At 56.2% G+C, this 56,718-nt stretch carries 56 protein-coding genes (1 of these 56 running past the window's edge); 39 read left to right on the forward strand and 17 right to left on the reverse strand.

What is annotated here, in order from left to right; all coding sequences use genetic code 11:
• Window positions 1-474: 474 nt before the first annotated feature.
• Genes hemL through ADS46_RS02070 form a run of 4 tightly spaced genes read right to left on the reverse strand, consistent with a single transcriptional unit; the run spans window position 475 to window position 4,854 of the window.
• Entirely contained in the window at window positions 475-1,755 is a 1,281-nt protein-coding gene (hemL, locus tag ADS46_RS02055) for a glutamate-1-semialdehyde 2,1-aminomutase (RefSeq protein WP_066315631.1), read from the reverse strand.
• A gap of 47 nt (window positions 1,756-1,802) precedes the next feature.
• The gene (gene thiD, locus ADS46_RS02060; RefSeq protein ID WP_066315633.1) at window positions 1,803-2,612 is read right to left on the reverse strand and encodes a bifunctional hydroxymethylpyrimidine kinase/phosphomethylpyrimidine kinase; all 810 of its coding nucleotides are present in this window, start codon (window positions 2,610-2,612) and stop codon (window positions 1,803-1,805) included.
• On the reverse strand, window positions 2,612-3,043 hold the full coding sequence (gene hemJ / locus ADS46_RS02065) for a protoporphyrinogen oxidase HemJ (RefSeq protein WP_066315640.1): 432 nt from the start codon (window positions 3,041-3,043) through the stop codon (window positions 2,612-2,614). Before hemJ ends, thiD begins: the two co-directional genes overlap by 1 nt.
• A gap of 2 nt (window positions 3,044-3,045) precedes the next feature.
• On the reverse strand, window positions 3,046-4,854 hold the full coding sequence (locus ADS46_RS02070; RefSeq protein WP_066315642.1) for a chloride channel protein: 1,809 nt from the start codon (window positions 4,852-4,854) through the stop codon (window positions 3,046-3,048).
• A 129-nt stretch (window positions 4,855-4,983) separates the two neighbouring features.
• Between ADS46_RS02070 and argC the strand changes: the two genes are divergently transcribed.
• From argC to mgtE, 19 genes are all read left to right on the forward strand, one after another.
• Window positions 4,984-6,018 (forward strand): N-acetyl-gamma-glutamyl-phosphate reductase, encoded by a 1,035-nt coding sequence (argC, locus tag ADS46_RS02075; RefSeq protein WP_066315649.1) that lies wholly within the window; start codon window positions 4,984-4,986, stop codon window positions 6,016-6,018.
• A 133-nt stretch (window positions 6,019-6,151) separates the two neighbouring features.
• Complete coding sequence (gene erpA / locus ADS46_RS02080; protein WP_066315652.1) at window positions 6,152-6,505, forward strand: iron-sulfur cluster insertion protein ErpA; 354 nt, start codon at window positions 6,152-6,154, stop codon at window positions 6,503-6,505.
• Window positions 6,506-6,688: 183 nt separating this feature from the next.
• On the forward strand, window positions 6,689-7,459 hold the full coding sequence (locus ADS46_RS02085) for a transporter substrate-binding domain-containing protein (RefSeq protein WP_066315656.1): 771 nt from the start codon (window positions 6,689-6,691) through the stop codon (window positions 7,457-7,459).
• Between the two features lie 94 nt (window positions 7,460-7,553).
• Entirely contained in the window at window positions 7,554-8,225 is a 672-nt protein-coding gene (locus tag ADS46_RS02090) for an amino acid ABC transporter permease (RefSeq protein ID WP_066315658.1), read from the forward strand.
• Between the two features lie 11 nt (window positions 8,226-8,236).
• The gene (locus tag ADS46_RS02095) at window positions 8,237-8,995 is read left to right on the forward strand and encodes an amino acid ABC transporter ATP-binding protein (protein ID WP_066315661.1); all 759 of its coding nucleotides are present in this window, start codon (window positions 8,237-8,239) and stop codon (window positions 8,993-8,995) included.
• Window positions 8,996-9,551: 556 nt separating this feature from the next.
• Window positions 9,552-11,456, forward strand: a complete 1,905-nt coding sequence (gene mnmG, locus ADS46_RS02100; protein ID WP_066315663.1) for a tRNA uridine-5-carboxymethylaminomethyl(34) synthesis enzyme MnmG — start codon at window positions 9,552-9,554, stop codon at window positions 11,454-11,456.
• Window positions 11,453-12,118 (forward strand): 16S rRNA (guanine(527)-N(7))-methyltransferase RsmG, encoded by a 666-nt coding sequence (gene rsmG, locus ADS46_RS02105; protein WP_066315665.1) that lies wholly within the window; start codon window positions 11,453-11,455, stop codon window positions 12,116-12,118. Before mnmG ends, rsmG begins: the two co-directional genes overlap by 4 nt.
• Entirely contained in the window at window positions 12,118-12,885 is a 768-nt protein-coding gene (locus ADS46_RS02110; protein ID WP_066315667.1) for a ParA family protein, read from the forward strand. Before rsmG ends, ADS46_RS02110 begins: the two co-directional genes overlap by 1 nt.
• A gap of 37 nt (window positions 12,886-12,922) precedes the next feature.
• The gene (locus ADS46_RS02115; protein ID WP_066315669.1) at window positions 12,923-13,846 is read left to right on the forward strand and encodes a ParB/RepB/Spo0J family partition protein; all 924 of its coding nucleotides are present in this window, start codon (window positions 12,923-12,925) and stop codon (window positions 13,844-13,846) included.
• Between the two features lie 225 nt (window positions 13,847-14,071).
• On the forward strand, window positions 14,072-14,467 hold the full coding sequence (locus ADS46_RS02120) for an ATP synthase subunit I (protein WP_066315671.1): 396 nt from the start codon (window positions 14,072-14,074) through the stop codon (window positions 14,465-14,467).
• A 16-nt stretch (window positions 14,468-14,483) separates the two neighbouring features.
• Complete coding sequence (atpB, locus tag ADS46_RS02125; protein WP_066315674.1) at window positions 14,484-15,311, forward strand: F0F1 ATP synthase subunit A; 828 nt, start codon at window positions 14,484-14,486, stop codon at window positions 15,309-15,311.
• Window positions 15,312-15,393: 82 nt separating this feature from the next.
• Complete coding sequence (atpE, locus tag ADS46_RS02130; RefSeq protein WP_027337319.1) at window positions 15,394-15,621, forward strand: F0F1 ATP synthase subunit C; 228 nt, start codon at window positions 15,394-15,396, stop codon at window positions 15,619-15,621.
• A 77-nt stretch (window positions 15,622-15,698) separates the two neighbouring features.
• Window positions 15,699-16,169: a F0F1 ATP synthase subunit B gene (locus tag ADS46_RS02135; RefSeq protein ID WP_066315677.1), complete on the forward strand. Its 471-nt coding sequence runs from the start codon at window positions 15,699-15,701 to the stop codon at window positions 16,167-16,169.
• Between the two features lie 11 nt (window positions 16,170-16,180).
• Window positions 16,181-16,717: a F0F1 ATP synthase subunit delta gene (locus ADS46_RS02140; protein ID WP_066315678.1), complete on the forward strand. Its 537-nt coding sequence runs from the start codon at window positions 16,181-16,183 to the stop codon at window positions 16,715-16,717.
• Between the two features lie 16 nt (window positions 16,718-16,733).
• Entirely contained in the window at window positions 16,734-18,278 is a 1,545-nt protein-coding gene (gene atpA, locus ADS46_RS02145; RefSeq protein ID WP_066315679.1) for a F0F1 ATP synthase subunit alpha, read from the forward strand.
• 68 nt (window positions 18,279-18,346) lie between these two features.
• On the forward strand, window positions 18,347-19,234 hold the full coding sequence (gene atpG, locus ADS46_RS02150; protein ID WP_066315682.1) for a F0F1 ATP synthase subunit gamma: 888 nt from the start codon (window positions 18,347-18,349) through the stop codon (window positions 19,232-19,234).
• A gap of 71 nt (window positions 19,235-19,305) precedes the next feature.
• Entirely contained in the window at window positions 19,306-20,685 is a 1,380-nt protein-coding gene (gene atpD / locus ADS46_RS02155; RefSeq protein WP_066315690.1) for a F0F1 ATP synthase subunit beta, read from the forward strand.
• A gap of 24 nt (window positions 20,686-20,709) precedes the next feature.
• The gene (locus tag ADS46_RS02160; protein WP_066315695.1) at window positions 20,710-21,138 is read left to right on the forward strand and encodes a F0F1 ATP synthase subunit epsilon; all 429 of its coding nucleotides are present in this window, start codon (window positions 20,710-20,712) and stop codon (window positions 21,136-21,138) included.
• 167 nt (window positions 21,139-21,305) lie between these two features.
• Window positions 21,306-22,691 (forward strand): magnesium transporter, encoded by a 1,386-nt coding sequence (gene mgtE / locus ADS46_RS02165; RefSeq protein WP_066315702.1) that lies wholly within the window; start codon window positions 21,306-21,308, stop codon window positions 22,689-22,691.
• Between the two features lie 16 nt (window positions 22,692-22,707).
• Here mgtE and ADS46_RS02170 read toward each other — a convergent pair whose 3' ends face one another.
• Window positions 22,708-23,901, reverse strand: a complete 1,194-nt coding sequence (locus ADS46_RS02170) for a cation diffusion facilitator family transporter (protein WP_066315704.1) — start codon at window positions 23,899-23,901, stop codon at window positions 22,708-22,710.
• Between the two features lie 176 nt (window positions 23,902-24,077).
• Between ADS46_RS02170 and ADS46_RS02175 the strand changes: the two genes are divergently transcribed.
• The 8 genes from ADS46_RS02175 to ADS46_RS02210 all read left to right on the forward strand — a co-directional run bounded on the left by ADS46_RS02175 (window position 24,078) and on the right by ADS46_RS02210 (window position 33,020).
• Window positions 24,078-24,878, forward strand: coding sequence for an undecaprenyl-diphosphate phosphatase (locus ADS46_RS02175; RefSeq protein ID WP_066315705.1), 801 nt, complete (start codon window positions 24,078-24,080; stop codon window positions 24,876-24,878).
• A 15-nt stretch (window positions 24,879-24,893) separates the two neighbouring features.
• The gene (locus ADS46_RS02180; RefSeq protein ID WP_066315707.1) at window positions 24,894-26,012 is read left to right on the forward strand and encodes an FAD:protein FMN transferase; all 1,119 of its coding nucleotides are present in this window, start codon (window positions 24,894-24,896) and stop codon (window positions 26,010-26,012) included.
• Between the two features lies 1 nt (window position 26,013).
• Complete coding sequence (gene glmU, locus ADS46_RS02185; RefSeq protein WP_066315710.1) at window positions 26,014-27,381, forward strand: bifunctional UDP-N-acetylglucosamine diphosphorylase/glucosamine-1-phosphate N-acetyltransferase GlmU; 1,368 nt, start codon at window positions 26,014-26,016, stop codon at window positions 27,379-27,381.
• Window positions 27,382-27,395: 14 nt separating this feature from the next.
• Window positions 27,396-29,225: a glutamine--fructose-6-phosphate transaminase (isomerizing) gene (gene glmS, locus ADS46_RS02190; protein ID WP_066315712.1), complete on the forward strand. Its 1,830-nt coding sequence runs from the start codon at window positions 27,396-27,398 to the stop codon at window positions 29,223-29,225.
• Between the two features lie 640 nt (window positions 29,226-29,865).
• Window positions 29,866-31,020, forward strand: a complete 1,155-nt coding sequence (locus ADS46_RS02195; protein ID WP_066315713.1) for a hypothetical protein — start codon at window positions 29,866-29,868, stop codon at window positions 31,018-31,020.
• A 105-nt stretch (window positions 31,021-31,125) separates the two neighbouring features.
• The gene (locus tag ADS46_RS02200; RefSeq protein ID WP_066315714.1) at window positions 31,126-31,554 is read left to right on the forward strand and encodes a hypothetical protein; all 429 of its coding nucleotides are present in this window, start codon (window positions 31,126-31,128) and stop codon (window positions 31,552-31,554) included.
• A 35-nt stretch (window positions 31,555-31,589) separates the two neighbouring features.
• On the forward strand, window positions 31,590-32,294 hold the full coding sequence (locus ADS46_RS02205) for a C39 family peptidase (RefSeq protein WP_066315717.1): 705 nt from the start codon (window positions 31,590-31,592) through the stop codon (window positions 32,292-32,294).
• Window positions 32,295-32,507: 213 nt separating this feature from the next.
• Window positions 32,508-33,020: a hypothetical protein gene (locus ADS46_RS02210; RefSeq protein WP_156524453.1), complete on the forward strand. Its 513-nt coding sequence runs from the start codon at window positions 32,508-32,510 to the stop codon at window positions 33,018-33,020.
• A gap of 45 nt (window positions 33,021-33,065) precedes the next feature.
• On the opposite strand, the gene ADS46_RS02215 is transcribed toward ADS46_RS02210, so the two are convergent.
• Window positions 33,066-34,157, reverse strand: coding sequence for a transporter (locus tag ADS46_RS02215; RefSeq protein ID WP_066315721.1), 1,092 nt, complete (start codon window positions 34,155-34,157; stop codon window positions 33,066-33,068).
• 39 nt (window positions 34,158-34,196) lie between these two features.
• Window positions 34,197-35,588, reverse strand: coding sequence for a sigma-54 dependent transcriptional regulator (locus ADS46_RS02220; protein WP_066315723.1), 1,392 nt, complete (start codon window positions 35,586-35,588; stop codon window positions 34,197-34,199).
• A gap of 540 nt (window positions 35,589-36,128) precedes the next feature.
• On the opposite strand from ADS46_RS02220, the gene nhaD reads away from it, so the two are divergent.
• Window positions 36,129-37,595 (forward strand): sodium:proton antiporter NhaD, encoded by a 1,467-nt coding sequence (gene nhaD / locus ADS46_RS02225; RefSeq protein ID WP_066315725.1) that lies wholly within the window; start codon window positions 36,129-36,131, stop codon window positions 37,593-37,595.
• A gap of 66 nt (window positions 37,596-37,661) precedes the next feature.
• Here the strand turns inward: nhaD and ADS46_RS02230 are convergent, their stop codons facing one another.
• From ADS46_RS02230 to ADS46_RS02240, 3 genes are all read right to left on the reverse strand, one after another.
• Window positions 37,662-38,261 carry a CBS domain-containing protein gene (locus ADS46_RS02230; RefSeq protein ID WP_066315728.1) on the reverse strand — a complete coding sequence of 200 codons (600 nt, stop codon included), beginning with the start codon at window positions 38,259-38,261 and terminating at the stop codon, window positions 37,662-37,664.
• An 85-nt stretch (window positions 38,262-38,346) separates the two neighbouring features.
• Window positions 38,347-39,762: an ATP-binding protein gene (locus ADS46_RS02235; protein WP_066315730.1), complete on the reverse strand. Its 1,416-nt coding sequence runs from the start codon at window positions 39,760-39,762 to the stop codon at window positions 38,347-38,349.
• Window positions 39,759-40,424 carry a response regulator transcription factor gene (locus ADS46_RS02240; protein ID WP_066315735.1) on the reverse strand — a complete coding sequence of 222 codons (666 nt, stop codon included), beginning with the start codon at window positions 40,422-40,424 and terminating at the stop codon, window positions 39,759-39,761. Before ADS46_RS02240 ends, ADS46_RS02235 begins: the two co-directional genes overlap by 4 nt.
• A 90-nt stretch (window positions 40,425-40,514) precedes the next feature.
• Between ADS46_RS02240 and ADS46_RS02245 the strand changes: the two genes are divergently transcribed.
• Together ADS46_RS02245 and ADS46_RS02250 are read left to right on the forward strand one after the other, a co-directional pair.
• Entirely contained in the window at window positions 40,515-41,420 is a 906-nt protein-coding gene (locus ADS46_RS02245) for a GNAT family N-acetyltransferase (RefSeq protein WP_156524454.1), read from the forward strand.
• Between the two features lie 160 nt (window positions 41,421-41,580).
• The gene (locus ADS46_RS02250) at window positions 41,581-42,027 is read left to right on the forward strand and encodes a c-type cytochrome (protein ID WP_234346746.1); all 447 of its coding nucleotides are present in this window, start codon (window positions 41,581-41,583) and stop codon (window positions 42,025-42,027) included.
• A 114-nt stretch (window positions 42,028-42,141) separates the two neighbouring features.
• Here the strand turns inward: ADS46_RS02250 and rep are convergent, their stop codons facing one another.
• Window positions 42,142-44,211 carry a DNA helicase Rep gene (gene rep / locus ADS46_RS02255; protein ID WP_066315739.1) on the reverse strand — a complete coding sequence of 690 codons (2,070 nt, stop codon included), beginning with the start codon at window positions 44,209-44,211 and terminating at the stop codon, window positions 42,142-42,144.
• 95 nt (window positions 44,212-44,306) lie between these two features.
• Between rep and ADS46_RS02260 the strand changes: the two genes are divergently transcribed.
• Window positions 44,307-44,777, forward strand: coding sequence for a tRNA (cytidine(34)-2'-O)-methyltransferase (locus ADS46_RS02260; protein ID WP_066315741.1), 471 nt, complete (start codon window positions 44,307-44,309; stop codon window positions 44,775-44,777).
• A gap of 4 nt (window positions 44,778-44,781) precedes the next feature.
• On the opposite strand, the gene pyrE is transcribed toward ADS46_RS02260, so the two are convergent.
• A complete protein-coding gene (gene pyrE, locus ADS46_RS02265) occupies window positions 44,782-45,447 on the reverse strand; it encodes an orotate phosphoribosyltransferase (protein ID WP_066315744.1) in 666 nt (221 codons plus the stop codon).
• Between the two features lie 138 nt (window positions 45,448-45,585).
• Here pyrE and ADS46_RS02270 point away from each other — a divergent pair, with 138 nt between their 5' ends.
• Window positions 45,586-46,353 (forward strand): exodeoxyribonuclease III, encoded by a 768-nt coding sequence (locus ADS46_RS02270; RefSeq protein ID WP_066315746.1) that lies wholly within the window; start codon window positions 45,586-45,588, stop codon window positions 46,351-46,353.
• Between the two features lie 88 nt (window positions 46,354-46,441).
• On the opposite strand, the gene rph is transcribed toward ADS46_RS02270, so the two are convergent.
• Window positions 46,442-47,164 (reverse strand): ribonuclease PH, encoded by a 723-nt coding sequence (gene rph, locus ADS46_RS02275; RefSeq protein WP_199825172.1) that lies wholly within the window; start codon window positions 47,162-47,164, stop codon window positions 46,442-46,444.
• A gap of 159 nt (window positions 47,165-47,323) precedes the next feature.
• On the opposite strand from rph, the gene ADS46_RS02280 reads away from it, so the two are divergent.
• Window positions 47,324-48,202 carry a YicC/YloC family endoribonuclease gene (locus tag ADS46_RS02280; protein WP_066315749.1) on the forward strand — a complete coding sequence of 293 codons (879 nt, stop codon included), beginning with the start codon at window positions 47,324-47,326 and terminating at the stop codon, window positions 48,200-48,202.
• A gap of 221 nt (window positions 48,203-48,423) precedes the next feature.
• Here ADS46_RS02280 and ADS46_RS02285 read toward each other — a convergent pair whose 3' ends face one another.
• From ADS46_RS02285 to ADS46_RS02295, 3 genes are all read right to left on the reverse strand, one after another.
• Window positions 48,424-49,713: a type II toxin-antitoxin system HipA family toxin gene (locus ADS46_RS02285; protein ID WP_066315751.1), complete on the reverse strand. Its 1,290-nt coding sequence runs from the start codon at window positions 49,711-49,713 to the stop codon at window positions 48,424-48,426.
• On the reverse strand, window positions 49,703-49,996 hold the full coding sequence (locus ADS46_RS02290) for a helix-turn-helix domain-containing protein (protein ID WP_066315753.1): 294 nt from the start codon (window positions 49,994-49,996) through the stop codon (window positions 49,703-49,705). Before ADS46_RS02290 ends, ADS46_RS02285 begins: the two co-directional genes overlap by 11 nt.
• 146 nt (window positions 49,997-50,142) lie before the next feature.
• On the reverse strand, window positions 50,143-50,622 hold the full coding sequence (locus ADS46_RS02295) for an Lrp/AsnC family transcriptional regulator (RefSeq protein WP_066315758.1): 480 nt from the start codon (window positions 50,620-50,622) through the stop codon (window positions 50,143-50,145).
• A gap of 135 nt (window positions 50,623-50,757) precedes the next feature.
• Here ADS46_RS02295 and ADS46_RS02300 point away from each other — a divergent pair, with 135 nt between their 5' ends.
• From ADS46_RS02300 to ADS46_RS02310, 3 genes are all read left to right on the forward strand, one after another.
• The gene (locus tag ADS46_RS02300) at window positions 50,758-51,798 is read left to right on the forward strand and encodes a zinc-dependent alcohol dehydrogenase family protein (protein WP_066315760.1); all 1,041 of its coding nucleotides are present in this window, start codon (window positions 50,758-50,760) and stop codon (window positions 51,796-51,798) included.
• Window positions 51,799-52,006: 208 nt separating this feature from the next.
• Window positions 52,007-52,582, forward strand: a complete 576-nt coding sequence (locus ADS46_RS02305; protein WP_066315762.1) for a histidine phosphatase family protein — start codon at window positions 52,007-52,009, stop codon at window positions 52,580-52,582.
• Between the two features lie 100 nt (window positions 52,583-52,682).
• Window positions 52,683-53,558: a pirin family protein gene (locus ADS46_RS02310; protein WP_066315764.1), complete on the forward strand. Its 876-nt coding sequence runs from the start codon at window positions 52,683-52,685 to the stop codon at window positions 53,556-53,558.
• 19 nt (window positions 53,559-53,577) lie between these two features.
• On the opposite strand, the gene ADS46_RS02315 is transcribed toward ADS46_RS02310, so the two are convergent.
• Window positions 53,578-54,204: a DNA-3-methyladenine glycosylase family protein gene (locus tag ADS46_RS02315; protein ID WP_066315766.1), complete on the reverse strand. Its 627-nt coding sequence runs from the start codon at window positions 54,202-54,204 to the stop codon at window positions 53,578-53,580.
• 149 nt (window positions 54,205-54,353) lie between these two features.
• Here ADS46_RS02315 and ADS46_RS02320 point away from each other — a divergent pair, with 149 nt between their 5' ends.
• The 3 genes from ADS46_RS02320 to ADS46_RS02330 form a co-directional block, all read left to right on the forward strand.
• Window positions 54,354-55,697, forward strand: coding sequence for a type II toxin-antitoxin system HipA family toxin (locus tag ADS46_RS02320; RefSeq protein WP_066315768.1), 1,344 nt, complete (start codon window positions 54,354-54,356; stop codon window positions 55,695-55,697).
• Window positions 55,694-56,014: a helix-turn-helix transcriptional regulator gene (locus ADS46_RS02325; RefSeq protein WP_066315770.1), complete on the forward strand. Its 321-nt coding sequence runs from the start codon at window positions 55,694-55,696 to the stop codon at window positions 56,012-56,014. Before ADS46_RS02320 ends, ADS46_RS02325 begins: the two co-directional genes overlap by 4 nt.
• Before the next feature lie 158 nt (window positions 56,015-56,172).
• Window positions 56,173-56,718, forward strand: partial view of an MFS transporter gene (locus ADS46_RS02330; protein ID WP_066315772.1) — the 5' end (the start) only. Its footprint extends 669 nt past the window's final position; the window shows 546 of its 1,215 coding nt (coding positions 1-546); its start codon is at window positions 56,173-56,175; the stop codon falls past the right edge of the window.

Consider the following 56,718-nt stretch of genomic DNA (forward strand, 5'->3'; position numbering starts at 1 on the left):
GAGCACACCTGATATTTGTCAAATCAATCGGTGGTTTTTTTAATGCGAAAGGGGCGAAGGAAAGATGAGGTTGCTTGAGTGAGCCAGCATTAGCTATCTCATAAATGAATAAAAAACGCTTAAAATACAATGTTATAAAGAATTGATTATTAACAGGCACAGCGAAAAGTCCCGACGCCTGATGTCATGGCACGATTGTGATCAATGATGGAGCCGAGCTTGTGCTGATATTTATCGAGGATTAGGGAGGGTTACAGTGCCGGGTCAGCCCAAGAAAGCTGTCAGCAATATAAAATTACAATTACGTTCGGGGATACGTACTGGAATCCAGAACTTACAAAGAGCAGAAAACTGCTATCGCTTTGCTTTGGGTCGCCAATAGGCAGGGCACGAATCGAATAATGGCCTCTACAACGCAAAGAGCCGCTGGTGATCAGCGGCTCTTTGCGTATAGCGGGTTTTCATTACTTTTAATTACATCAAGGCAAAGGCTTTCTCGGCGGCATCCAGCGTTTTCTGGATATCTTCGGGTGTATGGGCGCTGGACATGAAGCCCGCTTCGAACGCCGAGGGGGCAAGATAGACGCCTTGATCAAGCATCGCGCCGAAGAAACGGCGAAACGCTTCGGGGTCGCAGGCGGTCGCCTGGGCAAAGTTATCCACACGGCGCTGGCCGGTAAAAAAGATCCCGAACATACCGCCCGCCGATTGGGTCATCATCGGCACGTTGGCGGCATTGGCGCGTTCCTGTAGACCGGTGCACAAGGTTTCAACACGTTGGGTCAGGGCATCATGGAAGCCGGGTACCTGAAGCTTGGTCAGAAGCGCGATACCGGCCGCCATGGCCAGCGGATTGCCTGAGAGTGTGCCCGCCTGATAAATCGGCCCCATCGGCGAAATGTTCTGCATGATCTCGCGTTTGCCGCCAAAGGCGCCGACCGGCATACCGCCACCCACGATCTTGCCAAGGCAGGTGAGGTCGGGGGTCACACCGTAATGAGCCTGGGCCCCGCCAAGCGCCACGCGAAAACCAGTCATCACTTCATCGAAAATCAGTACGCTGTCGTGCTCGTTACACACGCGACGCAGCGTCTCGAGAAAGCCTGGCTGAGGCGGAATGCAATTCATGTTGCCGGAGACCGGCTCGACGATGATGCAGGCGATCTCATCGCCCATCTCTTCAAAGCACGCCTCGACACCTTCGGGGTCGTTATACGACAAGGTAATGGTGTGCTCGGCAAGCGACGCTGGCACACCCGGTGAGCTCGGCTCGCCATGGGTCAAAGCTCCGGACCCGGCTTTGACCAGCAGCGAATCGGAGTGACCGTGGTAGTTGCCTTCAAACTTGACGATCTTGTCTCGACCGGTAGTGCCGCGAGCGAGGCGGATGGCCGACATCGTCGCTTCGGTACCGGAACTGGTCATGCGCACCATTTCCATTGACGGGATCATTTCGCAGATCAGGTCCGCCATGGTGGTTTCAACCGCCGTCGGGGTACCAAACGACAGGCCGTTATCCAACCGGGCACGCACCGCCGCAAGCACATCCTGGTCCGCATGCCCGGTAATCATCGGCCCCCATGAACCCACGTAGTCGACGTAGCGATTGCCTTCAACGTCGAACAGATAAGCGCCTTGTGCGCGCTCCATGAATACCGGCGGGCGATGCAACCCCTTGAAGGCCCGCACCGGGGAGTTAACGCCGCCCGGAATATGGCGGCTGGCTAGTTCAAACAATTCAGCGGAAGTCGTCATGGCGTCCTCTTCATTCATTGCGTCATTAATCGCATGGCGTCATCAAATCAAAAGCGTGAAGCGCGTGGGGTACGGTTAGGTAAATACTGCCCACTTGGGGTCTCATAACCTTGTGACAAGCTTTGCCAAGTATAGTGCTGGGCCTGCTCGCAGGCTGTAAGTAAGCGCTCACCTACAGCCAGGCGGGCTGCAATCGACGATGCCAGCGTGCACCCCGAACCATGAAATTGCTCTGGTAAACGCGGCCATAGCCATTGTCGGGTATTATCCGGTGAATGCAGCGTCAGCAATACCTGATCGTCATTGCCGGGTAACGGATCATCGGTCGCCGACACCAGCACCGCCTGGCAACCCAGCGAAAGCAGTACTACCGCCCTTGCCGTATCGTCATCCGTTGCCTGACATTCGGGCGTGAGCGCTGCCAATTCGGCACGGTTGGGTGTCAGGATATCGACCAGGGGAAGCAGTCGCGCGATGTACTGTTGACGCAACTCAGGTGTCGAGAGTTCAGCGCCGCCACCCGCTTTCAGCACCGGGTCTGCCACCACCGGGACCCCAGGGAAACGCCGGATAATCGATATGACCGCCTCAAGCGTTGCCTCACTGCTGATCAAACCAAGCTTGATGGCCGCCACCGGCAGGGTCGCGATTTCATCGACCATCTGGTTGATGAGATGTGCATCGGTGGGCACCACCCGCACTACGTCATGGCAGTTTTGAATGGTCAGCGCGGTGGGAACGGTCACCGCCCAGCCGCCGCAGGCAGCGATGGATTCACTATCGGCGATCAATCCAGCGCCGCCGGTCGGGTCATGCCCGGCCAGTACGAGTACAACAGGGGGTAATGGTTGGCGCATCAGAACGGTTTCACCACCGCCAGCAAGATAATGCCGATCAGGCCAATCACCGGTAACTCGTTAAACCAGCGGAAAAACACATGACTTTTGGTGCAGCGTGCCTGGCTGAACTGCTTGAAATAAATCAGGCAGACATGATGATAGGCAATCAACAGCGCAATCAGCAGCAGCTTTGCATGCATCCATCCCTGGCTGAGCCAGGCGGGTGCCAGATACAGAAGCCAGCCACCGAAAATCAGCACGGCAATCATCGACGGCATCATAATGCCCCGATAGAGCTTACGTTCCATGGTCGTAAAATACGTCATCGCTTGCTGATCATCCGCATCGCGTGCCTGGGCATGATAGACAAACAGCCTGGGTAGATAAAACATGGCGGCAAACCAGGTTACCATCGCGATTAGATGAATCGCTTTGATCCATAAATACATTGTCACTCCTTAGGCTGAGGCTCTTTGTGAGATGAATCATTATCGCGAGGATCGCTGTAATGGTAATAACGCTCGATAGCGCCCCGAGTGATGATACCTGAAATACGCTGTTGTTTCGGCCGATTACCGTGGACCACATAAAGCGCGTCCAGAGCGTCATTCTGCAACGTCAAAAAGGCTTCGGAAAGGGTCGCCTGTAACGCGATAGGCGCCATTTCAAGGCGCTCCCCAGGTATTTCCAACAAATCGATCAACCCTTCATTGGAGGCGTTATCGCTCGATGACTCATCGTGCTCAATCATCCAACGCGCCAGGGCAGCGGCTTTAAGCCCAAGCACCGGCTTATCGGAACTGGAGCGTTCGATCACCAGCCATATCGGGTTATTTTCCAGTAAGCGGCGCGCCTGGTCCGGCGTTATCATCCGCGATGTGCGTACCAGGTGACGCTCCATCACCGCTGGCACCGAGACCCTGGATAGCGCTTGCATCAAGGGTTGCTGTAGCGGGTGCAGCCCATAGCGCACGCTGCTGATAAAAAACCCCTCGCAACCGGTTAATTGACGTGACGTCAGGCAGGCAACCACCACTGCCAGCATGCCCGGCAACATGATGCCTGGCGTATGGGTGAGCTCCAGCAGCGCCATGAGCGCCGCCAGCGGTGCCTGCAAGACGGCTCCCATCATCGCCGCCATCCCCAACATGGCATAAATGCCCGGGTCAGCGGCTTTGGCCCCCCATACCCAGTCCCCCAAGAGGCCACTCAGGGCCCCCGTCGCGGCGCCTATCACCAACACCGGGCCAATGATCCCGATAGGTACCCCCCCGGCAACCGTCAGCGTGGTTACTACCAGCTTTACCGCAATCAGCGCCAATAACACCTGAACCGTCAACTGGTTATTGAGGGCAGCGGCCACACTGTCGTAGCCAATCCCTTGCACCTCGGGAAACCAGAAGGCGGCCACACCGGTTATAAGTGCAACAATACCCAGGCGGCCCCACAGGGGCCACTGCTGAAAGCGCTGCAAGCGCGATAAATGAATGAAACCGCCCGCCAGCAAACCAATCACCAGGCCCGTCATGACCACCCAGGGCAGGTTCATTAATGAGCCGAGGGCAACGTCGGGAATATGGAACGCCGGTTGATTGCCGTAAACCACTTGAGCCACCAGCGCACCCATCATGGACGCCAATATGACGGGCATGAAGCTCATCATCGTATACTCCATCATCACCACTTCCATGGCAAAGATGACACCGGCAATGGGCGTGTTGAATGAGGCTGAAATCCCCGCGGCGGTGCCGCAGGCAACCAGTACCCGTAAACTGTTGTTGGGTAGTCGCATCCGCTGGCCAAGGCCACTCGACGCCGCCGCCCCAAGATGAATGGCAGGCCCCTCACGACCCGCCGAAAGGCCTCCCAGCACGGCCACGACGCCCACCCACCATTGGTTGAGCCAGTTGCGCAGCGGGAAACGGCCTTGATGGTAGGTCAGGCGTTCGATGACATGGGCCACGCCAAGCTTACGGGCCGCCGCTTTCTGGCGGTAAAGCAGGACGCCGATCAAGCCAACGGCCAAAAACGGAAGCGCTGCCCGCCCCCAGGGCGCCAGTGACTCAAACGCTTCCGGGTTGCCCTCGGGCATATAAAGCAACGCCCCTGCAGATAGCAGCAAACGAAACACGACCATCAAGGCACCGGTAATCAGCCCCGACACCAAGCCCAATACGCATAGCTGGGGCAGCGCATCGACATTGGCCAACTGGCGCCGAAAACTGTCCAGGGTGAAATCAGATCGAGAAAAACGCGCCACAGGCGACCATCCTTGCTCTTGTGTCTATACACTCTTGTGTATCATAGCTGGATACGCATAAACAGCTTGGTATCCTATGCTTAAGCCGTTGGCGATTCGTTTTGCGCTCAAAATCTGCAAGGAGTCATTGTGATCAAGGTAGGCATTGTTGGCGGCACAGGCTACACCGGCGTCGAGCTGCTTCGGCTTCTCGCCATGCATCCTCACGTCGAAGTAGCAGCGATCACGTCACGTTCAGAAGCGGGCGTGAAGGTCAGCGACATGTACCCAAATCTGCGTGGGCACTACGACACGCTGGCGTTTAGCGAGCCCGACGCCAAACAGCTGGGCATTCTGGATGCGGTGTTTTTTGCCACCCCCCACGGGGTGGCTCACGCCCTGGCAGGCGAATTGCTGGATCAAGGTACCCGCGTGATTGATCTCTCAGCGGATTTTCGCCTGCGCGATGCCGACGAATGGGCGTATTGGTATGGTCAACCCCACGGAGCACCTGCCTTGCTTGGCGAAGCGGTTTACGGCCTGCCGGAAATGCACCGTGAACAGATCAAAACGGCGCGCCTGGTCGCTGTACCGGGGTGTTACCCTACCGCCGTTCAGTTGGGTTATCTGCCATTGCTGGAAGCCGGTTTGGTGGATGCCGGACGGCTGATCGCCGACTGCAAGTCAGGCGTCACGGGTGCCGGTCGCGGGGCTAAAGTCGGTTCGTTATTGGCCGAAGCCAGCGAGTCCATGAAAGCGTACGGTGCTTCCGGGCATCGCCACTTGCCCGAAATCCGCCAGGGGCTCACCGACATTCAGGCCGGTGCCGTGAGCCTGACCTTCGTACCACACCTGACGCCCATGATTCGCGGTATTCACGCCACCCTGTATTCGACACTCAACGCAGCACCCGGCGACCTTCAGGCACTGTTTGAACGTCGCTACGCAGGCGAACCCTGCGTTGACGTCATGCCCGCTGGCAGTCACCCGGAAACACGCAGTGTGAAAGGTACCAATACGTGTCGTATTGCGGTTCACCGCCCGGAGAATAGTGATACGGTTGTGGTGCTATCGGTGATCGATAATCTGGTAAAGGGAGCCTCGGGGCAGGCCGTCCAAAACCTCAATCTGATGTTTGGCTTTGATGAAGCCACCGGCCTAAGTGCCCCGGCCGTTATGCCCTAGCCTCCATTGGGTCGGTAATAGTTGACCCTTTTGCTAGGTTTTACTCATAATTAACATTCATGCAGTCTATTCGCTTCGGGGCGAGCTTCTGTCACTAAGTGATATTCGCCCTATTCGCTCACGGGAGGTAGCCATGAGCAGCGCAGAATCCTTTGTTCCAACGCCACTGTTGTTGTCCGATAGTGCTCAAAAACGTATCAACGCCTTGATGGCAGAGGAAAACAACTCAACGCTTAAACTACGCGTTTATGTCACCGGCGGTGGCTGTTCAGGTTTCCAATACGGCTTTGATTTTGCCGATAACGTTGCCGATGACGACACCGTTATCGAATTTGGTGACGCCGCTCTGGTGGTTGATCCCCTCTCCTACCAGTATCTGGTGGGTTCAACCGTTGACTACGAAGAAGGCCTTGCAGGCGCTCGTTTTCGCGTGCAAAACCCCAATGCCACCACCACCTGTGGTTGTGGTGCATCGTTTATGGTGTAGCAGCGTCACCTTGAATAAGGTTGGGCAGCGTCGACCCAGCGTTTACCGCAATCCCCACCCGTGACTTGACGCCCTGATGGTTTCTCGCCAAGGTTAATATGTCAATAACAGGCTTAGCTACCCGTCGCAAAGCGGTGCTCACTGCTTTGTGGCACTTTGCCATACAAACCACGGGGAAAACCTATGAAATCGCTGTTATCACGCACCGTACTGCCTTTATCCGCCCTGACGCTTGCGTTGGGCAGTGCTTCTGCTCAGGCGCAAGAGACGCCTACCGTCAATGTCGCCACTGACCCAAGCTTCGTCCCCTTTGAGATGATGGATGAAGACACCGGCGAGATGGTCGGCTTCGACATCGATATCATCAACGAAGTGGCCGACCGGGCGGGCTTTGAAGTCGATCTCACCACCATGGACTTCTCAGGCATTATTCCTGCCGTGCAAACCGGTAACCAGGAGATTGCCATTGCCGGGATCACCATTACCGAAGAGCGGGCGGAGATCGTTGATTTTTCTGACCCCTACTACGATTCAGGCCTACGGATCATCGTTCGAGCCGATAGCGACGTTGAAGACATTGATGACCTGGAAGGCATGACCATCGCCACCAAAACAGGCTCCACCAGCTACGACTTCCTGGAAGAAAAGTTTGGTGACGACGCCGACTATACGCCCTACCCCGGTACTTCCGACATGTACATGGCGCTATTGGGCCGCAATGTCGATGCCGTCTTCTACGACGCCCCCAACGTCGCTTACTTCTCACAAACCCGGGGTGAAGGTCGTACCAAGGTGGTGGGTCCCCTTTACGAAGGCCAGCAATATGGCATCGTCTTCAACAAAGGCAGCGAGTGGGTAGAACCCACCAACGAAGCCTTGGCTGAAATGCGCGAAGACGGCACCTACGATGAAATCTATGAAAAATGGTTTGGTGAAGCGCCCAGCGACGAATAACTACCGCTGATCGTTCTTTAACCATTTCATCAGGGCCGGGCGGCCTCGCCCCCGGCCCTGTTCGTTTGTCTTCTCGTCTCTCAGGAGAACGCGCGTGGAACCGAGCTTTGAGTTTAATTGGGAAGCGACCATTAACTCGATTCCCCATTTGCTACCGGGGATCCCCTATACCCTGCTGATTTCCTTTGGCGGGCTCGCCATCGGCTTTTTTATCGGCATCTTTTTTGGCCTTCTACGCATCAGCCCACTCCGCTGGCTGCGCTGGCCCGCCATCGTCTATGTCGAAGTCTTTCGTGGCACCCCTATTCTGGTTCAGGTGCTGTTTATCTTTTATGGCCTACCTCAACTGCTGGGGAGCCCTATCAATGCTCTCGTTGCGGGCATTGCGGCCATTGCCGTTAACTCGGGGGCTTATATTTCCGAGATCGTGCGGGGCGGTGTTCAATCCATTGAACGAGGCCAGCGAGAAGCTTCCCTGTCGCTGGGGCTGTCACGTACCCAGGCGTTTCGATATGTCATCTGGCCCCAGGCGTTTCGCCGCATGATCCCGCCACTGGGCAACCAGGGCATTATCAGTATCAAGGATACCTCTTTATTTTCGGTGATCGGGGTAGGTGAGCTGGTTCGTCAGGGCCAGGTTTACATTGCCAGCACCTTTACCGCGATGGAGGTCTACCTGATGGTGGCCATCATGTACCTCGCTATCACCTGGACCCTTTCAATCATCTTGCGCCAGCTTGAAAACAAAGGCTTGGTAGGCCAATAAGGAGACGCACAATGAACGACAATGCTCAGCAGATTGTGCGTATGCAGCAGCTCAATAAACACTTTGGTAGCCTGCACGTACTCAAAAACATTGATATGCACATCACCCCTGGTGAAGTGGTCGTGGTGATCGGTGCCAGCGGGTCAGGTAAATCCACACTGATCCGTTGCATCAACGGACTGGAGGAATTCCAGTCCGGTTCGCTGGAGGTCGACGGTAACGAGTTGCTGCCCAACGGCAAAAGTGGCCAGGCACTGCAAACCATCCGCACCGAAGTCGGTATGGTATTCCAGCAGTTCAATCTCTTTCCTCATTTAAGCGTTATCGACAACGTCACCCTCGCGCCCATGAAAGTGCGCGGCTGGAACCGTTCAGACGCCCTGGAAGCTGCCAAGCGCCTCCTCGACCGCGTAGGCATCGCCGACCAGGCAGACAAGTATCCCAGTCAGCTCTCCGGCGGTCAGCAGCAGCGTGTGGCACTCGCCCGTGCACTTGCCATGGAACCGCGGTTAATGCTGTTTGACGAGCCTACCTCGGCCCTTGACCCTGAAATGATTGGCGAAGTGCTTGATGCCATGCGAGAGCTCGCTAAAGAGGGCATGACCATGGTCATTGTCACCCATGAAATGGGCTTCGCGCGTGAAGTCGCCGACCGTGTGGTGTTCATTCACCAGGGGGAAATCACGGAAGAGGGGCCCCCTGAACAGCTGTTCGATACGCCTCGACACGAACGTACCCAGTCATTTTTGGCTCGGGTACTCAAGCACTGATATAGCCAAAAAATACGCTTGATAAACGACATTCAATGGCCTGTGATCACCACAGGCCATTTTTTTGCCTGTGGATAAGATAATTTTCTGAATGGCCTCAATCCCTCGCGAGCCACCATCATGCCGCCTTCAAGCGGGATTGATCGTATTTACTCCACTTGTTCACAGTCACGGTAACAACTCCGGTATACACGAGTGGAAAACCCGTGTCTCATCACATCGGTGGATAAAACGAGCTTTCATCCACAGGCCCAACACCGTTTCTACTCAGTTAGTCCGCCGTTTAATCATGTAAAAGTCAACAATATAAGATATTGAAAATTATAAAGTTAATTTGCTTATCAACAGATTTTGTCCACACCAGTAGTAACAACATCAATAGAACTTCTCTTATATAATATTTATGTTGTTATTAATAAGCGCTGCTGAGCCAATGGGGGTGTGGAAAAAACTGACGGTTACCCACAAGGGGTTTATACTGGCGGGCTTATTGGATTAAGGTGCTCATGCACCGACTCAACTCATCCGTGCCTGATGGCACAAGACGAGGTGTCTCTTGAATTACCCTGACCGCTTTGATGTCATTGTCATCGGCGGTGGCCATGCGGGAACTGAAGCCGCGTTGGCCTCTGCTCGCATGGGCTGTCAAACGCTGTTGCTTACGCACAACATCGAAACACTCGGCCAAATGTCGTGTAACCCGGCCATTGGCGGGATTGGCAAGAGCCATCTCGTCAAGGAAATTGATGCACTGGGCGGCGCCATGGGGCTTGCCACAGACGCAGGTGGCATCCAATTTCGTGTCTTGAACGCACGCAAAGGGCCTGCCGTTCGAGCAACCCGTGCCCAGGCTGATCGCGTACGTTACAAAGCGGCCATCCGTGGCATGCTTGAAAACCAGCCAAACCTGACGATTTTCCAGCAGGCTGCGGGCGATCTGATTGTGGATAACGACACCGTGCGGGGCGTGGTGACGGAAACCGGTATTCGGTTTCACAGTGAATCCGTCGTGCTCTCGACCGGTACTTTCCTCGGCGGTGTGATTCACATTGGGCTTGATCAAACTCGCGGTGGCCGAGCAGGCGATGCGCCCTCCAATGCCTTGGCTGAGCGACTGCGTGCTCTGCCGTTCCGGGTCGATCGTCTGAAAACCGGTACACCACCACGCATTGATGCCAAAACTGTTGATTTCTCTCAATTTGAAGAGCAACCCGGTGACACGCCAACGCCGGTAATGTCCTATCTCGGCTCAAGGGACATGCACCCCAAGCAGATGAGCTGTCATATTGGGCAAACCAACGAGCGCACTCATGAAATCATCATGGCGAACCTCGAACGTTCGCCGATGTATTCGGGCGTAATCGAGGGCATCGGGCCGCGTTATTGCCCTTCGATAGAAGACAAAGTCCATCGCTTTGCCGATAAATCAAGCCACCAGATATTTATCGAACCCGAAGGTCTGGATACCAATGAGCTGTATCCCAACGGGATTTCCACCTCCTTGCCGTTCGATATACAGCTTCAGGTTGTGCGCTCGATCAAGGGAATGGAAAACGCGCATATCACTCGGCCAGGCTACGCGATCGAGTACGATTTCTTTGACCCGCGGGATTTGCAACATTCCCTGGAAACGAAATTTATCCACAACCTGTTTTTTGCTGGGCAAATCAACGGCACGACCGGTTACGAAGAAGCCGGTGCTCAGGGCTTGCTCGCAGGGCTGAACGCGGCACGCCGTGCCAGGCAGCTGGAGGCGTGGTATCCACGCCGCGACGAAGCCTACCTTGGCGTGTTGGTCGATGATTTGATCACCATGGGAACCAAGGAACCTTACCGCATGTTCACGTCACGTGCGGAATACCGTCTGTTACTGCGTGAAGACAACGCCGATCTCCGGCTCACTGAAAAAGGCCGCGAATTGGGTCTGGTGGATGACGTGCGCTGGGCAGCATTCAGTCAAAAGCGCGATGCCATCGAACACGAGTCAGCCCGTCTTGCCAGCACCTGGGTTCAGCCTAAAAGCCCGGCCGCCGCTGTCATCGCCGAGCACACCGGCCAGGCGCTGAACCGCGAATACCGGTTGAGCGATCTGCTTAAACGCCCGGAATTGACCTATGAGACCTTGACCCATCTTCCCGGTCTGGAAGCCTCGCCGGTGACCGACGAAGCTGTCGCCGAACAAGTCCAGATTCAAGCCAAGTATCAGGGCTATATCGATCGTCAGCAGGACGAGATTGATAAACTCAAGCGCCATGAGGCAATGCCACTACCCGCTGATCTGGACTATCAAGGCATTGAAGGCCTATCCAATGAAATTCGCCAGAAACTCAGCGAAGCACGGCCTGAAACCCTCGCCCAGGCAGCGCGTATTTCAGGTGTGACGCCTGCGGCCGTATCGATTTTGCTGATCCAGCTCAAGAAACGTCGGCTTATATCAACACCTGAGGTAGCCAACGGATGAGCAGCGTAGCGACGCTGTTTTCCGGTTTGCCCAGCCAGGTGGCAACACGGCTGGATGAAGGGCTCAGCGCATTAGGCACCCCCGTAACAGCCCGGCAGCATGACCAGTTGCTAGGGCTGCTCGCCCTATTGCACAAGTGGAACCGGGCTTATAATCTCACCGCAGTGCGCGATGTTAACGACATGGTATCGCGCCACGTGTTGGATAGTGCCGCCGTGCTGCCGTTTGTCGAAGGGCCCAGGCTGCTTGATGTCGGTTCAGGGCCAGGACTGCCGGGACTGGTTCTGGCCATTCTCAAGCCCGAGCTATCCGTGACCCTTCTGGACAGCAACGGCAAAAAAGTCCGCTTTCAGCGTCAGGCGGTGATGGAACTAGGGCTGTCGAATGTGACACCCGTTCAAGCGCGGGTAGAACAGTTTGCTGAAAGTGTCTTCGATCAAGTGGTTTCGCGGGCATTCGCCAGCCTGGTGGATTTTGTTAATCTGACGCGCAAACTTCCGACGGCCGAAGGGCAATGGCTGGCGATGAAAGGCCCTGGTGCCAATGAAGAATTGCGCGATCTGCCGGGTGATATTCGGCTTCACGCAAGACACACGTTAAATGTCCCCTTTGAGACGGCCGAGCGACAGCTGTTGATACTGACCCCACAAGGAGTTGAGTAGTGAGCCAGATCATTGCCCTGACCAACCAGAAAGGCGGCGTGGGCAAGTCCACTTCAGCCGTCAACTTGGCGGCCAGCCTTGCCGGACTCGACCGCCGTGTACTGCTGGTGGATCTCGATCCTCAGGGACACGCCAGCATGGGCAGTGGTATCGACAAGCACAGCCTGGAAAAAAGCGTTCTTGACGTCCTCTTGGGAGAAGCGAGCGCCGCCGACGCGATTGTCCGGCAGCCGCCCGTGAAATATGACGTGTTACCCAGCAACGGTGACTTGACCGCTGCGGAAGTCGAACTCATGCATTCAGATCAGCGCGAAAGCGGCTTGACGACGGCGCTGACGGGCGTTTTGTCGCAATACGACGTCGTGCTGATTGACTGCCCGCCGTCGCTTAATATGCTGACAGTGAATGCCCTTACGGCAGCTCACGGCGTGTTGATTCCGCTGCAGTGTGAATTCTATGCACTGGAAGGCCTTTCGGCGTTGCTGGATACGGTCGAGCAGATTAAACAGAGCATCAACCCGGATCTGGCTGTCTCCGGCATTCTGCGCACCATGTACGATAAGCGCACCAGCCTGACCCGTGAAGTTGACAAGCAACTGCGTGATTATTTCGGTGATGCCCTGCTGAAAACCACGATTCCGCGTAATGTTAAAGTGGCCGAAGCGCCCAGTCATGGTCTGCCGGTTACCCAGTACGCGCGCTTTTCGCGCGGCAGCCAGGCCTATCGTGTGTTAGCGAAAGAGCTAATTCGTCGACTCGCGCTATAATCACCACGACTGATCTATTTATCACGAGGGAATGCCCATGACGCGTAAACCCGCACTAGGACGTGGCTTGGATGCTCTGATTGGTGCTGGTGCACGTCGCCGCGATAGCCTTGAATTGGCGGCGGGTTCATCCTCACCGGCAGACAGTGATGCTGCTGCGGATACGACCACCTCACCGGGTCAGGAACGACTTGAACGTTTACCGCTCGGCCAGCTATCACGGGGTAAATATCAGCCGCGCCGCGATATTCAGCCGGAAGCGCTGGAAGAGCTCGCCGACTCGATCCGTGCTCAAGGGGTCATGCAGCCCATCGTGGTCCGCCCGATTGGTGAAGACCGCTACGAGATTGTGGCCGGCGAACGCCGCTGGCGGGCGGCTCAGCTTGCCGAATTGGATGTTATCCCCGCGGTTATCCGGGAAGTCAGCGACGAAGTTGCCCTGGCGCTGGCACTGATCGAAAACATTCAGCGCGAGAACCTCAATGCCATTGAAGAAGCGCTGGCATTGAAACGGTTAGGCGACGAGTTTGAAATGACCCAGCAGCAGATGGCCGATGCGGTAGGCAAATCGCGCACCCAGGTGGCCAATCTGTTACGTCTGCTGGCGCTGGATAATGAGGTACAGACGCTGCTCGAACGCGGTGATCTGGATATGGGGCATGCGCGCGCCCTGCTGACACTGAACAGCGCCCAACAGCGCCAGGTTGCCCACGAAGTGGTCAACAATGACCTGACCGTTCGCGCCACGGAAGCCTTGGTCAAGAAAGTACAAAGCCAACCGGTAGCGCCCACACCCAAACGTCAGGCAAAAACCTCCGACGTGGCGCGTCTTGAAACCCAGCTGGCGGAACTGCTTGGTGCTCCTGTGTCCATTGACCATGGTCAGAGGGGGAAGGGGAAAGTCACGATTCGCTATACCAGCCTGGAAGAGTTGGACGGTATTCTGGAACACATTAAATAGCCTGCTACTCGTTTAATAAATAGCAGGCTTATTAAAAACCTGCAAAAAAAGCTTATTTTTCACTCTTTGGTCGCATATCGGCGCTTGAAAGCGTGAAATACCCACAACTTCGGTTGAAGGTCTCATAGCCCTTCCCTATAATCGCGCAAGATTTGTGCAGGCTGCGCAAGGTTGTTCATTGCCTGTAGACATGGCTTTTGACATAGCTCGATAGGCTGGAATGGCATGCAGCGACTGGAAACGTTACGACGGCAGGCTTATGTCATCCGGTTGACGATTGCTCAATTGTTGGTCGCATTGGCAGGGGCGTTATTAGCGTGGGTCGTCGCCGATAGCGGCAGCGCAACATCGGTGGTGCTAGGGGCACTGGTAGCTTTTCTGCCCCAGGCATTTTTTGTTCATCGGATGGCGATCTTCCAGCAGCGTGCGCCTGCATCGCGCAATGCACTCAGGTTGTTTCGCGCCGAAGCAGGCAAGTTTGGTTTGACGGTGGCATTGTTTGCCATAGTACTCAGCACAGTACCTCCCTCAAACCCCGCTTTCTTTTTTAGTGCTTATGTCGCGGTTGTTCTAATGCATTGGCTAGCGCCCTGGCTGATGCCTAGAGAATTGCGCAACTGATCGAGGTGACAAGTCTATGGCCGCAGGAAACGAAGTCTCGCCGACTTACTATATCCAGCACCACTTGCAGAATCTGACCTTTGGTAAACATCCCGAGAACGGTTGGTCACTGGCAAGTTCTGCAGAAGAAGCACGTGAAATGGGCTTCTGGGCCGTTCACCTGGACACCATGGGCTGGTCGATTGCCATGGGGCTGTTATTCATCTGGCTTTTCCGCAAGGCCGGTAAAGTCGCCACGACCGGGGTGCCGGGTAAACTGCAAAACGCCGTTGAAATGGTCTTCGAGTTCGTCGAAAGCATGGTACAGGGCGCTTTCCACGGCCGTAACCCGATTATCGCACCGCTTGCCTTGACGCTGTTCGTGTGGATTCTGCTGATGAACACGCTCAAGATCATACCGGTGGATTATTTCCCGGAGCTGTTTGCTCGCCTGGGCGTTGATTACATGAAAATCGTGCCGACCACCGACCCCAATGCCACCTTGGGCATGGCCTTGGGCGTGTTCTGTCTGATTCTCTATTACAGCTTCAAGATGAAAGGCGTAGGCGGCTTTGCCAAAGAGTTGTCGCTGACGCCGTTCAATCACTGGGCGCTGATTCCCTTCAACCTGCTTCTGGAAATCATTGCGTTGCTGGTCAAGCCGTTCAGCCTGGCCATGCGTCTATTCGGTAACATGTTTGCCGGGGAAGTGATCTTCATCCTGATCGCCATGCTGCCTTTCTGGGCCATCTGGCTGCTGGATGTGCCGTGGGCCATCTTCCATATCCTGATCGTTACCCTGCAGGCCTTCATCTTTACTGTGCTGTCCGTGGTATATCTGAGCTCGGCCCACGAACATCACTGACCGGAGCAATGCTTGCAATACGTTAACCTTTAACATCAACCCTCAACCTTGACCTTAACCTTGAGAAACTAGGAGCAATACCATGGAACTTATCTACGTTGCCGCTTCGATTATGATTGGCCTGGGTGCCCTGGGTACCGGCATCGGCTTTGCCATCCTGGGTGGCAAGCTGATCGAGTCGACTGCACGTCAGCCGGAAATGAGCGATCAGCTGCAAACCAAAACCTTCCTGATGGCGGGTCTGCTGGACGCGGTACCGATGATCGGTGTTGGTATCGCGATGTACCTGATCTTCGTTGTTGCCGGTTAATGACAGCTTAGCCGAGCGGCATTCCGCTCGGTTTTGTTTCACTCCGGTCGCCACGAACCTGTCAGAGGTACATTCCTGTGAATATCAACATGACGCTAATTGGGCAGACGATCGCATTCGCGATCTTTGTCTGGTTCTGCATAAAGTATGTGTGGCCACCGATCAGCAACGCGCTCCATGAGCGTCAGAAGAAGATTGCTGATGGCCTCGACGCAGCCAGCCGTGCTTCTCGCGATCTCGAAGTCGCCCAGGAGAAAGCCGAGCAAACCCTGCGTGAGAGCAAGGAACAGGCTTCCCAAATTCTCGAGCAGGCCAACAAGCGTTCTGCTCAGATCGTTGAAGAAGCCCGCGATCAGGCCCGCGCTGAAGGCGAGCGTCTGGTGGCAAGCGCACGTTCCGAGATTGAGCAAGAAGTGAACCGTGCTAAAGAGGATCTTCGTGCCCAAGTCTCTCACCTTGCCATTATCGGTGCTGAGCGCGTCTTGGAAGCGTCGGTCGACGAACAAGCCCATCGCAAGTTACTCGATGAGCTGGCTGCCGAACTGTAAGGAGGTGAATCATGGCGGAATTACTGACCGTCGCTCGTCCTTACGCTAAGGCGGCGTTTGAATACGCGCGTGATCATGAGGCGCTGGATAGCTGGTCAAAAGCGCTTGCCTCTTTGAGCCAAGCCGTCACGGACAGTGATGTGCATCGGCTGCTGGGTAATCCGAAATTACTAGCCGAACAGAAAGCTGAGTTGCTGGCGGGTGTATTGCCCGATCAAGGCGACGATGCTCAACGGCGGTTTCTGGATACGCTGGCAGATGAAGGTCGGCTCAACGCCCTGCCATCAATGGCTGATCAGTTCGAGCGCCTGCGCGCCGACCATGAACAGCGGGTTGATGTCGTGGTGTTATCGGCCTACAAGCTCGATAGCAAGCAGAAAACCAAGCTAAAGAACGCGCTCAAGAAACGTCTGAATCGCGAAATCTCCATTACCACTCAAGTGGATAAAACGCTGATCGGTGGCGTCATCCTGCGGGCCGGCGATACCGTCATTGACGGTTCGGTACGTGGACGATTGAACCGCCTTTCCGACGCGTTAACCGCTTGAGTCTGAGGGACATGGCATGCAGCAATTGAATCCTTCCGAGATCAGCGACATCATCAAGCAGCGAATCGAAAAGCTTGACGTCGCATCTGAAGCCCGTAATGAGGGCACCATCGTCAGCGTTTCCGACGGTATCGTGAAAGTTCACGGCCTCGAAGACGCGATGTTCGGTGAAATGATCGAATTCCCCAACAGCGTTTTCGGCATGGTACTCAACCTGGAGCGTGACTCCGTGGGTGCCGTTGTGCTGGGTGACTACCTGTTGCTTGAAGAGGGCATGACCGCCAAGTGTACCGGTCGTATCCTCGAAGTACCGGTAGGCCCCGAGCTGATCGGCCGCGTTGTCGATGCGTTGGGTAACCCCATCGACGGCAAAGGTGATGTCAATGCCAAGCTGACCGATGCAGTGGAAAAGGTCGCCCCGGGCGTTATCACCCGCCAGTCAGTCGATGAGCCGATTCAAACCGGCCTGAAGTCGATTGACTCCATGGTGCCGATCGGTCGTGGTCAGCGTGAGCTGATCATCGGTGACCGTCAGATTGGTAAATCCGCCATTGCCATTGATGCCATCATCAACCAGAAAGGCAAAGGCGTGACCTGTGTCTACGTCGCCATTGGTCAGAAGCAGTCGACCATTGCCAACGTGGTGCGCAAGCTTGAAGAGCACGGCGCGATGGATCACACCATCGTCGTCGCTGCTGGTGCTGCCGACCCGGCTCCCATGCAGTTCCTGGCGGCCTACTCTGGCTGCACCATGGGCGAATATTTCCGTGACCGCGGCGAAGACGCAATGATCGTCTATGACGATCTTTCCAAGCAGGCCGTGGCTTATCGTCAGGTATCGCTGTTGCTGCGCCGCCCGCCGGGTCGTGAAGCCTACCCGGGTGACGTTTTCTATCTCCACTCGCGTCTGCTGGAGCGGGCCGCTCGAGTGAACGTTGACTACGTCGAGAAGTTTACGGGCGGTGAAGTGAAAGGCAAGACCGGTTCCTTGACCGCGCTGCCGATCATCGAAACCCAGGGTGGCGACGTGTCTGCGTTCGTTCCGACCAACGTGATCTCGATCACCGACGGTCAGATCTTCCTGGAAACCAACCTGTTCAACTCCGGTATTCGTCCGGCGATCAACGCAGGTCTGTCGGTTTCCCGTGTAGGTGGTTCGGCACAGACCAAGATCATCAAGAAGCTCGGTGGTAGCGTGCGCCTTGCCCTGGCTCAGTATCGCGAACTGGCGGCATTCTCGCAGTTTGCGTCTGACCTGGACGAAGCCACGCGCAAGCAGCTCGAGCACGGTCAACGCGTCACCGAGCTGATGAAGCAACACCAGTACTCGCCGATGTCGGTAGCCGAGATGGCGCTTACGCTTTATGCCGCCAACGAAGGTCACCTGGATGATGTCGAAGTCAACAAAGTGCTGGACTTCGAGCGTGCCCTGCACGACTACATGAAGGCCGAGCACAGCGATTTGCTCGACAAGATCAACCAGACCGGCGACTACAACGAAGAGATTCAAAACGGCTTGAAGTCGGGTCTCGAGAAGTTCAAGGCGACTCAGAGCTGGTAATGTCTGGCCCGTCTGTATTGGGCGGGTTTGCATGCTTTCTGAGAGCCACGAACGAAAGGTAGGTCGCTATGGCAGCTGCAAAAGAGATACGCACCCAGATCGGGAGCATTAAAAATACGCAGAAGATCACCAGTGCCATGGAAATGGTCGCTGCGTCGAAAATGCGTAAAGCGCAAGAGCGGATGAAGGCCAGTCAGCCTTACGCCAGGCAGATTCGCAACGTGGTCAGCCACCTTGCCGACGCCAACCCCGAGTACAAGCACGACTATATGGTCGAGCGTAAAGAGGTGAAGCGCGTTGGTTATATTGTGGTCTCCACCGACCGTGGTTTGTGCGGCGGTCTGAACCATAACCTGTTCAAGGCCGTGGTGAAGGATGCCAAGGCCTGGCATCAGGAAGGCGCTGGGCTGGACTTCTGCGCTCTTGGCGCGAAGGCCAGTGGCTTTTTCCGCAACTATGGGGGCAACCTGGTTGCCGCCAAGAGCGGGCTAGGCGAAGCGCCATCGGTCGAAGGTCTGATTGGCAGTATCAAGGTCATGCTCGAAGCGTACGATGAAGGCAATATCGACCGCTTGTACGTGGTGCATAACGAGTTTATCAACACCATGACGCAACAACCGGTGGTACGTCAGCTTCTTCCGCTGTCGACCGATATTGGTGAAGACGCAGAGCAAGACGACGAAAACGCCCGTCCCGGAAGCTGGGACTACCTGTATGAGCCGGATGCCAAGGCGTTATTGGATAGCCTGCTGGTTCGTTTCATTGAATCGCAGGTGTATCAGGCGGTTGTGGAAAACGTGGCGTGCGAGCAAGCCGCCCGGATGATCGCCATGAAGAGTGCGACCGATAACGCGGGCAATCTGATTGACGATCTGGAAATGGTTTATAACAAGGCCCGTCAGGCCGCCATTACCCAGGAAATTTCCGAGATCGTCGGCGGCGCTGCCGCCGTATAACGCCTAGGGAGCCGACGCTTAGCGGCTCCCGGCAGACAGGTTTCATTTGCAGGTTTTTGAGAGGAACCAAGATGAGCGGACGTATCGTACAAATCATCGGCGCGGTGATTGACGTAGAGTTTCCGCGGGACTCTGTGCCCAAGGTCTACGACGCGCTGAAGGTCTCCGATGTTGAGACCATCCTCGAAGTCCAGCAGCAGCTGGGCGACGGCGTGGTGCGCACCATCGCCATGGGCTCCACTGAGGGCTTGAAGCGTGGCATGGACGTGGCCGACACAGGTGCTGCGATTTCGGTCCCCGTGGGTAAAGCCACGCTGGGCCGTATCATGAACGTACTCGGCGAGCCGATTGATGAAGCAGGTGAGATCGGCGAAGACGAGCGCATGCCGATTCACCGCAAGGCACCTGGCTATGCCGACCAGGCAGCGTCTGAAGAGCTGCTGGAGACCGGGATCAAGGTTATCGACCTGGTCTGCCCGTTTGCCAAGGGTGGTAAGGTCGGCCTGTTCGGCGGTGCCGGTGTCGGTAAAACCGTCAACATGATGGAGCTTATCCGCAACATCGCCACCGAACACAGCGGCTACTCGGTATTCGCCGGTGTCGGTGAGCGTACGCGTGAGGGTAACGACTTCTATCACGAAATGACCGAATCCAACGTTATCGACAAGGTATCGCTGGTCTACGGTCAGATGAACGAGCCGCCGGGCAACCGCCTGCGCGTGGCGTTGACCGGCCTGACCATTGCGGAAAAATTCCGTGACGAGGGCCGCGACGTTCTGCTGTTCGTCGATAACATCTACCGCTATACCCTGGCGGGTACCGAAGTATCGGCCCTGCTGGGTCGTATGCCGTCAGCGGTGGGTTATCAGCCGACGCTGGCCGAAGAGATGGGCGTTCTGCAGGAACGTATCACCTCGACGAAGACGGGCTCGATCACCTCCGTACAGGCTGTTTATGTACCGGCGGATGACTTGACCGATCCGTCGCCGGCCACCACCTTCTCGCACCTGGACGCTACCGTGGTATTGGCGCGTTCGATTGCCGAGCTGGGTATCTATCCGGCCATCGATCCGCTCGATTCCACGTCGCGCCAGTTGGATCCGTTGGTGGTTGGTCAAGAACATTACGACACCGCACGCGGCGTTCAGGGTGTTCTGCAGCGTTACAAGGAACTCAAGGATATCATCGCGATCCTGGGCATGGATGAGCTGTCTGACGAAGACAAGCTGGCCGTCGCCCGCGCGCGTAAAATCCAGCGCTTCCTGTCGCAGCCGTTCTTCGTGGCCGAGGTATTCACCGGTGCACCGGGTAAATACGTGTCGCTGAAAGACACCATCCGTGGCTTCCAGGGCATCCTCGAAGGCGAGTACGATGACTTGCCGGAACAGGCCTTCTACATGGTCGGCTCCATCGACGAAGCAGTCGAGAAAGCCAACCAGATGAAGAAGTAATCCCGTCCATTAGGGGGATTCGCTATGGCGAATAGCTTCACTTGCAATATCGTCAGCGCTGAAGCGTCCATCTACTCGGGAACGGTCGAGATGGTGGTTGCTTCTGGCAGCACGGGCGATCTGGGGATTCTACCCGGTCACGCGCCGTTGCTGACGGAACTCAAGCCGGGGCCGGTACGGGTGATTCACGATGGTGGCGAAGAGGAACATTTCTTCGTGACCGGCGGCTTCATGGAAGTCCAGCCAGATATCGTGACCGTGTTGGCCGACGCTGCCTCGCGTGCCAGCGACCTCAATGAGGCGGCTGCCGAAGAAGCGCGTCAGCAAGCGCTGAAAGCCTTTAACGACAAGACATCCGAGCTCGACTATACGCGGGCTGCTGCGGAACTTGCCGAAGCCGTTGCCCAGTTGCGTACGATCCAGCAGCTGCGCAAAAAAGCGGGTAAAGGCTAAAACCGTCACGCTTGGCGTGAACCACAACGCCCCTTGAACCCGTGATTAGGGTTCAGGGGGCGTTTTTTTTGTCTGGTAGCATATAAAATAGAAATCGAATGGCAGCCACAATGCAAGGATAAGGAATTGTCGCCACCTGGCCTTCGCAAGCGTAAAAGGAGAATGCCGTGTCATTAAATGATGAAACGCTGCAAGCCATAAAAACCGAGCTGCTCGACGAGCTTGGAAAGGACGCACCGAACACGGCACTGTTTGCTGAACGTCTGAGTGAGATCCGGTCGGCAGATATCGGTGAAATCCTCGAAGATCTGATCGAAGAGGATGACGCCTTGGCTGACGCGCTGGCGTTACTCGATGTCTTGTCCACCGAACGCGCCGCCAATGTCTTGGGTTATCTACCCGGCGAAAGCCAGCTGGAGGTCATCGGCAGTCTTCCAGATACTCATGCACTCAAGCTGCTGGAAGAAATGGGCTCTGATGAGCGGGCCGATTTGTTCAACCTGCTCGATGAAGACCGCCGTGAAGCCCTGCTCCGGCGCATGGCCCACAGGGAACGTGAAGACCTCAAGCGATTGGCCAGCTACGAGGAGGGCACAGCCGGGGCCATCATGACCTCGGATTACGTCGCCATTGCCAGCGGCATGACGGTCTCTCAGGCCATGATGCGGGTGCGCCAGACCGCGCCTGACGCTGAAACGGTCTATCAGCTCTATGTACTCGACAGCGAAGGTCAGTTGATAGGTACCATGTCGTTGCGCCAGCTAATGGTGGCCCGCCCGGGCGCGCTGGTCGACGACATCATGATCAAGGATGTGATCAGCACACCGGTGGATAAAGAGCAGGAAGACGTTGCCAAGATTGTGGCGCGCTACGATCTGCTGGCCCTGCCGGTGATCGATGCTGATGGCCGGATGGTGGGAATAGTCACCCACGATGACGCCATGGACGTGGCCGAGTCGGAAGCGACAGAAGATATCCACAAGGGGATGTCGATCGGCCAGTTGGAGGATGGCGTTAGCCGGGTGCCGCTTTGGACGCTGTATCGCAAGCGGGTTTTCTGGCTGGTGTTGCTGGTATTTGCCAACCTGTTCTCCGGTGCCGGCATTGCCTATTTCGAGGACACCATTGCAGCACAGGTCGCCCTGGTGTTCTTTTTGCCGTTGCTGATCGGTAGCGGCGGTAATGCGGGCGCTCAGGCCGCTACCTTGATGGTTCGCGGGATGGCAACCGGTGATGTCGGCGTGAAGGACTGGGGAAAAATGCTTGGCCGTGAGCTGTTGGTGGCCGGTTCGCTGGGGATCACCATGGCGATTGCTGTGGCGCCCATCGGGGTACTTCGCGGTGGTGAGGCGGTGGCGATGATTGTCGCGCTCAGCATGGTGACCATCGTCATGTTTGGCAGCCTGATCGGCATGTGCCTGCCGTTCGTGCTGGAACGCTTTCGGGTTGACCCTGCCACGGCTTCGGCGCCGCTGGTCACCACCTTGATTGATGCCTCTGGGGTGCTGATTTACTTCAGTATTGCCACCGCTGTGCTCACCCCTTTGTCGTAGGGTGATAGCGCCGAGCTCAACGCATGGTGTGACTGGCGGCGCGGGTAATAAACATCACTTCCACATGCCCGAGCCATTCGATATCGCTGGCCAGCGCTTTTAGCTGGCTGGCAAGGCACTGGGGCGGCTGGTGAACGGGGTCGTTTATAATCAGTGATACTGAGATTTTTTCGTTCAGGTAGTGAAGCTGTAGCTCGTTGAGCGTGCGCCAAACCGGATGCTTGTACCAGCGCGCATCCAGCGCTGCCTCTACTTCCGGGCGCAGGGGCAGACCTGGAAAGCGGCTTGGGTCGCCTTCGCCAGCGTCGTCTTCAGGGTCGATGTGAAATATGACGTCGGTTAATGCAGGGAACTGGTGACGCAGGCGGCGGCTGACCTCATTGCCGATTTCATGGGCTTCCGAGACGGTGATCTTGGGGCCGACCACAACGTGTAAATCGACCATTACCCAGCCAGCGGATTGGCGGGTACGCAGGTCATGAACGCTGTCCACGCCGGGTACGCCGCAGGCGACGTCATGCATCTGCTGTTGAGCGTCTTCGGGCAGGGCGGTGTCGACCAGTTCGCGAGCCGACTCCCATAGCAGGTCCCAGCCGACTTTACCGACCAGCAAGCCGACGATGATGGCGGCAACGGCGTCCAGCCAGCCCAGGCCAAACTGGGCACCGAGCAGGGCAATCAAGACGACGGCGGTGGAAAGGGCGTCGCTGCGTGAGTGCCAGGCGTTGGCTTCAAGCAGTTTGGAACCGACCCGTTTGGCGATTTGCATGGTATAACGGTAGATCCACTCCTTACTGAGCAATGCAATCACCGTCACCACAATGGCGAACACGCCCGGCGCATTAACGTCAGCGCCACTAAACAAACGATCCAGACTGGACCAGGCAATACCCCCCGCGACGAAAATCAACACGCTTCCCAGCAGGAGCGTGGTAAGGGTTTCGATCCGGCCATGACCATAGTGGTGGTCTTTGTCCGGCTCCTGGCGGCCGTAATGAATGGCCGCCAGGACAAAACCATCGGTGACCAAATCAGATAATGAATGAATGCCGTCAGCAATCAACGCCGCGGAACCGACCATCAACCCGACGACGACCTTAACGATGCTCAGCAGCCCATCCAGCCAGGCACCGATATAGGTGACACGCTTTGCCTCGCGGCTTTGCAACTGAGTATCTTGAATAACCGATGAGTCGACGCGCTGAGTCATGAGGTACCTTGCAGGGACGCCCCTTGGCGAGTAGGTGGCCTATTGTAGCGCACTCACCGGCGTGCTCTATAGTCCCAAGCGGCCGGAGAATGCCAATGGCGGACAAGTTTGCTCAGGATGTGTATCCTTAAGCGCCAATATGTACCCCCTCAACCGAGAGTAGATGAGGATAAGCAATGGATTGGCTTCAGGTCGTGGTATTAGCACTGGTGCAGGGGGTGTCCGAATTTTTGCCGGTGTCCAGTTCGGCTCATTTGATTCTGGTGCCTGTGCTCACCGAATGGCAAGATCAGGGATTGGCCTTCGATGTAGCGTTGCATTTGGGCAGCCTGTCAGCAGTCGTGGTCTATTTCCGTGCTGAGCTGTGGCAGATGATGTTGAGCTGCGTTGCCGCGCTGAAAGGTCACCACGTCGACCGCGACGCACGTCTGGCTGGTTGGGTGGTCATCGCCACGCTACCGGTATGCGCCGTGGGCTTTTTAATGAGTGATGTGGTCTCGGAATATATGCGTTCGCCGCTGATTATCGGCGTCAGCTTGATCGTTTTTGGCCTTTGGCTTGGCTATGCCGACTGGCAAAAACGTGGGTCGCGTAGCGAATATCAGTTGACGTTGAAAGATGCGCTGTGGATTGGCGGGGCTCAGGCACTGGCACTGATTCCTGGCACGTCGCGCTCAGGCGTTACCATGACCGCCGCGTTGATGCTGGGAATGAGCCGCGAAGGGGCGGCACGCTTTTCCTTTCTACTTTCCATTCCGGTCATTGTGTTAGCGGGTGGTTTAGAAACAATAGAACTCATTGGTCAACCCAACCCGGTCGATGGATCAGCAATGTTGGCTGGTACGCTGCTTTCCGGATTGAGCGCCTATCTCTGTATTCATGTTTTTCTGGTGTTGATCAAACGGTTGGGAATGCAGCCCTTTGTGTTATATCGCGTACTTTTGGGCGCTTGGCTGCTATGGTTTTTTCATGGTTAAGGCGGAGTAACAACGATGCGACAGGGTCGTCATTTGTGGCGCTATTGCGGCGTGATCGTGCTGCTATCGATAGCGTTGATAGGCTGCTCGGAAACCGATCGGCCTCTGGAATCGCCGGTTAAACTGGAAGGCAATATATTCGGTACCTTCTATCAAGTGACAATGGCCGATTCGCTCACCCAGGGACAAGTCAACGACATTGAAGCGGGTATCGAGCAGGAACTGGAAAGCGTCGATCAATCGATGTCGACCTACCGCGACGATGCCGAGTTGATGGCCTTCAATCGATCGCCATTAGGCGAGTGGCAGCCGTTGTCCGACGGACTCATCGACGTATTGGCGATTAGCCAGTCGATTGCCGAGTCAAGCGACGGTGCTTTCGACATTACCATCGGCAACCTGGTCAATCTTTGGAGCTTTGGCCCTGAAGCTCGACCTGAAGAAGTACCGTCAGATCAAGAGCTCAGAGAGCGGTTGGCGCAGGTGGGTTTTGACGCTATTGAGCTGGATACGCAGGCGCTTGAGGCGCGGCGTATCCGTGACGTGTTCGTTGACCTGTCGGCTATTGCCAAAGGCTACGCGACTGACCGCGTCGCCGCCTATCTGGATCAGCAAGGGGTCGAGAATTATCTGGTCAATCTGGGGGGAGATTTGATTACTCGCGGCGTTCGAGACCTGGATGAACAGACCGCGTGGCGCGTCGGCATTGAAGTGCCGGAGAACGGACAGCAGCGCGCCCAGCATGTACTGCCGCTTGATTCAATCTCGGTGGCGACATCAGGCGACTATCGGAATTACTTCGAGGTTGATGGCCAGCGCTATTCGCACACGATTGATCCACGCACTGGTCAGCCGATTACCCACGACCTGGCTTCGGTGTCGGTTTTTCACCCCTCCAACGCCTGGGCTGACGGCTGGGCGACCGCGCTGATGGTGGCGGGTAATGAGGACGGTATGGCGATGGCCCGCGACCAGAACCTGAATGTTCTGATGCTGATACGCGAGGGAGATCAATGGCGAAGCGTCGCAAGCCCTGCCTTTGCGCAGTACTTCGGGGATGAGCTCATTGAGTCGTTAGAGATAGAGGTTGCGTCTGCCCGTGCGGACGACCGTAAAACCGCGACAGGTAATTAACATGCAAGAACTCGATATTGTCATTCTCGCCGCCGGTAAAGGCACGCGAATGCGTTCTCAGATTCCCAAGGTACTGCATACGCTTGCGGGTAAGCCGATGGTTCAGCATGTGCTGGATACGGCCGCCGGACTAGGTCCATCGCGTACTCACGTCGTGATCGGCCATGGTGCCGATCAGCTGCGCGAGGCACTGGTTGATTATCCCGTGACCTTTGCTGTTCAGGCCGAGCAAAAAGGCACTGGGCATGCGGTCGCTCAGGCGCTACCGCAGTTGGGCAGTGGCAAAGTACTGGTGCTGTACGGTGATGTCCCATTGATCCACCGTGATTCGCTTTCGGCGTTACTGGCCCGGGTGGATGATCAGCATATGGGGCTTTTAACCGTCACGCTAGATGACCCCGCTGGCTATGGGCGTATCGTGCGCAATTCAGAAGGCGAAGCGGTGGCGATCGTCGAGCAGAAAGATGCCAGCCAGGAGCAACTCGCCATCACCGAGTGCAACACGGGCATGATGGCGATGACCAGCGAGCAATTGAAACGCTGGATGCCTCGGCTATCGGCGGATAATGCTCAGGGAGAATATTACCTGACCGATGTGATTGCCATGGCCAAAAGCGACGGCGTTGCGGTTTGCACCGCCCAACCTTCTACCGCCATTGAGGTCGAAGGTGTCAATAACCGCGCCCAGATGGCACGCCTGGAACGTGCCTACCAGGCCCAGGCCGCCGAGAAGCTCATGGAACAGGGGGTGGCGTTGGCTGACCCGGCCCGCCTTGATGTGCGCGGCAGCCTCACTTGTGGCCATGATGTGTTTATTGATGTGGGCTGCGTGTTTGAAGGCGAGGTCGAATTAGGTGAGGGGGTGCAAATTGGTCCCTACTGCGTGATTAAAAACAGTACGATCGGGGCCGAGAGCCGCGTGGATGCGCATAGTATCATCGACCAAACGGTGGCAGCTGGACTTAACCAGATTGGGCCCTTTGCCCGACTGCGCCCGGGTACCCGGCTAGCGGTCAAGGCGAAAGTCGGTAATTTTGTCGAGACAAAAAATACCGATGTTGGTGAAGGCAGTAAAATTAATCACTTGAGCTACGTGGGTGATGCGCGTCTGGGGCGTGGTGTCAATGTCGGCGCGGGTACGATTACCTGTAACTACGATGGAGCCAACAAACACCTTACCGAAATTGGCCATCATGCTTTCATTGGTTCCAACACGGCTCTGGTGGCACCGGTGAGCATTGGGGAAGGGGCCACGGTGGGGGCTGGCTCGACTATCGCCAAGGACGTCAGCGATAATGCGCTGGCCGTATCGCGGGGGCGGCAACTCGAGAAAAGCGACTGGAAGCGCCCACTCAAGCATCACGACTGAAAAGGGGAAGGCCTATGTGTGGCATCGTCGGCGCCGTTGCCCAGCGCAACGTTCAGGGTATCTTATTGGAAGGGTTAAAACGTCTCGAATACCGCGGTTACGACTCGGCCGGCATGACGGTTTACGATGGCTGTTCGCTGACCCGCCACCGGGCGATAGGCAAGGTGGCAGCGCTTTCAAGCAAGCTGGATGAAGCGGCATTACCTGGGAAATCGGGGATTGCCCATACCCGCTGGGCCACGCACGGAAAACCCTCTGAAGCCAACGCCCACCCTCACCAAAGCGGTGATCAGGTTGCCGTTGTACACAATGGCATTATCGAAAATTACGAAGCCATCAAAGATCGGCTGCAAGCTAGCGGCTACCGTTTTACCTCTGAAACCGATACCGAGGTCATTGCTCACTTACTTGCCGAGAAACTGGATAGCGGCCTTAGTTTATTTGATGCCACCCAGCAGATCGTCAACGGCTTGGGCGGTGCTTATGCGCTGGGTGTGATGAGCGCTAACTCTCCAGGCGTTGTCGTCGGTGCACGGCAGGGTAGCCCTCTGGTGGTTGGCGTGGGTATTGATGAAGCATTTTTGGCCTCCGACCCGCTGGCGCTGTTGCAGGTCACCGACCGATTCATTTATTTAGAGGAAGGTGATCTGGTAGAGCTGCGTGAGCAGGGCGCTATTCGTATCGTCGACCGCCATGGAAAAGCGGTTGAACGACCGGTTCAGACATTTGAGCATGGTGATGGCGCGGCGAGTAAAGGTAACTATCGTCACTTCATGCTCAAAGAAATCTTTGAACAGCCCGAGGTAATCCGGGCCGCGCTTGAAGGGCGCTTGAGCGATGATCACGTCTTGGTTGAAAGCTTTGGTCCCGATGCCCCGGCTATTTTTCAAGCCACCCGGCAAATCCATATTATCGCCTGTGGCACCAGCTATCACGCTGGGCTGGTGGCACGCTATTGGTTAGAGCGCTATGCCGGTATCCCCGTACAGGTGGAAGTGGCATCCGAGTATCGTTACCGCTATCCCGTGGTACCCGAGGGCACACTGTTTGTCACGCTTTCCCAGTCCGGTGAAACCGCCGATACCCTGGCGGCACTGCGCTATGCAAAACAACTGGATTACGTGGGTACCCTGGCCATTTGCAACGTGCCGGGTAGCTCATTGGTGCGTGAATCGGATGTGACCCTGATGACCCGGGCAGGGCCTGAAATCGGTGTCGCATCAACCAAAGCGTTTACTACCCAGCTTGTCGGTTTGATGTTGCTGACACTGTCAATTAGCAGGGTACATGGCCGCGATGATCATCACGCCGATATCGTATCGGCATTGAAAGCCTTACCCGCACTTTGCCAACAAGTGCTGGCGTTAGATCCGGCAATCGAAGTGCTGTCGGAGGCATTTGCTGAAAAACATCACGCGTTGTTCTTGGGACGTGGTGCGCATTTTCCGGTGGCCCTTGAAGGTGCACTCAAGCTTAAGGAAATTTCCTATATTCACGCGGAAGCCTACCCGGCCGGAGAGTTGAAGCATGGGCCGCTGGCGCTGGTGGATGCTGATATGCCGGTGATTTCGGTGGCGCCCAACGACGATTTGCTGGAAAAACTCAAGTCCAACCTTCAGGAAGTGCGCGCGCGTGGGGGAGAACTGTTTGTGTTTGCCGACGAGCAGGTAGGGATCGAGGAGCGCGACGATCTTCGGATCCTGCACTTGCCGCATATCCACGAAGCGCTGACCCCATTGCTGTACACCTTGCCGCTTCAGCTGTTGAGCTACCATGTTGCGGTACTGAAAGGCACCGATGTGGATCAGCCGCGTAACCTGGCAAAAAGTGTCACGGTAGAGTAGCGTCTGGCAAAGGGGCATCCACAAGACAATGGCTGCCCCTTTTTCATAAATGTTTTCATAAATGTTATTACCCTCCTCCTTTAATAATTCAGTCAACTTTTCCCAGTGGCTTATACGTCATGACGTATGTTTTTAAGACTTTGCTAATCCCAGTAAAAGCAAAAGCGATATTCTCCAGAATTTCTCTCCCGTCTTGATAAAAGCTTCAGTGCCAGTGACTATCTCATTGGTACTTTCTTTATCAGCCAAAAAATTATCTATCTGATCAATGATCCCGTCAGTTTTTCCTTCCTTAGTGTAACGTTATCGTTGCACTTTATGGAATGTTGTTAATTAACTGTTTTTAAATAGAATGCTCTTAAATTTAGGGCTTTTATCGCTCAACTGTTCCGCGGATGAAACACTAATCATCAAGTTACAAACGCCCTGGCAAGGCCTAGAGGGGATTAAAGTGTCCATTATTTAAAAATTTTCTTTTCTTATAATTAGTTACGTCCAGTTGGGTTTCAACTGGCATAGATCATGCTCCTGGGTTGTTGGCTGCGAGCAAGGTGCGTTATTCGAGGGTCCAGAATTAAGCGTTAGGGACGATGGCGAAAGTTCGCAGGCTGCAGCAGACAATTCAAACGGAGACATGAACATGAAAAAGTATCTCGTAGTAGCAGGAACGCCTCTACTGGCCATTGTGATGGCCATCTCTACGGCGCATGCCAACCCTAGCGCAGGATTAGCCGAAGAGGTAGATCAGACGGTGGATTCAAGCGCCTCCGCGACGGGTGGCAGCAGTGGAAGCGCAAACGGTGGCAGTGGGTCTGGTCAGGGGACCGGTGGCAGTGTCTATGCCAATGTCGACGGCGACTTTGATGAAAGTTCCGATGACAATGACCTCTCCAGTGGTAACGGCACGGGCGGAGCTGCCAGTGGAAGCGGTATGGGCGGAACCGGCGGCACCACTGGCCGTGGTGGGGATGCCTGGGCCATGAGTGAATCTTACAACACTTCCACCAATGTCATCTCGATGCAAGATATGAGCTCCACCGTCAGTGGCGCAAGTATCAATGTCTATGGTGGCAGAGGAGCTACCGGCGCTTCTGGCGGTGATGGCGGTGATGCTTATGCCGATAGCTATGGTGAAGGCACCGGTGGCGGCGGCGGCCAGGGCCAGGGTGGCTACGGTGGTAGTGCGACTGCCGATGGTGGTGATGGCTACGAAGGTGGCTCTGGCGAAGGCTACGCTGATGTATACGGTGAAGGCTCTGGCGAAGGCGGTGATGCGGGTGCTGCCAATGACGATACCGATGCCCAGGGTGGCACAGCTCAAGGCTATGCGTCTGTCACCGGCGATGACTTCGATGATGACAACACCAATACGCCTACTAACGGTGATAGCACCAACGGTGACGCTACCGCTAGCTCTGCCGTAGCGGGTGGAACCGCCGGTAACGGTTCTGGTACCGGTTCCGGCACCGGTTCGGCTTCTGGCGTCGGTGGTGACGGCGGCGATGGAGGTTTAGCGACTGCTAGCGGCGGTAACGGTGGTGCAGGCAGCGGCGGCAACGGTGGTAGCGGCCAGGGAATTGGCGGTGATGCCACTGCAGTCGCTGGCAACGGGGGCAGTGGTGGCAACGGTGGCAATGGCGGAGCTGCAAGATTGGCAACGGGTGCAGCCAGCGTTTCCGTAGCGGCAGGAGTGTTCGGCGGCATCAACAACATGAACGTGACCACCGGCCTGTACAACGCTCAGGTATCGGGTACCAACGTCGCGGCTCACAGCAATGTGAGTATCGGCAACTGAGTTAGAGCGCTAATGGCGCTTTAATAAACCGGGAGCCGGTGGGCGCAAGTCCATCGGCTCCCTCGATGAACTGTCCGTATGGATAGGGTGCCGGGAGCCAGTGCCATGAAGGTGTCTTCAGTCAGTTCAATTCAATCCGAGTTACTTGGTCCCCAGCGTGCGCTGACGGTCATTACGCTCGTCTCTTTAATGATCGTCCTGGGAATGACAGAGAGCCAGGCCGACGATAGTCATGCGCTTAACAGCAATGGTTTTGCCGCGATGCAACAGATGGATATCGAGGAAATGGATAGGGCGAGGGCAAGAGAAGGTGAGGCGATCGTCAATTTCAATACGGTAAAAAGCATCCAGAACATGCAAGCATCGGTGACGGATACCTCCTTCAATATTGGCGGAAATATGGTCTCAGGCAATATCAGCTTTGCTTCAGATGCCTTGGGGAGCTATAGCGGCACAGGCATTTTCAGTGCCGTGACGGGTAATGGGAATTCCATCAACAATGCCGTGGGTATCAGTGTCTTTATCGCCAACTGAGCCTTGATCGGGTTTTCCACAAGGAATGATGCGCCATGAAACTAGATAGACAACTTTGCTGTGGCGTGGCGACACTCTTTCTTGTTGGCAACGTGATGGTTGCCCATGCCGGGCAGGTCGCCATATTCAATCGTTTCGGTAGTTTTCAGGTCGAGGCCCAGAGTCTGCAGGAAAAGGGTTGGGACAGAGTGGTTCGCCAGCAATACGATTTCAGCTGTGGTTCTGCGTCTGTTGCGACCTTGCTGACGTTTCATTATCAGCGTGAGACCTCAGAAGCAGAGGTGTTTGAAAGCATGATTCGAGCCGGGGATGCCGAGCAGATCCAGCGACATGGCTTTTCCATGTTGGATATGAAGCGATATCTGGATGCTCAGGGGCTCAACTCCGATGGGTTCAGAATCAGCCTGGATGACTTTATTCGCATTGGTGTGCCCGCCATTACGATGGTGAACACGGCGGGTTACAAGCATTTTGTGGTTGTAAAGGGTGTGGATGCCAATAATATTCTGATTGGGGATCCCGCGGCAGGTACCCAGGTGGTGCCCAAGGATCACTTCGAATCGCTGTGGGACGGAACGGTTCTGGGCGTGCGCGAGGAAATCGAGATTGCCCGGAAAAACTTCAATAACGAGCAGGATTGGGCCGTGCGCCCCGATTCACCTCTGTCGGTAGGAGTGAACCGTTCAAGCCTAGGTGCCAGTCTGCTGACCCTTCCCGCCAGAAATGAGATGGGTCGATGATGAGGAAATACGAAAATGCCATCTCAATCAAGCACCATGCTGAGGCGAAGGGGCGGGCGATGGATCGGTGCAGCGCTGATGATAGCGGCGACTGGCACTGGGGCAGCTTCCCCACCGGCAAACAATGCAGCGTCAGAATCATCAAGTAGCCATTGGGAAGCTTCTTCAGGTTATCCAGTACCCGTGAGTCTTTACACTGAGGTTGTATCCTCATTGACTGTAAATGATGAATTTAGTCGAGGCGTCGTTATTGCAGAGATAGAGCTCGATCAATTGCGAGCGGGATTCAGTCTTGGTGGGCTCGATGTGGACTTCGGGGCCAGGCTACAGACCCTGATCGATAACAGCATTGAGCTGGTGTCGGTTGTCAACTTCACCAGGGCGGGCATCGACGTTGTGTCCCAGACATTTCGCGCCCCTTCTGGTTCAGTCAGTCAGGTGGGGCCTGGTACGGGAGTGCTCGTCACTGATCTGACACCAGCTGGCGTGGATTTATCGGGTCTGGCAGGTTTTTCTGGCGTTACGTTGAGCGATGCCAAAGGCTTTACGGCAGCCTTGCAAAATATCACTCGCGACGCCATCGTCAGCGGCGTAGTGAGCAATGCTTCTGGACGGAATATACAGCAGCGGATCAATGTTGATGTTCAACTCAACAACATTGGAGCATTGAAGGCAGCCAGGCAACGGGCCGCGATTGTTGATTCCTTTTCAGGTATCTTGCGCTGATACGACAGCTGCCGATGAGGCAGCTGTCGACGTTTCTTCCTTTAGCTAAAAAATGCCCATGCCGATAGGCATGCGAAGTGTCAGGGTTGTATCCGGCGCATCATCGGTGATGCCCAGCTCCAGGCCCAGGTTGAGCGAGACATCCGGATTTAACTGGTAGGACCACCCGAGGAGCAGGGAGCCAACGTTCAGAGTGTTTGAGCTGACCTGAGTCGTGTTACCGGTACTGTTATTGACAAACTTCGTTGTCGTCTCGCCGATGAAGTCGTTTTTGTAGCCCAGCGTAAAGGACGTTTTTGGATTGATCGAGTAGGCCATGCCGAAACTCAGTCGAATGGTATCTCCGGGATCCACCTCGCCTATGATCAGGTCGTCGTCATCTTGGGTAACTTGCTGATTGACATCATCTTCAAGATTGAAGACGTAGCCAAGATTGGCGAAATAGACAGCAGGCGCGGAGGGTACCAGCATGGTAAGGCTGGGCTCGAAGGAGTGAAAGCCAGTGCCGGTGGTTAATTCCAGCGGAGTGCCAGCGCTGTTACGGCGAATATCGAAGGGGCCTTCACCGGTGGTGCTCTTATAACGCAGATTACCAATGAAGTAGGGCATGCCATTCAGGCCACGGTTCAACTGGTAGTGGGCGGCTAATTCGATATCGCCCAGCGCATTGTTGGATAACTCACGGTTCAACGTAAAATCGGGATTAACTTCTGAGACTGTGACGCGGTTCGACTCATCTCGATAGACATAGGGCACTTTCATCTCGAGTTCCAGGCGGTCGGTAAAACCCAGCCGCCCGGTCAGAGAGGCCGTATAGCTATCACGGTCGACATCCTGTGCGGTAAACACCCCGATCAGCAGGGTACTCAATACTTCGATACCCTCGAAGGTCGTTCGGTTAATGCTCTCGTGGGAATACTGGAATTCTGGCTCCAGAACCAACCTGCCTTTGGGCGTCAATACGCCTCCATACTCTGCCATTGCCTGGACGTCTGGCTGGATCTCCTGTTGGTCGGGCTCCTGTCCAACGGGCTGGATCTGCGAGTCCCCGCCTGTCTGTTGGGCCAGTACCGGTGTGCAACTGATAAAAGATGCCAAGCCGGCGGTATAGAGGATGTTAGTGCCACGTGGAGTCATGGTTTCTTTCCTTTTTTCTTTTTTGCGTAGTGCCTCATCCTAACGGGAGGAGGCATGGATCGATTGCCGTTCGTCGGGACAGCCATTCTTTTCGATACCGTGCTTTTCGATTAATCGGTATAGGGTGACGCGTGAGACGCCCAGTTCGAGCGATGCACGCAGCACATTGTGTTTGTTGCGTGCCAGGGCAGCCCTGATGGCCTCGAACTCTGCCACGTCGCGAACCTGCTGAAGGGTATCAACATCCCGGAAAAGTCCATGTCGCCTTTCCAGCCCCATATCGGCAGGGGTAATGAGCCGGTGCTCGCACATGACCATGGAACGTCTAACCCGGTTGACCAGTTCGCGGATGTTGCCTGGCCAGTGGTGTTGACGCATGACAGTGATACATTGGTGGCTGAATCCACCGACTCGGGTTGGTTTTTCGGTCGAGAACTTCTGGAAGAAAAAGTGGGCTAGAGCTTCGATGTCTTCTGGGTGCTCTCTCAGCGCCGGTACCCTGACTTGAAGCACATTGAGCCGATGATAGAGATCTTCACGAAAATCGCCCCTGCTGACGGCCTCATCAAGGTCGACGTGGGTGGCGGCCAACACCCTGACATTGACAGGGATCTCTTTAAGCCCGCCGACTCGAAGCACTTTGAGGTTTTCCAGGAAGCGAAGCAGGTTGACTTGTAAATCCAGAGGCAGGTCCCCGATCTCGTCGAGAAACAGAGTACCTCCCTGTGAATTCTCTATGATGCCGACCTTGCGCTGATTAGCCCCAGTGAAGGCTCCTTTCTCATGCCCAAAGAGTTCTGACTGGATAAGACCGGAGGGTAGAGCGCCACAATTAACAACGTTAAATGGCCCATGGCGTCTGGGTGAATGGGTATGAATGGCATGAGCCGTGAGTTCCTTTCCCGTGCCCGATTCTCCGGTAATCAGTACAGGTGCACTGGTAGCAGCCACTTTGGCGATCGTTCGATAGAGCAGTTGCATGGTCGGACTATCGCCAACGATATGATATTCATCGCCCAGACAGGAAAGTGTCGGGATGGGAGGAGTGCCTTTGAGGTTGGCCATTGCCAGTGCACTCTCCATCAAGGTATCGAGTTTTCTCGCATCGACGGGATGGACCTGATAGGCATAACAAGTATTAAAAATCCGCTCGCGAGTTTTCTCGTGACTTAAACCATTACGTTCGATAATGGCTACCCAAGAGATGTCTGCCAGCCGGGGGCTACTATCGATTTCCAAAGGAAGGGTGGATGTTGATGGATCGATAGCCATCAAACCAACTCGACAAGGCTTATTGTCGAGCAATTCTATTGCTTTATGAGCATTAACAGCATGGTTAATTGACCAGCCATACCCTAAAAGCTGTTTTATGGTGTTCTGAAGAAACGCCGTGTTTCCGGCTGTTATGAGCTGCCTGGTCGGCTCGATCATGACGTTACCTCGTGGTTACTGGCAACCACTGCTAATAGTGATCAGGCCATGCGTAAGGCAAATTCTTGCGACGGCGTTGCAACCGCGCATCATCATTTTTCAAGCCCCGATAGAAAGCACCCTTTTCAAGTTTTAGGCTGAGAATGAATGGGTGAGTATTTCTAACATACGGCACTATCGCAGGCTGGGGTGTGATTAGTGTTGGTCGATCCTGGAGGAATGTAAAGTCAAGTTACAGTGTGTTAAAGAGAGGGCTGTAAGTATGAGATTTCTCAGTACTGACATTAAAGATATTTTTTAACAAAGCGTTATAGAAAACTTGGCTATCCCGGAAGAGTAAAAGGAACGTCAGGTTCATTAATAAAATGGTACCTGCACTTGAGTTCCTGACCCATGTCATCGACCAAACGAAGCAGCTTGTCCTGCTGATCTACCCGTTACGCTTCGTTGATTGCAATGTTGCATTGCTCCATTCTATTAGTCGGCTTATTATTGTGGCGGTTTATCCTTCCTCCGTTCTACCGCAGGGACTTCTCCGCCATGAAACCACCCGATTACCACATCGCCGGGCGCCATAGCCGCCGAGCGATGTGCCTGTTGTTTGCATTCTGCTGCCTCGTTGTACCTTCCTTATCTTATGCCGCTGCCGGGTCACTCGACCTAACCCGTTCTATCGCCGGTATCTTATCTGTGGCCATATTTGTGCTCGCCTATGCGTTAGTCATGGCCGAAGAGCTTTTGCACATGCGCAAATCAAAGCCGGTATTGGTGGCTGCTGGTTTGATCTGGGCATTGGTGGCCTGGGTGTACGTCCAGGCGGGGTTGCCCCAAGAGGCGGAAACCGCCTTCCGTGAAACGCTGCTGGAATACGCTGAGTTGCTGCTGTTTTTGCTGGTGGCGATGACCTATATCAACGCCATGGAAGAGCGCCGGGTATTTGATGCGCTGCGTTCTTGGCTCGTGCGTAAAGGCTTTAGCTATCGCACCCTGTTCTGGATTACCGGCGTCCTGGCATTCGGTATATCGGCGATCGCCAACAACATGACCACGGCGATGCTGATGTGTGCCGTGGTCCTGAAGGTGGCTGAGGGCGATGATCGGTTTATCAGCCTTTGTTGTATTAACGTGGTGGTGGCCGCCAATGCGGGGGGCGCCTTCAGCCCCTTCGGCGATATCACGACGCTGATGGTCTGGCAGGCCGGCCAGGTTGCCTTTGGTGATTTCTTCCATTTGCTGGTGCCGTCAATCGTCAACTTCATGGTGCCAGCGGTGATCATGAGTTGCTTTATTCGCAATCGAAAACCTGAAGCATTGTCGGAAAACGTATGGTTGAAGCGCGGCGCGCGGCGTATTGTCGTGCTGTTCCTGATCACCGTGGCGATTTCGGTGCTCTGCCACTCTGTGCTGCATTTGCCGCCTGCCATGGGCATGATGTTCGGTCTTGGTCTGCTGCAGTTCTTTGGTTACTACCTGCGCCGCAGCTTGCCACGCTCCCTGGAACGCAAGCGTGAGCGTTATTCCCGCCGCGGCGATTGGAAAAAACTCGAGCAACTGGGCGGTGTTGTTCCCTTCGACATCTTCAGCCGGATTGCCCGCTCAGAGTGGGACACGCTGCTGTTTTTCTACGGCGTGGTGATGTGTGTGGGCGGCCTGGGCTTTATCGGCTATCTCGGCCTGCTGTCGGAGACTCTATACGGCAGTTGGAATCCGGTGTGGGCCAACGTGGTATTGGGCTTGATTTCCGCAGTGGTGGACAACATCCCGGTGATGTTCGCGGTGCTTTCGATGGAACCGGACATGTCGCTGGGTAACTGGTTACTGATCACGCTGACGGCAGGTGTTGGGGGCAGTCTGTTATCCATGGGCTCTGCCGCGGGCGTGGCCCTGATGGGTCAGGCCAGGGGTATTTATACCTTTGCCCGTCATCTGCGTTGGGCGCCAGCCATCATGCTGGGCTATATCGCCAGTATTCTTACCCACCTTTGGTTAAATGCCGGGTTGTTTTAGCCCCGTATCAATACAACCGCCCGCGCGTTGACACGCGCGGGCGGGAGAATGACAGCCGTGCGTTGCTTAAATATCGTGGCCTGTTATGACGTGGCAGATATCCGCAAAGCTTTGTGCCCTCGGGATGGTATTGATCGTCTTACCGATCGCCGCCTGAATATCGCTGGCTGAAATAATGCCGCGAATGCTGGGGTTGTGGTGGTCATCATGTTCGATAATCAGCAAATGCTGATCCGTAAAGCTCTCCATCGATATCACTAGATCCTCGATGCTCAGCGACGAGAGCTGGTTAAGCGGCATAGCGCTTAATTTGTGCCAGGGCGTCATGATCATTTCGGCCGTGATGTCCTCTTGACTCAGCTGGCGTTGCTGCATGGCGATATTGATCCGCCGCTTGCCAATGATCTCTTTGGCCGTGATCACCCCAATACAGTGCTCATGGCTATCCATGACAAACAATAACCGCACTCCCGCATCGCGCATTTTTTGGTGGGCCTGATCAACCGGGGTATCGCTATCAACCCATTGGGGGCGTACCTGGCTAAAATCGGTCAGAACGCTGATAGCCGGGCTTTGTGGCGATAACGACGGCTTCCTCGGGACAACCAGCGTTGGCGTTGACCCCAGTTGGATTAAAGGTTTGGGGGAAAAGATTATCTGGTTCATCAGAGTACCTGCGTTAAGTGATGTAATGGCAAACAATAGATGTCCTGCCGTTACGTCACATTTGCACGGTATTCTTATGACAACCTTAAGAGTCGTCGGGGGGCATCAAGGTCATTCCGTGGCGAGATGGAAAACGCTGAAGTGTAATGCATACGCGCAGTCCTCCTTGAGGTGCGCTGGTCATGGTGAACTCACCGTTGTGGCGTTTAACGACACGGTCAACAATGGATAGCCCCAAGCCTGCCCCGGCGCCTGGCCCGGCACGCTGGAAGCGCTCTCTCACCTTTGAGTATGCCTGTTCCGGGATGCCGGGCCCCTGATCATCCACGCAGATTGTGACGTGATGAGCGGTGGCGGTTAAGGCGATGTCGATAACGCCTTTAGTGGGTGTGTGCTGGAAAGCGTTACCCACAATATTCTGCAACACGGTTTCAATGGCACCGGGCTCCGCTTCCATCTGCCAGTCCAGCGCTTCATCGGCATGCAGGGTCACCTGCTGTTGGCGTTCGGCGGCTAGCGGCGAGAGTTCGGCGAGGGTTTCACGTGCTTCGATGAGCAAGTTGGCTGGACGGTAGTGGCGCTGTATCTCGGTTTCCGGCGCCAGACGAGCCAGGGCAAGCAGCTGGCTGACCACTCGCGTGGCGCGGGTAACGCCGTCGCGCAGGTGATCAAGTGCCTCTTTACGGTCTTCATGGCTATGGGCGCTCAACGCATTTTGCGCGTGCAGGTCCAGTACGGCGAGTGGCGTACGTAATTCGTGGGCAGCATCAGCGATAAAGCGCTCTTCGCGGGTGCGTATCTGACGGATACGCGCCAGTAATTGATTTAACGCGCTGGCGATTGGGGCTAACTCTTGAGGCAGTGACGTAAGTGATAGAGGCTGAAGATTTTGGGGACCGCGGGTCCGCGTCTGCTCGGCCATTCGCGACAAGGGTGCTAACCCCCAGCCGATACACCACCACAACAGCAAGGCGACCAGGGGCAAGCCTATCAGCTCAGGTAATAAGGTGCGCAGGGCGACCGAACGGCTCAATTCACCGCGGCTGTTTTCGCGTTCGGCGACGACAATTCGTTGATTAGTCTCTGCCTGATTCAAGACATAAATCCGCCATGCCTGTTGATCAATGGTGAGGTCCGCGTAGCCCGTGTCCTGGTGGCGGAGGGGGATATCGGGCGCATTTGAGGAACCTAGCAATAGCTGATCGTTTTCCCACAGTTGAAAGGCGAGCTGGCTTGAGTAGCGGTGTCCGTAGGGCGAATCGGCCGATTCGGCCCGCTGCAATGCGTTTTCAATATTGCTCAGCATCGTTTTGCGATCATTACTCAGTCCAGATGCTTGCGCCATGCCTTCGAGAAGCCGGGCATGTTGGGCAAGTCGAGCATCTGAAAGCTCGCTTATTTGATGCGCCGCATAGCGGTAGCTGATCACCCCGATCACCAGCGTACTGATGCCAAAGACCAGGAGCACCAAGGTGAGGGTGCGGTATTGAATCGAGCTCATTCGGGGTTATCCATCACGTAACCAATGCCACGTACGGTACGTATGACATGGGGAAAAAACTTGCGCCTCAAATGATGAATATGGACTTCAATGGCATTACTTTCGACATCCTCATCCCATCCGTACACCAACTGGGTTAAGGTATCGCGTGTGAACACACGTCCAGGGTGACTCATGAATTCCTGCAACAGCGTCAGTTCGCGGCGTGAAAGTGACACCTCTTGTCCCTGATAACTTACCTTGAGAGTGACCGGATCAAAGCGTATCCCCTGACACTCCAGCAGCGAACGGGCCTGCCCATGGCTGCGTCTTAATAAAGCGCGCAACCGGGCGGTAAGCTCGGTGACATCGAACGGTTTGATTAAGTAATCATCGGCGCCGGCGTCGAGGCCAGCAATTCGCTCATCGACCGCATCACGGGCGGTCAGCACCAGAATGGGTACCTGGTTACCTTCCCGTCTCACGGCTTTGAGCACGTCGACGCCATCCAGGCGGGGTAACCCCAGGTCGAGTATCACGGCATCGAAGGGCATCCCTTCCAGCAACGTTGAGCGGGCACTCACCCCATCGCTGAGATGGTCAACCGTGTACCCTTCAGGTTTAAGCGCCAGGCGGATTCCAGACGCTAAACTTGAATCGTCCTCTACCAATAGGATGCGCATGATGAGAGATGATGTCCTTGGGTGAGTTTACCGATTCAGATGAATACGATGGTCAGATAAACACAATGGATGACAACGATAGTAGCGTCTATGGCACATATCTCAAAGATTATCCCATGCCCGCCTGAACATCGCCGCGAGGCACTTCTGCATCTGGCCAAATCGCAGTCGTCGAAGGGACAGAAAGCATTGACCGAGGCGCTGAAGCCGATGCTGAAGGAACCGGAAACGGCTTGGCAGAGCTTATGGGTAAGCCTGGAGAGAGGGCGTATCAACGGCGTTGTCTGGGTACAGCGGCTGCCACAGAATATGGCGCAGTTGTGGCTACCCAATTCACAGGGTGATCACATAAGCGCGTTGATCGAGACAGCGCGGCATTGGGTCATGCAGCAACGCTTAACGCTTTGTCACATCGAGCTGGCGCCAGAGGCGACCCACCAGCGAGCGCAATTAATCGCTCATGGCATGCAGCCGCTCGTATCGCTGCGCTGTTTGAAAGCGGATGTGGGCCAGCGCTTTCCTGCCGCGGCGCCGTTCACCCAACTGCATTGGGCACCATGGGATCGGCTGACAGCGGCTCAGGAGCATGCGTTGATGGCCGCGGTTGGGCAGGATTCGCTGGACTGCCGTGAGTTGCGCGACATCTTGTCGATCAATGACTTACTGGCAGGTTTCTATGGGCAAGATTCTCACGCGCCCGTTCACTGGCATGCGCTGTATGCGGATGAATCGCCGTCGCCCATCGGCGCCTTGCTGTTGGCACCGCGGAGCGAGATTAACCGTTGGGAGCTGATGCTGATGGGGCTGGTGCCTGAGTGGCGACGTCGCGGGTTGGGCGGCCATATTCTCAACCATGCCTTGGCCCTTGCCCAGCAGGCGGGCGCATTGGAGCTATTGCTATCGGTGGATCATGAAAACCTGCCGGCGTTTAACCTCTACAGGCGCGCTGGCTTCAGCGAATATGCCCAGCAATACGTCATGGCCTGGCACGGCTAGCCGTGCCAGGCGTCGTTGCCGCGTTGACCCGGCAGGCCCGGCGGGTTTTGTGGCACTTTGAATTACCACTATACTGCTAATATTCATTAAGTAGGCGTATTGGTAGCCTTTGAACTTCAGCCGCCCAGACGCCGACAATAATAAATAAGAGGTGGTGCGAGTGAACGTTAAGCAGATAGCAAAAGGTCTTGTTGCGCTTGGGATTGCCATGCTGAGCGGGTCGGGTGCCGTCGCTGATGAAGCCTCCCGGGAGGCGATTGCGGAGCGGCTGGCGCCGGTAGGTAGCGTTTGTTTACAGGGCCAGGATTGTGGCACCCAAGCAGCGCAAGCAGAAGCCGCCACCAATGCTGAAAGCGGTGATGGAGAATTGGATGGCGCCTCGCTGTATAGCAGTATCGGTTGTGCGGCGTGCCACGATAGCGGCGCGGCGGGAGCGCCAGGGCTAGGGGACACCGAGGCATGGGCATCTCGTCTTGAGCAAGGCACCGAGGCTCTCTACCAAAGCGTGTATGAGGGTAAAGGCGCCATGCCCGCGCGCGGGGGCAGTAGCGCTTCCGACGAAGAAATCCAGGCGGTTGTCGACTATATGGTCGCCGAGGCCGAATAAACAGAGTGTTGCTCTTTGTGCTTATTTAAATTGTCCACAAGCGGTTGTGGCTGATAGCCTGTGGATAATTTATAAGCGCCGAATCTCGCTTGTACTTCTGGTTTAAAGTACCCCTCAGCCAAGTAAAGAACGCAGCCCCGCAATGGCATCCTGCCCCCGGGCCTGCTTTTTCTCCGGGTCTTCCTTATCGGCGCGGCCTTCCCATTCCAGGTCTTCATCAGGCAATTCGTCCAGGAAGCGGCTGGGCTGGCAGTCCATCAACTCGCCGTAAGCTTTGCGCTGGCGGGCAAGCGTCAAGGTCAGCGTGCGCCGTGCGCGGGTAATGCCCACATAGGCCAAGCGACGTTCTTCCTCCACCGTGTCCATTTCAATGGCGTTGCGGTGAGGCAGCAGGTCTTCTTCCAGGCCCATTAGATAAACGTGGGGAAACTCCAACCCTTTGGAGGCGTGCATGGTGAGCAGTTGCACCCGGTCAGAGTCGTCTTCTTCCGCCTGTTGCTCGAGGATATCGCGCAGCACCAGGCGTGATATCGCCGCTTCCACGCTGTCGGTTTCGGTGGCTTCGGACGCGGTATCATCTTCCGGGTCGCGGTTGAGCGACTTTTCCAACTGGTCGATCAAAATCCACACGTTGGCCATGCGTCGCTCGGCGACGGTCGGTGCGCTGGCGTTCTGGTACAGCCACGCCTCGTAATCCATGTCCCGCAGCATGTCGCGGATAGCGGCAATGGCATCGCCCTGGTCCATGCGTTTGCGTACGCCGTCGATAAAGTGGGTGAAACGCGACAACCGCTCCACGGCTCGGGTCGGCAGCACCTGCTCCAGGCCAAGCTCATGGCAGGCGGCAAACAGCGAAATCGAGCGCTCGGTGGCGTAGTTGGCCAGTTTCTCGACGGTACCGGGGCCGACTTCCCGGCGCGGCACGTTCACGATGCGTAAAAAGGCGTTGTCGTCGGCGGGATTAATCAGCAGCCGCAGATAGGCCATGGTGTCCTTGATCTCGTTGCGCGAGAAAAACGACGTGCCGCCGGACAGCTTGTAGGGGATTTGGTAGTGCTGCAGCTTTAACTCCAGCAGCCGTGCCTGGAAGTTACCCCGGTAAAGCACGGCAAAGTCCCGCCATTCGGCTTTTTCCTTGATCCGCCGGGTAAACATTTCGCTGGCCACGCGCTCCGCTTCGGCTTCCTCGTGGCGATTGACGATGACCCGAATGGAGGCGCCGTCGCCCATCTCCGACCACAGGGTTTTTTCGTAGACGTGGGGGTTATAGGCAATCAGCGTGTTGGCAGCGCGCAGGATCGTGCCGGTGGAGCGGTAGTTCTGCTCCAGCTTGATGACTTTCAGGCGCGGGAAGTCTTCGCCCAGGGTGATCAGGTTTTCCGGCCGGGCACCCCGCCAGGCATAAATCGACTGGTCATCGTCGCCCACCACGGTAAAGGTGGCCCGTTCAGCCATCAGTAGCTTCACCAGCAGGTACTGGGAAACGTTGGTGTCCTGATACTCATCCACCAGCATGTAGTGGATCTTGCGGCGCCAGCGGGCCAGGGCTTCCGGGTCGCGCTGCAGCAGGACCACTGGCAGCAGAATCAGGTCGTCAAAATCCACCGCGTTATAGGCTTTCAGATGGCGAACATAGGCTTCGTAGACCCGTGCGGCGAAGTGCTCGTCGTCATCCGCCGCAAACGACAGCGCATCGCTGGGCAGCATCAGGTCGTTTTTCCACTGGGAAATTTTGCCCTGCACCGCGTTGATCTGTTCGGCGTCTACCTGGGCGTCCTTATTCATCAAATCGCGCAGCAGCGCCTTGGCATCCTCCGGGTCGAAGAGCGAAAAGCCGGGTTTGTAGCCCAGGGTTTTCAGCTCACCGCGGATGATGTTCAGCCCCAGGGTGTGGAAGGTGGAAACCGTCAGTCCGTGGCCTTCCTTGCCGTGCAGCATTTGCCCGACGCGCTCTTTCATCTCCCGGGCGGCCTTGTTGGTAAAGGTCACCGCGGCGATCTTGCGCGCGCTCATGCCGCATTCCTGCACCAGGTAAGCGATTTTGGTGGTAATCACGCTGGTTTTGCCGGAGCCTGCCCCTGCGAGTACCAAGCAGGGCCCATCGATATAGCGCACGGCTTCCTGTTGGCGCGGATTGAGCCCGTTAATGCGGCTAAGGATGCTCTTTGGCGGCTGGGGCGTCATGGCGACGGGTAACCTCTAACGTGTTGCAGGGCGGTTTCGATTATAATCATCGGCGCTGGGTAGACGCATAATGGGCTAACAATAGGCAGGTGTTAATGTTTGAAGTCGCTTTATTTGAACCGCGGATGGCGCCCAATACGGGCAACATCATGCGCCTGGTGGCCAACAACGGCTGCCGATTACACCTGATCGAGCCACTGGGCTTCGATCTGGAAGAGAAAAAGCTGCGCCGCGCCGGGCTGGACTACCGTGATCTTGCCAATGTGACGCGCCATGCTGATTTTAACGCCTTTCAAAGCGCCATGCAGGGACGCACCATCTGGGCAATCACCACGAAAGGCACCCGCGCCCATAGCGACGCGCCCTATGCGCCAGGCGATGTGCTGCTGTTCGGCTCGGAAACCGCCGGGCTCTCGCCCGAGGTTCACGCGGCGTTGCCTGCCGAGCAAAAGCTGCGCATTCCCATGCAGCCCAATAACCGCAGCCTCAACCTCTCCAACGCGGTGGCTATCGTGAGCTATGAGGCATGGCGCCAGCAAGACTACGCAGGCGCCCTCGTACTCTAGCCGTTTAGTCGGCAATTCCGTAGCGGTCACGATACGCCCGAACGGCCTCGGCGTAGGCCAGCATCTCGCCACCGGCATGCTCCTCTAGATAGGTAAGCACCTGCTCAAGCGTCACGATACTGACCACCGGCATGCCGTACTGAGACTGCACTTCCTGAATCGCGCTCTGTTCGCCCTGGCCACGCTCCTGACGGTCCAGGGCAATGATCACGCCCCCTGCGCGAGCACCATTCTGCTCGATCAGGCTCATTACCTCGCGAATAGCGGTGCCTGCGGTAATCACGTCGTCGATAATCAGAATATCACCGGCAAGCGGTGCGCCGACAATGTTGCCGCCTTCCCCGTGGCTTTTGGCCTCTTTGCGGTTAAAGGCGTAGGGGATGTCGCGGTCGTGGTGGTCAGCCAGGGCCGCGGCAGTTACCGCCGCCAGGGGAATGCCCTTGTACGCCGGGCCAAACAGCACATCGGCCTCAAGGCCGCTATCGACGATCGCCTGGGCATAGAAGCGGCCCAGCTTGGCGAGCGCGCGGCCGGTCTGGAACAGGCCTGCATTGAAGAAGTAAGGACTTACACGCCCGGATTTAAGCGTGAATTCGCCGAACTTGAGCACCCCCTGCTCAATGGCAAAAGCAATGAAATCGCGCTGGTAGGGTTGTAGAGTGGTGGCCACGGCGGTCTTCCCTTGTCGATCAAAAGTTGGGGCAAAGGCAACAATAAAAAGCAGGTAAATAGCAAGATTTGGTTTGTCTATTTACCCAAACGTCTAAACGTCGGGTATCATACAGCAGCGACGCAAAAGGGACGATTTATGAAAATTGCCAGCATTAATGTCAATGGTATACGTGATGCCGTCGACCGTGGCTTCCTGGACTGGCTGGCTCAGCAGGATGCCGACGTGGTCTGCGTGCAGAACATCAAGGCAAAAAGTTTTGAATTGAGCGACCATATTCTGTATCCGGAAGGCTATGAAGGCTACTTCCTGGATGCCGAAGAGGATGGTTTCTCCGGGGTGGCACTGTATTGCCGTCAAATCCCCAAGGCGATCATGTACGGCCTTGGCTTCCCCCAGTGTGACCACGAAGGGCGCTTTCTGCAGGCGGACTATGACCGTTTCAGCATCGCGACCTTCCTGATGCCCGACGGGAGCGACCAAAAAGCCAAACAGGCGTTCATGGACCAATACCAGGAGTACCTGACCAAGATGTCGCGCAAACGCCGCGAATACATCATCTGTGGTACCTGGAACATTGCCCACAAGACCGTCGACCTGGCCAACTGGTCCGACAATCAGCTCACCTCGGGTTTCCGCCCGGAAGAGCGCGCCTGGATGGATCAGGTACTTGGCCCAACCGGGTTTATCGACACCTTCCGCGAAATCAACCGCGACGCTGGTGAATATACCTGGTGGCCTAAGCTTCACCAGGAAGTTCCCCGTGAGCGCCAGGAAGGCTGGCGAATCGACTACCAACTGGTCGGTCCCAACTTCCGCCGCCACGTGGTCGACGCGTGGATCGATTACGACGCGACCTTCTCCGAGTTCGCCCCATTGATCGTCGAGTACGACCTGGCGCTCTAGACGCGTATTTCCCGCGTCGCTGTCTGTTCGCAGGTAATAGCCACAAGCCGACCTTGGGTCGGCTTGTGGCGTTATGGTCAGCGCTTGATCAGCCTCGAATACCCAGCGCTTCGCGCTGCTTTTCTCGTAGCTCGTCGCCAGCTTTCTCGGCCAGATCGAGCATGGCATTCAGCTCGGCGCGGTTGAATGCGCCTGCTTCGGCAGTGCCCTGTACTTCGATCAACTCGCTGCTTTCGGTCATCACCACGTTCAGGTCGGTATCGGCCTTGCTGTCTTCCGGGTAGTCCAGGTCAAGCACCGGTACGCCTTTGTAGATACCCACCGAAATCGCGCTGACCAGTTGCTTGAAGGGGTCGCCTTTGATCTTTTTATCCCGCTGCAGGTAGCGGATGGCATCCACCAGCGCGACACAGCCGCCGGTAATCGCGGCGGTGCGGGTGCCGCCGTCGGCCTGGATGACATCGCAATCGACGGTAATGGTGAACTCACCCAGCTTTTTCAAATTCACGGCGGCGCGCAGGCTGCGGCCTATCAAGCGCTGAATTTCCAGCGTACGCCCCCCCTGTTTGCCGCGGGTGGCTTCTCGGTCGCTGCGTGAGTGAGTGGCGCGGGGCAGCATGCCGTACTCGGCGGTAATCCAACCCTGATTTTTACCGCGCAGCCAGCGCGGTACGCCTGCTTCCACGCTGGCATTACACAGCACCTTGGTATCGCCAAATTCCACCAGGACCGAGCCTTCCGCATGGCGGGTGTAATCGCGGGTTATGCGAATATCACGGAGCTGGTCGGCCTCGCGACCGCTGGGACGCACAACATCAGGACGCTTAGCACTGCTCACAAATAATACCTCTCAATAAACGCGTAACAAGGAAAAGCCCACCATTGTACACGTCTGGGCGTGCGCTGATGGGGCTATCGGTTAGACTGTTCGCAATGCTATATAGACCGTTGTTCATTAACAGGATGTACCATGGCTGCTTCAAACCGCGTACACAGCATGACCGCCTTCGCCCGCACCGAGCAGGCGGCCCCCTTCGGCACGCTTCAAGTGGAAATCCGTTCGGTGAACCAGCGCTATTTAGAACCGCATTTCCGCCTGCCCGATGCCCTGCGCGACCTGGAGCCGACGCTGAGAGAAGCGCTGCGTACCCGGCTGGCACGGGGGAAAGTCGAGTGCAGCCTGCGCTTTGAGGCCGCCGAGGCCCATCAGGCGCCTGCCGTGAATACTCAGCGGCTAAAAGAGATCGCCGATGCGCTGGCGGCTATTCAACAGCAGGTACCCAGCGCCGTGCCGCCGACCACCCTTGCGTTACTCAACCAGCCCGGGGTCATGGAAACCCAGCACCTTGATCAGGAGGCCATTACCTCGGCTGCGAAGGCGCTGTTCGACCAGGCGCTGGATGAGCTCATTGACGCCCGCGCCCGTGAGGGAGAGAAACTCGCCGTCATGATCACCACCCGGCTTGCCGCCGTAAGCGAGCAGGTAGCCACCGTGCGCAGCTTGCTACCGCAGATTCTTGAGCGCCAGCGCAGCCTCCTGCTGGAGCGTTTAGAGATCGCCAAGACCGACCTCGATCCCCAACGCCTTGAAGCCGAGCTGGTGCTGGTGGCGCAAAAGGCCGATGTGGACGAAGAACTGGACCGCCTCACGGCCCATGTCGATGAAGTCGGTCGTCAACTGAAACAGAAAGGCCCCAAAGGTCGTCGTCTGGATTTCCTGATGCAGGAACTCAACCGCGAAGCCAATACGCTGTCGTCTAAATCCGTCGTCGCCGAGACGACCCGCTGCGCGGTGGAATTGAAGGTGCTGATCGAACAGATGCGGGAACAGATTCAGAATATTGAGTGAAATGATATGAGTCGAGTGGCACCTTTGAGCACAATCGAAGTTGAGGCCATTGTCGCGACGTATCGACAGATGAGGGCGATCTCTGGAAGCAGCTTTTGAGGGCGATCTCTGGAAGCAGCTTTTGAGGGCGATCTCTGGAAGCAGCTTTGGCTTGAGCCGAACAGCTATCGGGCGTGCGTGCGTTGATTCAGTAGAGACAGATAACATCAAATGCCCGATCTTCAACTGATTAAAATCCCCTTATTCTCCTGCCAAGCTTCGTTCAATCGCTGGGTGATCAGCTCGATGGTGCTGGCTTTCACACCCCGGTCTTTTGCCACAGCCGGGAAGGTGCCAATAACGTCCGCGATCTTCTGAACGTGCGGCTGAGCCTGTTTCCAGTTGGCAAAGCCTGCATGGGTGGCGAGCTGTTGGATGGCTTTTAGCGAGGGCTGCTTGCCAAAGCCCATATAGGCAGTGGCGTGTACTCCAAAAGGGTGGGGGCTAAAGGTCACATCGTAAAACGGTGCTGGTTTCCATTGGCCGTGATCATCCTGCAGAAACGCCCAGTTTTTACTGTGGTCGTCCTGGTTGCAGGCAAATAAGTTGAAAAGTGCGCGTCGGAATTGCAGTTGGCCTACGGCGGGGGATTGACACAGCTGGCGGCTTGCCTTAATCAGGTCGGCGTAATCCAGGCTAGGGGATCGGAAATCGGCATCCAGCAGCCCGCAGGCGCTGTGCATATGGAGACGCCCCGCAGGGGTTGTCTGATGGAGCCAATCAAACCGTTTGATGGCAAGCCAGGCGCGCTCACCCTGTGGCGTAGGTATGCGTAGTAACTGCCATTCGGGCGGCTCAAGGCCTGCTGTTTTAGCCATTTCCAGGTATGCCGCTTCGCATAGCCCCTCTTCATGACCCAGTGGCAAGTGTTGAGAGGTGAACTTGACCAGCCAGGCGTCATCCTCTGGCTGGGCATAGGTTCGGCACGCTTTCGATTGGCCAGGCGGCATGAAAAGCTGTGCCTTCGGCCTTGCCCCGCCGGAGCTACCCGCTGCGACCAAAGCGCTGAGCACATCTTCCGTTTGTCCATCGAAAACGGCCTGTGCCTGGAGGCCGAGTGTCGCCAGGTCTTCGTTATCGCTCTGTGTCGGCGCTGCCTCCGATGCTGGCTCAAAGGTCAGTGCACCGATGCCGCGCTGGCCAACAAATGCGAGCCGGTCCATCGCCGTCAGCTGCGTAGGCGCTATGCCATGCTGACGAAAGACGCGATCTTGTAGCAGCAGTCCCCAGCCGTCGGGTAAACAGTCGCCAAATACGCCGTGAAGCCCTTGATGCGGCGCTCTAGGGGCGGGTTGAAGCATCAGGCCGTGCTGTAACGTAAAAGGCGATAGATTGCCATGTTGTTCTAGATAGCCTTCCGCGTACTGAAAGAATACCCCTTGGCGGTTTTGTGCCAATACGCCAGCCGCGACCTGTTCACCGGTTGATAGCGTGCGCGTCACGTTCAGCCGTTGCGTAGGCTTAAAGGCCATCTTTGAGCACCTCATCGATTGAGGAAGGTATCTTTTCGTTGAATGCGTCGTGCTGGGTCAGCGCGTATAGCCGCGCCAAGTCGTCCAGGCTTTGCCATAGCAACAGCAACTGGCGAAACGAGATTTGCCCGGTGAGCTCAAATTTTTTGATGGTGGGGGCGGGCACACTGCTGCGCTGCGCCAGTGACGCCCGGGATAGCTTGGCCTGTTCGCGTAACCGGCGCAGGTGAGCAGCAAAGGCTTGCTGTACATCGGTATCGTCTAACAGCAGAAAACGGTGCATAAGTTAACATTCCTAAAAAGGATACTCCTGTACCTATTATAGATGTTTTAGGCTTTTTATGGATATTATTGTGTCTATTTTTATTGCTTTTCGTGCTGTAGCCTGCTGCTGACGTTGTTCGACTGGCCCCTCCCCAACTGCCTCGCTCACAGCCCCAGCAACTCCCCAGCCGGCAAGTGGCTTGTTGCCTTCATTTCCCGCAGGGAGATATTGGAGCGGATGCTCGATACTCCCGGCAGCTGGCGTAGCACCTTTTCCACGAAGCGGCTGTAGTCATCGAGGTCCTGGGCGATGACCTGCAAGAGGAAGTCCGCCTCGCCGGTGGTGTTATGGCAGCTGAGCACCCGGGAGCTAGCCTGAATAACGCGTTCGAACTCCGCGGTGGCCGCCTCGCTGTGCTGCGTACAGGTGATCTGCACAAAGGCCAGCACGTTGCCGCCAAGCTTTCGACGGTTCAGCGTGGCTTGATAGCCTTCGATCACGCCCAATTCTTCCAGGCGTTTATGACGCCGCCAGCAGGTGGCTTCACTCATTCCCAGCCGCTCGGCCAGCTTGGCGATGGATAGCCGACCATCGGCTTGAAGGCTATCGATTAGTTGGGCGTCTATTTTGTCCAGTCGACTCATTTGAAAATCTCTTTCAGATTTATGCGTGTAAAAGAAAGAATGATTCAAAATTAGCCTGTGTGTCCATCCATCAGAAAAGTAATTTCAGGGGCGGTTGGTTATAGTAAAATAATGGATACCGCGCAGGAGTCGTTTATGAAAGCCGTTGTTTTTGAGCAGTTTTCCGCCCCTCCCCATATACAGCAGTTGCCAGATCCGGCGCCAGAATCGCATGGCGTGGTGGTTAAGGTAATGGCGAACGGGGTATGCCGCAGCGACTGGCATGGCTGGGTGGGGCACGATACCGATATCCAGCTCCCTCATGTGCCGGGGCACGAGCTGGCAGGCGTTGTCGAAGCGGTTGGCAAGGACGTCAAACAGTGGCGCATTGGCGATCGCGTCACGGTGCCGTTCGTCGGTGGTTGTGGCACCTGCCCTGAGTGCCACGCCGGGAACCATCAGGTGTGCGATAGTCAGTTCCAACCCGGCTTCACGCACTGGGGGTCCTTTGCCGAGTATGTGAGTATTCACTACGCCGATGTCAACTTGGTCGCGCTGCCCGAAACGCTCGACTTTGCCACGGCAGCCAGCCTGGGCTGTCGGTTCGTCACCTCGTTTCGGGCGGTGGTCGATCAGGGTCAAACCTCGGCCGGGCAGTGGGTGGCGGTTCATGGCTGCGGGGGTGTGGGTCTATCCGCCGTGATGATTGCCAACGCCATCGGCGCTAACGTTGTCGCTATCGATATTTCGGAAAAAGCGCTTGCTCTGGCCCGCCAATTGGGCGCGACTGCCACCGTGAATGCCGCCAAGGTGGCCAATGTGGTAGAGGCGGTAACGGACATAACCCGGGGAGGCGCTCACGTGTCGCTGGATGCGCTAGGGCACCCGACGACCTGCTTTAACTCCATCAGCAACCTGCGTAAACGGGGCAAGCATATTCAGGTCGGGCTGATGTTGGCGGAGAACAGCACACCGGCTATTCCCATGAGCCAGGTGATTGCCAACGAGCTTGAAATACTCGGCAGTCATGGCATGCAGGCGCATCGTTATGGCGCCATGCTGGCGATGATCCAGTCTGGCAAGCTGGCGCCTGAGCAGCTTATCGGCAGGCGCATCACCCTCGAGCAGTCCATTGAGGCGCTGATGAACATGGATAAGTTCGAAGGAGCGGGCGTGACGGTAGTGACGGCGTTTTGAAAAAGTGGGCTTAGGCGTTGCGACTGATGGGGAAGCTATCCTTGCGTTGAATGGAGTTGTCGGGCTTGGCGCGTATCGCCGCGCCAAGTCGTTTAGGCTTTGGCGTAGCAAATACCTGCCCGTCTGGAAGTGGGAAGGTTGATGGGTATCACATGCCCGTTGCCGTTAGCTTGGCCAATACTTCGTCAATGGTTGAAGGACTATCTCCATGCCTACCTTACGCCAACTTACGTTAACCCTGTTGCTCAGTGTACTGGGTGTGCTGCCCGTCACCGCCCAGGCCAACGACACGACCTGGCAGGCCTTGCAGGAAGGGGGCCTGGTGATTTTGATGCGTCATTCGCTGGCGCCAGGTGTTGGCGATCCGCCCGGGTTCGAGCGGGGTCGTTGCGAAACGCAGCGCAATCTTTCAGAGCAGGGGCGTGCCCAGGCGAGGGTGGCGGGTGAGGCATTTCGGGAGCGGAACATCCCCATCGGCGCGGTGTACGCGTCGCGCTGGTGCCGGGCGCTGGATACCGCCGAGCTCATGCAGCTGGGCGATGTCGAGCCTGCGCCGTGGCTGGATTCGTTCTTTCGCGGTCGCGGTGATCGGGAAGCCATCACCCAAGCCGCCCGCGAGCGGATAGCCGCCTGGGAACAGTCGGGCAACATGCTGCTGGTCACGCATCAGGTGAATATCTCGGCGCTGGCCGGGCGAGGGGTTGGCTCGGGGGAGATGCTGGTCGTGCGCCCAGCAGCTGGTGGGCTGGAGGTGGTGGGCCGACTGGACGTTCGCGCGCCTTGATCGGTTCCTGGCAATTTCCTTCAACGAAACTTGGCAAATTATTCGCTCCTCATGGCCGCGCTGGGGTTTTATGCTGGGAAACATTAATAAGGAGATAGTGATGTCATCTGATAAGACCTCTACAGCGCGTCATGTCATTGCCCAACACCCGGCCAGGCGCGACGATATCGGCGATCTGGTCACCCGGCGGCCATTGCCGGGGCCGCAGCTCGAGCAGCTCGATCCGTTCCTGTTTCTCAATCACCACGGCCCGCAGACCTACCCGGCCAATAACGGTGGCTTGCCATTCGGCCCACACCCGCACCGGGGCTTCGAGACCGTCACCTTTATTCTGGAAGGCTCGCTGGCCCATGCTGACAGCACCCGGCATCAAAGCGTGATTCACGCCGGTGGCGTGCAGTGGATGACGGCGGGCAGCGGTATCGTGCATGCGGAAATTTCGCCTGAGGAGTTTCTACGCGACGGTGGCCCGCTGGAAATTCTGCAGCTGTGGGTCAATCTTCCGGCGCGCTTGAAGATGAGCAAGCCGCACTACGTGGGGCTCCAGCATGACGACATCCCTTCGCTGGCGCTGCCGGGGGGCGGTGAGCTAAATCTGATCGCCGGGCAGTGGGATGCGCAGACTGGCCCCATCCATTCGCTGACCGGCGTATTTATGTCAACGCTTAAGCTCCCTGCGGGTACACGCGAAACGCTGCCTGTTGAATCTGGGCGGCAGGTATTTCTCTATGTAGTGGAAGGAAACGTTGAGGTGGGCGGCGAACCCGTTGAGCCTCACCATCTGATCGAAGTAGACCGCGCAGGCGATAGACTGGTGATTGAAGCCAGCAGCGATGCTCGACTGTTGTTTGGTCACGGCGAGGTCATCGACGAACCCATCTATTCTCACGGCCCCTTTGTGATGAACACCCGCGAGGAGATTGTTCAGGCGGTTGAGGACTATCAGAACGGTAAATTTGGCGGGTTAGACGCCTAATGGTGTTGCAGGCGCGTATCTACACCGGTTCACCACGATAGTAGTGCCACAAGAACAGCGACCCCACCGTGCGCCAGGGTGACCAGTGCGCTACCAACTGACGCGCCTGCTTGGGCGTGGGTTTGTCATCCATACCTTTCAAGCGGCCGAGTGCCACACGCAACGCCAGATCGTCGGCGGGGAAAATATCCCGGCGCTTAAGCGAGAACATCAGGTAAATCTCGGCGCTCCAGCGACCAAAGCCGCGCAGTTGGGTAATCGCGGCGATGGCGTCGTCGTCACTGAGGTGTTCAAGCCCATCGGCACTAAAGGTGCCCGCCAGCTCCGCTTCTGCGAGCCCCTTGGCGTATTCGATCTTGCGCCAGGAGAGCCCGGCATCACGCAGTGCTTGGCTCTCTACCTCCATTACCGCTTTAGCATGCAGTTCAGGCAGTAGCGTATTAACGCGGCCCATAATCGCACGGGCCGCTTCGGTGGATAGCTGTTGGCTAACGATGGTGGAGAAAAACGTCGCAAAACCCTGGTCGCGTTCCCGGGGCGTGGGAGCCCCTACCAGTGGATAAGCGCGGGCGATATCTGGATCTGCCTTGGCGAGTGCCGCCATGGCATGCTCAATCATGTCAAAGGACGCGTGATCAGGTGTCATGATAGCTCCTTCTAAAAATGAGTGTTATATTGCTCATTAATTGAGTTTTATATATTTTTGAGTATTAAAATGCACATTATTGTGCCTTGGTCTATACTTTTGAGCATTAAGTTTCTCAATTATTAACTGCTCAATTAAGGTGACCCACGTTGCTAACCATCCAGGCATTTCATCATGGCCAGTGGCACGATGCCGCAGAGCTGGTGATTGAACACCCAGAGCAGGGTCGCCGCGGGCCTGCACGTTTGGGCTATATCACCGATTATGCCCTTGAATGGCTGGATCGCGATGATGAGCATGCTTGCAGCCTGCGTTTGCCCATTGAGCTAATGAATACCCATCAATCGCCACGCTGGTTCGCTTTCTTAGACGATATCATGCCTTCCGGGGCCAGCCGCCGTTACTGGGTCACGCAGTTGGGGATATCTGCGCTTAGCGAGGCTGAACAAGATTATGCCCTATTGGCTAAAGGGACGATTGCACCGGTTGGTAATTTACGGATTAAGGAGGCCCTTCCCGAGCGTCCAGCAGGCAGCACGCTAGCGCAGCAGCGCTTTGCCCTTGCTGATGTGGTGGATCGGGATAGCGACTTTCTTGCCTATGCACAGCAGATGGGCGCCGCCGGAGGTGGTGCGACCGGGGCTGGCGGCGAAGCGCCTAAGCTACTACTACGTTGTTCGCCAGGCGATCAGGTCTGGATCGATACCTACCAGGATGACTCGGCAAATACCGACCAGCACTATCTGGTGAAATTTCCTCGCGGCCAGCGCACCGAGCTGGATAACAACATCCTCCGTGCGGAGTACCATTTCTATCATGAGCTGGCGTCGATGGGTGTAGCGACCATTGCCACGCAAGGAATGAGGTTAATAGAAGGAGAACGCTATCCATCGCTGTGGTTGCCCCGCTTTGATGTTGATTATCAGGGGGGAGAGCGCACGCTTTATGGGTTGGAGTCTGTTTATTCCGTGATGGGGAGCGAACCGGGAAGCTTCTTGAACCATTTTGCCGTGATTGAGGCACTGGTTGGCCGGTTGAGCCAGCAATACCGCGTTCGTGAGACGGGAGGTCATTTCGATACAGCGGGTTTTGTAAGTGAGTGGGTGAAACGCGATCTGCTCAATGTTGCGTTTGCAAACAGCGACAACCACGGCCGCAATAGCGCGCTGCTGAAAACGCCTCAGGGTATCTGGTTGGCACCGGTCTACGATTTTGCGCCCATGAAGGCTGACTCGGAGGGGATTGTACGCACCACCACCTGGGGAGCGCCATTTGAGGAGGGGCGTGAATTCAACTGGGTCGCCATTGTGGAGCGCTTGAATGGCTATGTGCCCCCGGAGCAGCTAATGGCAGAACTAAAAGCGCTTGGGAGTCAGTTAGTCGGCCTAAAAGAGCGGCTGGCTGGGCGGGGCGTGCCTGAAGCGTTGTTGGCATCCAATGCGCTGGGGTTAGATTATCTGGACGCTAAGCTGCAGCGCTGGGGGTTGGTATGAAACGCAAAGAACTCTCTAGCATTGAGCGCGAGGCGCTGCTGACGGCGCTATTGACCCAACTGCTGCGGGAAGAGACCAGCTCAGGGCAGGTGCTGCGTCAGCTACGCCGCGATGTGCTGGGCATGTCGCAGACACAATATGCCGAGCTGGTGGGTATCAGTCGCCGCTCCTTGTCGGACCTGGAAGCCGATAAAGCAAGCCCTACCGTCGCCCTGCTCAACCAGGTTTTCCGCCCGCTGGGTCTGCAAACCGGCTTGGTGCCGCGTAGCCGTGAGCTGCGTGAGCGGTTGCTTTCAGTGGACCCCCCTAGCGCCTAACCGCCAAATACCTTACCCCGCTATTTCCTATATCAGCCCAACGTAACGACTGAGTTCGCCCGCTAACTTTTTAAGCGCAGTATGTTTCTACTTTCGTCTAATCCTGCGATCATTTGCGCCATCGCGATACCAACGGTCGGTATCCCAAGGAGATAAGCATGCAGGAATCGACGGCATCGTCGTCTCAAGGGCTGGCGCGTAACCCGCGGCTGGCTGAATTTGTCCTGGCGCTGGGCGGCTTTGGCATCGGCACCAGCGAGTTCGTCATCATGGGGTTGATGAATCGCATCGCGGAGGATCTGGCCATCACTGTGCCCCAGGTGGGCTATGCGATCAGCAGCTACGCCCTGGGCGTTGTGGTCGGTGCGCCGCTGATTTCTGCCCTGGCGGCAAGGGTCCCCAAGCGAGCGCTGCTGATCGCGCTGATGCTGGTGTTTGCCGTGGGCAATATTGCCAGTGCCATGGCGCCGGGCTTCTGGTCGTTTGTGGGCCTGCGCTTTATCGCCGGGCTGCCTCACGGCGCCTACTTTGGCATTGCCGCTCTGGTGGCCGCCGGGGCGGTGCCCGTCGATCAGCGGGCACGGGCGATTGCTCGGGTGATGATGGGCCTGACTGTCGCGATTCTGGTGGGCGCCCCCCTGGGCACCTGGGCCGGGAGCTTTTTCGGCTGGCAGATTGCCTTTGCCGCGGTGGGCGGCATTGCG

This window comes from Halomonas sp. G11 (assembly GCF_001663515.1).
Taxonomy (GTDB): domain Bacteria; phylum Pseudomonadota; class Gammaproteobacteria; order Pseudomonadales; family Halomonadaceae; genus Vreelandella.

What these genes read in the sequence shown, in the direction of transcription:
- hemL (WP_066315631.1), bottom strand. Translation starts at nt 1,755, where the DNA reads ATGACGACTTCCGCTGAATTGTTTGAACTAGCCAGCCGCCATATTCCG.
- thiD (WP_066315633.1), bottom strand. Translation starts at nt 2,612, where the DNA reads ATGCGCCAACCATTACCCCCTGTTGTACTCGTACTGGCCGGGCATGAC.
- hemJ (WP_066315640.1), bottom strand. Translation starts at nt 3,043, where the DNA reads ATGTATTTATGGATCAAAGCGATTCATCTAATCGCGATGGTAACCTGG.
- erpA (WP_066315652.1), top strand. Translation starts at nt 6,152, where the DNA reads ATGAGCAGCGCAGAATCCTTTGTTCCAACGCCACTGTTGTTGTCCGAT.
- ADS46_RS02085 (WP_066315656.1), top strand. Translation starts at nt 6,689, where the DNA reads ATGAAATCGCTGTTATCACGCACCGTACTGCCTTTATCCGCCCTGACG.
- ADS46_RS02095 (WP_066315661.1), top strand. Translation starts at nt 8,237, where the DNA reads ATGAACGACAATGCTCAGCAGATTGTGCGTATGCAGCAGCTCAATAAA.
- rsmG (WP_066315665.1), top strand. Translation starts at nt 11,453, where the DNA reads ATGAGCAGCGTAGCGACGCTGTTTTCCGGTTTGCCCAGCCAGGTGGCA.
- ADS46_RS02115 (WP_066315669.1), top strand. Translation starts at nt 12,923, where the DNA reads ATGACGCGTAAACCCGCACTAGGACGTGGCTTGGATGCTCTGATTGGT.
- ADS46_RS02120 (WP_066315671.1), top strand. Translation starts at nt 14,072, where the DNA reads ATGCAGCGACTGGAAACGTTACGACGGCAGGCTTATGTCATCCGGTTG.
- atpB (WP_066315674.1), top strand. Translation starts at nt 14,484, where the DNA reads ATGGCCGCAGGAAACGAAGTCTCGCCGACTTACTATATCCAGCACCAC.
- atpE (WP_027337319.1), top strand. Translation starts at nt 15,394, where the DNA reads ATGGAACTTATCTACGTTGCCGCTTCGATTATGATTGGCCTGGGTGCC.
- ADS46_RS02140 (WP_066315678.1), top strand. Translation starts at nt 16,181, where the DNA reads ATGGCGGAATTACTGACCGTCGCTCGTCCTTACGCTAAGGCGGCGTTT.
- atpA (WP_066315679.1), top strand. Translation starts at nt 16,734, where the DNA reads ATGCAGCAATTGAATCCTTCCGAGATCAGCGACATCATCAAGCAGCGA.
- atpG (WP_066315682.1), top strand. Translation starts at nt 18,347, where the DNA reads ATGGCAGCTGCAAAAGAGATACGCACCCAGATCGGGAGCATTAAAAAT.
- atpD (WP_066315690.1), top strand. Translation starts at nt 19,306, where the DNA reads ATGAGCGGACGTATCGTACAAATCATCGGCGCGGTGATTGACGTAGAG.
- ADS46_RS02160 (WP_066315695.1), top strand. Translation starts at nt 20,710, where the DNA reads ATGGCGAATAGCTTCACTTGCAATATCGTCAGCGCTGAAGCGTCCATC.
- ADS46_RS02170 (WP_066315704.1), bottom strand. Translation starts at nt 23,901, where the DNA reads ATGACTCAGCGCGTCGACTCATCGGTTATTCAAGATACTCAGTTGCAA.
- ADS46_RS02175 (WP_066315705.1), top strand. Translation starts at nt 24,078, where the DNA reads ATGGATTGGCTTCAGGTCGTGGTATTAGCACTGGTGCAGGGGGTGTCC.
- ADS46_RS02180 (WP_066315707.1), top strand. Translation starts at nt 24,894, where the DNA reads ATGCGACAGGGTCGTCATTTGTGGCGCTATTGCGGCGTGATCGTGCTG.
- glmU (WP_066315710.1), top strand. Translation starts at nt 26,014, where the DNA reads ATGCAAGAACTCGATATTGTCATTCTCGCCGCCGGTAAAGGCACGCGA.
- glmS (WP_066315712.1), top strand. Translation starts at nt 27,396, where the DNA reads ATGTGTGGCATCGTCGGCGCCGTTGCCCAGCGCAACGTTCAGGGTATC.
- ADS46_RS02195 (WP_066315713.1), top strand. Translation starts at nt 29,866, where the DNA reads ATGAAAAAGTATCTCGTAGTAGCAGGAACGCCTCTACTGGCCATTGTG.
- ADS46_RS02200 (WP_066315714.1), top strand. Translation starts at nt 31,126, where the DNA reads ATGAAGGTGTCTTCAGTCAGTTCAATTCAATCCGAGTTACTTGGTCCC.
- ADS46_RS02205 (WP_066315717.1), top strand. Translation starts at nt 31,590, where the DNA reads ATGAAACTAGATAGACAACTTTGCTGTGGCGTGGCGACACTCTTTCTT.
- ADS46_RS02215 (WP_066315721.1), bottom strand. Translation starts at nt 34,157, where the DNA reads ATGACTCCACGTGGCACTAACATCCTCTATACCGCCGGCTTGGCATCT.
- ADS46_RS02220 (WP_066315723.1), bottom strand. Translation starts at nt 35,588, where the DNA reads ATGATCGAGCCGACCAGGCAGCTCATAACAGCCGGAAACACGGCGTTT.
- nhaD (WP_066315725.1), top strand. Translation starts at nt 36,129, where the DNA reads ATGAAACCACCCGATTACCACATCGCCGGGCGCCATAGCCGCCGAGCG.
- ADS46_RS02230 (WP_066315728.1), bottom strand. Translation starts at nt 38,261, where the DNA reads ATGAACCAGATAATCTTTTCCCCCAAACCTTTAATCCAACTGGGGTCA.
- ADS46_RS02235 (WP_066315730.1), bottom strand. Translation starts at nt 39,762, where the DNA reads ATGAGCTCGATTCAATACCGCACCCTCACCTTGGTGCTCCTGGTCTTT.
- ADS46_RS02240 (WP_066315735.1), bottom strand. Translation starts at nt 40,424, where the DNA reads ATGCGCATCCTATTGGTAGAGGACGATTCAAGTTTAGCGTCTGGAATC.
- ADS46_RS02245 (WP_156524454.1), top strand. Translation starts at nt 40,515, where the DNA reads ATGGCACATATCTCAAAGATTATCCCATGCCCGCCTGAACATCGCCGC.
- rep (WP_066315739.1), bottom strand. Translation starts at nt 44,211, where the DNA reads ATGACGCCCCAGCCGCCAAAGAGCATCCTTAGCCGCATTAACGGGCTC.
- ADS46_RS02260 (WP_066315741.1), top strand. Translation starts at nt 44,307, where the DNA reads ATGTTTGAAGTCGCTTTATTTGAACCGCGGATGGCGCCCAATACGGGC.
- ADS46_RS02270 (WP_066315746.1), top strand. Translation starts at nt 45,586, where the DNA reads ATGAAAATTGCCAGCATTAATGTCAATGGTATACGTGATGCCGTCGAC.
- ADS46_RS02280 (WP_066315749.1), top strand. Translation starts at nt 47,324, where the DNA reads ATGGCTGCTTCAAACCGCGTACACAGCATGACCGCCTTCGCCCGCACC.
- ADS46_RS02285 (WP_066315751.1), bottom strand. Translation starts at nt 49,713, where the DNA reads ATGGCCTTTAAGCCTACGCAACGGCTGAACGTGACGCGCACGCTATCA.
- ADS46_RS02290 (WP_066315753.1), bottom strand. Translation starts at nt 49,996, where the DNA reads ATGCACCGTTTTCTGCTGTTAGACGATACCGATGTACAGCAAGCCTTT.
- ADS46_RS02295 (WP_066315758.1), bottom strand. Translation starts at nt 50,622, where the DNA reads ATGAGTCGACTGGACAAAATAGACGCCCAACTAATCGATAGCCTTCAA.
- ADS46_RS02300 (WP_066315760.1), top strand. Translation starts at nt 50,758, where the DNA reads ATGAAAGCCGTTGTTTTTGAGCAGTTTTCCGCCCCTCCCCATATACAG.
- ADS46_RS02305 (WP_066315762.1), top strand. Translation starts at nt 52,007, where the DNA reads ATGCCTACCTTACGCCAACTTACGTTAACCCTGTTGCTCAGTGTACTG.
- ADS46_RS02310 (WP_066315764.1), top strand. Translation starts at nt 52,683, where the DNA reads ATGTCATCTGATAAGACCTCTACAGCGCGTCATGTCATTGCCCAACAC.
- ADS46_RS02315 (WP_066315766.1), bottom strand. Translation starts at nt 54,204, where the DNA reads ATGACACCTGATCACGCGTCCTTTGACATGATTGAGCATGCCATGGCG.
- ADS46_RS02325 (WP_066315770.1), top strand. Translation starts at nt 55,694, where the DNA reads ATGAAACGCAAAGAACTCTCTAGCATTGAGCGCGAGGCGCTGCTGACG.